Origin of the sequence: Butyrivibrio sp. MC2013, assembly GCF_000424585.1 — a bacterium.
GTDB lineage: Bacteria > Bacillota > Clostridia > Lachnospirales > Lachnospiraceae > Butyrivibrio.
This window is the reverse complement of sequence record NZ_AUKE01000006.1, coordinates 173014-230684: the sequence shown is the minus strand read 5'-3', so window position 1 is coordinate 230684 and position 57671 is coordinate 173014. Positions and strand designations below refer to the sequence as shown.

Below are 57671 nucleotides of genomic sequence, written 5' to 3'. Positions count from 1 at the left end.
ACTTCTGTACATGTCAAATTACATCCATGTAATTGTGACAAGGTTGGGGGAATGATATGAATACGCCTTTGATGATGTTTATAGAAAATATCGGTATCGTAGCCTTTGCCATATCGGGAGCTGTGGTAGGAGCCAGGAAGGATATGGACATATTCGGGATCAATCTCCTGGCGCTGGTAACGGCCACCGGTGGCGGACTTATCAGGGATCTGATACTGGACAATACACCTCCTGTCATGTTTGTGAATCCCATATATACCGTGATAGCACTTGTGACAGCCAATATAGCCTTTCTTGTGATGTATTTAAGGCGCCCTGTTCCCAAGGGCATCACTCCTGTATACGAATCCCTTCTTTTTTGGCTGGATACACTGGGACTGGCAGCATTTACTGTAGATGGAGCATTTACCGCTATCAGATCTGCTCATGGTGATAATCTCTTTTTGGTGGTCTTCCTTGGTGTCATCACAGGTATCGGGGGAGGGATCCTTAGGGATGTATTTGCTGACAGAGTACCTGCTGTTCTTATCAAGCACGTCTATGCTCTGGCATGTATAGCAGGAGCTGTTATCACGGCTCTTATCTGGCGCTATAGCGGCAATGAGCTTATGGCGTCTCTCCTTGGCTTTATATCCATAGTGGTGGTCCGATTCCTGGCCATGCATTACAAATGGAATCTTCCCACGGCACATCTTCATGATGACTCAAAGCCCTGATCCTTACTATTTGGATAATATATCTACATATGCTAATATGTGGTGGGAAGGATGGAAAAAGTTATGACAGCTAAGTATGATCAAGAGATATCACAGGCTACAAAGGGTATATTATTAAGAAAACTCTATGATTCTTACAGCAGCTATATCAAGCTCTGCTTCACCAATATGGTTATTCTTTTTATGGTTTTTGGCGGTTTTTACCGTAGTATCTTTGCCAATGGGGATACTCTTTGGGGAGCCATATCTCCTGATGATACCTTTCGTGCCAGACTTGAAAACTATCGCTGGCTGTCTGCTGTATTTGAAGGTATTTTTAATAAAACAGGATTTCTTCCTGCTCTTCATTTAAGACCGTCTCTTATTTTTTTGATCTTTTCATTTGCACTATCTCTTACCCTTTTGCAGATAGCATTCTGGCCTTTGTTCTTTGATGTGGATTTTAAGGAGTTTAGCTTTAGAAAGCATTTTTCTCTAAGAGTACACATTTACAGGCTGGCCTTTACGGTGGCTTTTTTAAATGTGCTTAATTGCGAATTCTTTTATTATACTGAGAGCATGCACATTTTTGCCATGTCCTTTATCTTCATGGCTCTGGGCGTTTATCTATATTCCAAAGAGAGGTATATAACAGGGCTGATAGCCTTCTGCATGGTATCAGTTACTTATCAGGTGACCTGCCTTACCGCTGTCATAGTCATGATCAGCTATGTCTATTTCTATTATAAGGGACATATGGACAAGAGGATGTTTTGCAGAGCTTTATTCTATGCAGGAACGCCCTCTGCCCTTTTCCTTCTCAACTATATGACGGGGCCATGGATATTGGCAGTGCTTAATCGTATGGGCTTTGGTGGTAATCCTGCCAAGGAAGTGCTGGTCACAATGTCACCTTCTGAGCTCATTCGTGCATATACAGGCCAGCTCCACGATGCCTTTGCCAGCAGCCTGAACCTGACTCCCGAGCTGCATCTGCCCCTTATACTATTACTGGCAGCTGCGCTTCTTGTGACCTGCGTTAGTATTAAAAGGGGCAGGATAGCTGATATTTTTACCTTTTTGCTATATCTTTTGGTCATGATCCTTTGCAGCTTTTCTCTTCAGATATTTGTACATCCTGAGAATTTTGAAGTTCGTCTGATCACACCCTTTACCTTTATGCAGGCTATGCTCCTTTTGGTGCTGATCTTTTATTCCGATGCTTCATTGCTTCGCAACTGGGTGGAAACTGCCTCGTATGCTCTTGTCATCATAACAGTTTGCTTTAATGCCTTTTTTATCCAGTGCGTTATAGAGAATCGTTTGTTAAGTGAATCTCTTGATTATATTTATGCTGAACAGATATTTGACTATATCAGGGATTACGAGCTGGGCACAGGCAATACTGTTGATGAGATGGCTGTAGTTGTGGATAAAAACTCAAAAGACTTTTACAGTAGAGTCTTTTTTAATAAGAGTACAGTGAATAAGCGCTGCTATGACAGATATACCTGGGCATTTCTCCAGTATTGTTCATCCTTTACTTCTATTGCAGGTTCCCTTGAGGGAAGGCAGTACAAGCATGTTGATATGGATGACAAGCTCTATCAGGAGTGCTTTGAGGGCAGGGACTGGAAGGAATTTGAGCTTAAAGAGCAGGTTGTATTCTCAGGGAATAGGGTGAATATCTGCGTATTTTGATCGAATGATGTTTTGGGGGAAGATATGAAGAAAAATTGGGTGAGACTTTGGCTGCCGCTTGGCACTAGTCTGATTTTAATGGTGTTATTTATATTTTCAGCGCCTGTGTATTCCAGTGCGGGGGATGGCAGTATAGCCAAATATCTGTCTATGGCGGGCGCTGATCCCGGCTTTAATTCTATCTCTGTGGGCATTGGAGCTATTTTAAAGCTTTTTTACAGGCTCTTTCCTGCTGTTAACTGGTGGACTTGTTTTTCTATCTGGGCCATCTTTTCATCCATCTTTATCATAATGCTGTCTGTAAGCTTTTCTTTTGGTGGCTATAAGGGGCTGGTCCCTGCACTTATGGCAGGGCTTATCACCTGGCAGGCTGCTCCCGCCATAGAGATCAATTTCACTCAAACAGCTATGCTCCTGGGAACTGCGGGAATATCCCTTCTTATGACCCTTTGGCATTTCGCCGCTGGTTACGTTCGGATCGCTGCAGCTGCGGTGGGAATGCTCTATATTCTCCTGGCAGGGAGCCTGAGAGAAGATGCTATGCTTCTGTGCATTCCCTTTGCAGGGCTCATACTATTCCTTCGCTTATTATCCCTTTTGTATACGGCTCGTTTAGATAAGGGAGCTGCTCAGTCTGATAGTAAGGACTTGCACGGTTTAGATAATCCTCTTAGACCAATATGCTCCGGAAGAGGTTTGTACTACATGATAGTGCCCTTTTGCACTCTCCTGATCGCTGTGATCTTATCTTATGGCTCCCATAGGCTATATAAGGCTGCAGATCCTGACATCGCTTTCTTTGAAGAGACCTTTGATCTGACAAGAGAAGTCTACGATTATCAGGAGAGATACCCTGATTATGAAGATATGAAGGAAGGCCTTGATGCAGCAGGCCTTACAGGCAGCTGGTATGGTATGGTGCAGAATTATTACATCATAGACAGCAGCCACTTTACGCCTGAGACCTTAGGCGTAGCCGCTTCCTACAGAGGACCCTCACATGCAGGCTTTGAGAGCTTTATTTCGGTGCTTGCCGATCACAAGGCAGTAATATTACTCCTTGTACTGCTCTTTGCAGCATCTGTATTGATATTTGGTTTTGCAACTCCCATTATATCTCTTATGATATCTCTAATGGTGCTTGCAGCATCAGGCTTTTTCTTTGTATATCTGGACCGCTTCGTCTGGAGGGTCATAGGCGGAGTGGTGATATTGTGCATGGTACTCTTTTTGCAGCTAATAGCATATTGGAGGGAGTTACGGAAAAATGTGGGTGGTGTTAATCTTGCAGGATACCGGATATATATATCGCTGGCTATACTGATCCTGGCCATTAGCGTAGCAGGCGTGACTACTGTAAGGTCGCATCATTTCGAACTGCCCATAGCTAAAGTGACTGCAGCTGACAGGGCAGAGCTGCTGGATCATATTGATAGTAATAAGGACATACTATATGTGGCTCCTGATATGTACTATTCCTGCCATAATGTCTGGTCGAGCCCTGCTCCTGACTATCTGTCCAATAAGCTCTCTGACAGCGCGGGCTATAACCTGGGGCGAGGGAGAGACTTGCTGGCAAGGGGAATAGGCAGCACAGATGACATAGTCATAAATATGATCACCAGGCCTGATATTTATTCGGAATATGGGAATGTATGGATAGGCTATCTGTGCGATTATTACAATCCCTATGTATCTGCCTCCATAGTAGATGAACTGCCGGGAACAGATGCCTTTTGGGTCTCCTATATGGCGCCTGTAGAGGCCCCACAAGAGGAGCCGGATAGAGGGGATATTACTGATCTGGTGATGAATGTAGAGACTGCAAGGGAGACTGACAGCTATCAGGTGATAGGGGTCAGCTGCAGGATATCAGACGCTGACGCCGGAAACAGTTACTACCTGAATGTGGAGAATCCTGCTACGGGAGCTATTTATTCCTATCAGCTGGTGAGAGAAGATGACATTCTAAGGGGCGGCATGATATGGAGGAAGAATACCTGGTCTCTTACAGACTGTCGTATGTATATAGTGGAGAAGCGTCCTGACATCAGCGTGAAGATAGCGGATATCACAGGTGCTCCTATAGGTTATGAATAAGAGTCATTGGGGACGTAATAGATTGACTCATTGCATGCAATGAGTCAACCTGTTACGTCCCCAATGACTCCTTAGTGAGTTATCCCTTTACACCGCCAAGGGCGATTCCGCCCACGATGTGCTTGGATAATAGCAGATATACGAGGATGACCGGGAAGATGGAGAATGCTATCATCACGTATACCTGGCCCATGTCGAATTTCAGGAAGTCCGCTCCTCTTAGCTGGGCTATGAGGATGGGAAGGGTCTTTTTGTTGCTGTCATGGAGTATCAGGGCAGGGGTGAAATAATTGTTCCAATTGCCTACAAAGGCGAATATGGCTTGTACAGCAAGTGCCGGTTTTAGTAGGGGCATTACGATGAAATTAAAGGTCTGGAATTCACCTGAGCCGTCTATCCTGGCTGCTTCCACAAGTGATATGGGAAGGGAACTCTCCATATACTGCTTGATGTAAAAGAAGGTTATGGGTGCTGCAATAGAGGGTAGTATCAGCCCCCAGTAGCTGTTATCCATGTGGAGCTTGTCCAGCAGCTTGATAAATCCCAGTGCATTTACCTGTGTGGGGATCATCATCACCATAAGGATAAAAGTGAAGATGAACTTCTTGTATTTGAAATCATATGCATGGATTGCATAGGCTGTCATGGCTGAGAAGTAAGTGCATAGGATAGCCGAGCAGCTGGCTACGAAGAGGGAATTGAGCATGCCTCTGACAATGGGGATAGTACCTTCTGCCAGATGTATCCAGTTCTGCAGAAGGCTTTGCCCCGGGACGGCACTAAAGCCCTGGGTGGTCAGCTGGGAATGTGACCTTGTGGCATTTATGAAGAGCACATAGAACCAGAAGAGGCATAGGAAGCTTATGATAGTCAGTACTATATAGCATATGATCCTGCGAAGTCTGATCCCCGTGATCATTCCTGTGTTTTTATTGTTCATACGGATCCTTTCAAGATAGAGAGCTTTATAAGAGTCTACTCTCATTAATCTATTGATTTATATTGTTTTCCGGGATTCTTTTGCTTTATTCCTTGCTCTCTGACAGTTTAAAGACCATCATGCTCAGGATGGCTGTGCAGAAGAAGAGGATAACCGACAGAGCGCCTCCCAGGCCGTAATTCTTGTTGTAGAGATGCTTGTTGAGATACATGATCAGTGTCATGGAGCTTCTCACGGGATTACCGCTGCCATTAGTAAGCACCTGAGGTACGTCGAACATCTGCACGCCGCCTATAAGGGATGTGATCAGTGTATACACCAGTATGGGGCGTAGAAGTGGCAGGGTCACGTGAAAGAATATCTGGCGCGGCTTTGCACCGTCTACCTGGGCGGCTTCAAAGAGAGCGGGATCTATGCCCAGCATACCTGCCATGAGGAGGATTGTAGTATTGCCAAACCACATGAGCAGGTTCATGCCTGCGATCAGGCTCCTGGTAGACCATACATGAGACAGGAATTTATAAGGACCGGATAATATTTGCAGGTCCATGAGCAAGCCGTTTACCGGACCTCCGTCTGAGAAAAGGGTAAAGAATAGCATGGAGAAAGCAGATGCCATGATCAGATTGGGCAGGTAGATCACAGTCTTAAAGAATCTGGTACCCTTGAGCCTCAGGCTGGGATCGGAAAACCAGGCTCCAAGGAGAAGAGAGATCAGTATCTGGGGGATAAACCCCATGATCCAGATGATCACTGTGTTAGCTGCATATGTTAAAAGCTCTCCTCCTGACAATAGCGTAACGTAATTGGCCAGGCCGACAAATCTTGGTCCTATCTGTGTCAGGCCTGACATATAGTTTTCAAAAAGTGAATTATAAAAAGTAGTAAAGAGTGGTATCAGGTTGAAGATCAGATATGTTACTACAAAAGGGATGAGAAAGATATATCCCCACCTGTTATATCTGACGGCCTTTCGATTATCGATATTCATATGTCCTCCCGAATAGCCCTGTTTTTGGATTTTTTGCTTGTATGCCAGGGCCTGCACCATATATTTGTGGTTAAACTCGCAAACGCTTCGCTTTTTGCTCGTTATAAAATCACTGCTGACGCAGTTCTACGGGTACGGGGCTTATAACCCCGCACCCGTAATCAAGATATTCCCACCACCTAAAGTTGGTGGGTTATCTTGATTATTTTATATATAGTGCTGCATTTTCTTTGAAAAACTGCCTCCCGGTGCAGCTGGGAGGCAGTAAGGAATGTAAGCCGTAAAACTTATCAGTAGCTGAGTTCGGGATATCTTTCTACACATGCCTGATAGAAGAGATCCAGCGCTTCGTCAAGAGTGGCATTTCCCTCGAAATAGTTGGTGATAGCTGTTTGGAAGTCCAGGTTACAGCCGGAGTCATAGCTGGAGAGATTGGAGAGATCTATACTCTCAACGCCTGCACAATACATGCCAAGAGGATTCTGGCCGCCCAGGATCTTGCTGGAATAATCGGAGCTGGATGCCATCTCGTTCATGACGTTTTTGTTGTTTGCAAAATCATCATCTTTTACAACGATATCTTTGAGGACTGATTCATCTGTTGTCATTGTCAGCATGATGTCCTTGATAAGAGATCCATTATCTGTGCCGTTTGCAGCGCAGATCCATGTGCCGCCCCAGAAGAAGCCCTGAGGTCCGGTTGCTGCGCCCCATCCGCCCTGATAGCCAATAGAACCTTCGGTATCAGCGGCCATACAGAAGTTGATGAGCCATGCAGGCCCAAAGTAGCAGAATACCTTGCCTTCAGGATAGAAGCCTGTAGACCAGTCTGCTGACCAGAGTGCATGAGTTCCGGTTGCGCCCATATCATAGAGCTTTTTGGAATCTTCCACCCATCTCATGATGTTGTCGTCGATATTGATCTTGCCGTTTTCAACCCATTTACTTGTTACGTTGTTGGAATATACTCTGTAGGAATCCATTACGGAAGATGTCATATGATAGCCTGCATCCACCATTTTTTCAGCAGTCTGGTTGAATGTATCCCAGTCCTTGACATACTGCTGTACTTCATCGGGGTCGTCAGTGCCCAGGACTTCCCTCGCAGCTTCTCTATTGTAGAAGAGTACGCCGGGAGTGCCTTGCCACGACAGGCCCTTTAGATTACCATTAGAATCAGTAACTACATCTTTGGTATACTGATACTGATCTGCTACATCACCGGCTGTGATACCCAGATCTGCTACAGGCACTGTATAGTCTGTATCTACATACTTAAGTGCATAGTCAGCTTCTACCAGGAAGATGTCTACCTTGTCGTCTGCAGCTGCCTCTGACTGCTTTTGCAGTGTGGCATCCAGATTGTTCTGATAAGCATTGTCATCTGAAGGGGTGATGTTCCATACAACAGAGACATCGCCAATCTTGCCGTGGGTAGCATCTACTTCTTCGTAGTCTGCGTAGTGGTCTGTGATGCGGCTCTTGAATTCTTCGTTCCAGCAGTAGATATTCAGAACCTTGCCATCGTCTGCAATCGTTGCTGATCTTGGTGTAGCTTCATCGCCAATGGTGGTGCTGCCCGCAGAACCGCAGGCGGAGATGAGAGATGTAGCCATTACTGATGTGACCAGGATAGAAATGAGTCGTCTTTTCATATAGCCCCCCTTTATTTAGAAAAAATATGGATGATTTATATATTTATTCTAATTAAAAGAGGGAAAATGCTATATTAAATTGAAGCAAATTATATCAGATATATGCTCATAGATTATCAATTTTGCGTTTAATCAATCCTCGCCTAGGGCTTTTCCTTTTTGATTGTTTCTTTAAACTTTTTTTTCTCTTAGTACGCAGTTTCTGATCTCCATTCCGCCCTGGCCAAAGTAAATCTTTATGTACGAGTTGGTGGAGATGGTTCTTATTTCATCAATCTGATATTTCATATAGTCGGTCTGGCTTCCGTCCAGGACAATAGTCTTTAGAAGATTATTGTTTTGATATATGGACAGAGGAAGCTGGGCTACAGGATTGTCGCCTGATGCTCTGATCTCAAAGCTTAGTGAGAATATTCCTTTGCCTGTTTCCAGATCGAAAATATTATAGATGCCTTTGGAATTATCTATATCATCCAGATGGAATGCATTATCAGAAGGATCTCTTTCTATCACTATATGCCTTGTCTTATCGTCTGATTCAGGTTCTGCCACACTTTCAAGCATCTTATCCAGCTCCGACACCTGTCCCCTCATTCTCTCAAAAGCCGGCAGACGCATGAGCGTTTGGAGGATATGTGAGGCAGCTACGCAGTAGGCAGCTCTGATACTGTGGTCGCTTTCGAAGGCTGCTTTTGAGCTGTCATCGCTGTCCCCGTCGGCAGGAGAGGGCATTACCATATACAGGTCATTGCCGGCCTGTACCATGGCTGCGGTGTTGGCTCTTGTACCTTCGCTCCCCGCATTATCATTAGCCTTAGCCCACCAGTCAGTCATGACTACACCGTCAAAGCCCCATTCATCTCTAAGAACAGCTGTTACCAGGTCGTAATTTCCTGCTGCATAGAGACCGTTTATCATATTGTAGCTGGTCATTACAGCCAGGGGGTGAGAATTTCTGACAGCGATCTCAAAGCCCTTAAGATATATTTCTCTAATAGCTCTTTCACTTACTATTGCATCAATCTCAGTCCTTTTGAATTCCTGATTATTCAGCGCAAAATGCTTGATGGTACCGCTGACTCCTGCTTTGCTGATCCCCCTTTGCTCGGCTGCTGCCATGAGACCTGTCAGAAGAGGATCTTCTGAAAAGTATTCAAAGTTTCTGCCGTTTAGAGGATTTCTATGAATATTCATACCGGGACCCAGGATCAGGTCTATCTTGTTTTTTCTAAGCTCCAGTCCCAAATGTTCAAATACTGACTCTGTCAGAGCTGTATTCATAGATGAAGCTATGCACAGACCATTGGGCAGGGAAAAGGCTTTGGTGCCGCAGTCCATACGTATCCCGCTGGGGCCATCTGCGCAGGCGGCCTTTGGGATGCCCATGTCCATGAGTCTATCCGTGACTCCGCCAAAGGCTCCGGCAATACCGGGGGTGACAAGAGTGGGACTCATGCCTTCTCCTCTGACTATTGCCCTAAGGTCCTTGTCTGTCAGCTGGGAGAGGAAGTCGTCCATGCTGATCTTGTGTGAATACAGATCTGATAGTTTGTAGCTCTGATCTCCCTTGTATTCTACCAGGGCTCCCTGCTTTTTAGCAGTGGTCCTGTGCTCTTTATAGCTCTTTTCGCTAAAGGCTTCGCTGCACTGCATTACTGCTATGGTCTCATCCTGCCTGTAGCTATATACCTTCTTTGCTGAGCTTACATCGCCGCCAAGGTAGAATTCATAATCGCCTTTTTCCAGGATATAGCAGCTCTTATACCCGCTTGCGCCCTCTGAGTCATAAGAGGAGATATCATATTCTGTGAAGGATAGTTCCAGTTCCTGGCTTTCTCCCGGCTGGAGGGTCAGTGATTTATTAAAGGCGCAGAGCACCCTCTTTGCTTTGTCCAGCTTCCCTTCAGGGGCCTTTACGTAGAGGAGGACACTGTTCTTGCCTGCTGTAAAACCTGTGTTTGTGACCTTTGCTATGAGTCTGAAGCGGTCATTTTCCTTATATGCTCCTGCCAGCTCAGTAGTAAAGCTTGTGTAGGACAGTCCATATCCAAAGGGATAAGCAGTCAGGCTCTCATCCTGTCCTGCATAGTATCTGTAGCCTACATATATACCTTCTTTGTATTCATTTCTCTTTGGGTCGCCATGATTTTGGACTGATATATCGCGGTCAGGGTATCTGATGATGGTATCAGGCAGGCGTCCCGAGGGCGATACTCGTCCTGTGAGTACATCTGCTACGCCCTTGCCTCCCATCTGACCTCCCTGCCATACATATAGAATGGCAGATGGCTGGTATCTCTCAGCCCAGCTCATGTCTATCACATTGCCTGTATTTAAGAGCACGATGACTCTGTCGTAGGCTTTTGTGACCTTGGAGAGGAGATCTTCTTCCTCATCTGTCAGCATGTAGCTCCCCTTTTCGCAGGCGTTGTCCTTGTCTTCGCCGGCTGTCCTTCCTATGATCACAATAGCTTTGTCAGATCTGGATCTGGATTCCTCCACCAGGCTGTCGGTCACCGGCATCTCTTCCTGGTACCAGGGCTCTGCTGCCCAGCCCACTCCCTCATCAAAGGGGTGATCTTTTACCCAGATCTCGTATGCTGCTCTCAGCTCGGTGTCTATTACCAGATCCTCCTCAAGGAGACTTTCGTATATGCCGTATACAAAACGGGTATTGACCAGTCCTCCCGAGCCTGTGCCTGATTTGTAGTAATTGAGCTGAGCGCGGCCAAATATAGCGACTTTGTCATTTTTGCTCAGAGGAAGTGCATTGTTCTCGTTTTTTAATAATACAATTCCTTCGGCAGATAGCTGTCTTGCTGCATTTGCGTAATAGTCAAGATTATAGTTTAACATGTGTTTTCTTTCCTTGTAATTTGATACAATGTATGATATAGGAGTCATAAGTCAAAATGCGTACATGCTCGCATGTAAAGCAATTTGACTTCATGACCCTAACAAACATGAGGAAAAAGCAATTTACGAAGTAAATATGCGATTTCCGAATGTTTGTAGGATTGCGAGAGTTTCGAAGAAACGAAGCAATCCGTATATCATACATAATGATTGCTAATGTAACAAGTCAAAATGCGTACATGCTCGCATGTAAAGCATTTTGACTTCATGCTGTATATCGGTGTGACTGGCCGGATGTCCTTATACACCTGGCATCACAATTATTTAATCTATAGACAAATCATATTTCAATATATTATCATCAGGTAAAAAATACCAGATTGATGTCATGTCTTTTCAGGGAGATGGGGGATAGATATGAATATTGAGAAAGAGTGGAATGAAGCGGAATATGAGATGACTGAGAATGAGATCATCCATAAGCCGCTCACATCAGAATATAATCTTTATGCAGCAGTTGTAGAGGGAGATATGGATTATGTGAGAAAGGATTGTGCCGAAGGCGGATTTGCCAATCCTGAAGGCATGGGCGTCCTCTCCAACAATTCCCTTCGAAATATCAAATATCACTTTGTCACTGCCACTGCTCTGATCACCAGACATTGCGCTGAGAATGGCATGGACAAGGAACAGGCCTTCAGGCTCAGCGATTTCTATATTCTCAAGATGGATACCCTTCAGAGTTTTGATGAAGTGGTAGCTCTTCATGACCAGATGTGCCAGGATTTTTGCGGCAAGATGAAGCTCCTTAAGAGCTCTGCAGCACTCTCTATGCCTGTTACCCATTGCCTTAATTATATCTATGAGCATGTAAATGAGAAGCTGGAGCTGGCGGATCTTGCCATGGAAGTCAATGTATCACCCTCTTATCTTTCCAAGCTCTTTAGCAAGGAGCTGGGGGTATCTGTCTCAGAATATATCAGGAGTCAGAAGATAGAAAAGGCCAGGAATCTCCTGAAATACTCTGATTATGATTTTGCCAATATTGCAAATTACCTTGCCTTTTCTTCTCAGAGTCATTTCATAGATACCTTTAAAAAATATACAGGGATGACTCCCAAGAAGTACAGAGATAAATATTACAGCACTACCTGGAAGTAAGAAGCGTTTGCGAGTTTAACGGACCAATTTAGCATATAATATCATCTTGGAAATAATAGATTGGATAAAAGAGGTCGTATGAATAAGAATAGCAGTTTGAGGATCCAGCTCTTGCGGGCTATTGCTATCATTGCAGTGGTGGGGATCCATAGTAATAAGGGTTATTATGATGGGATATGGATCAGACCTTTCCTGAATTTTGCGGTTGGGTCTTTTCTTTTTTTGTCCGGTTATCTTACAAAGGGTGGTGTCAGCGATATTCCCCGCTTCTATCAAAAGAGGCTCCTTAGGGTATTCATCCCCTATTGCATATGGTCTGTGCTCTATACCTTTGTCTACAATTCGTGGGGGGCATTTGTTAGGAATTTCCTTACGGGCAACTGCTGCGATATATATTATTTTGTATTGGTATATATGCAGATGGTAATATTGACTCCTTTTCTTATCCGCCTCATAAAGAGCAGATATTGGATACTTGGCTTTATCCCTACTGCCGCCTTTGTCATAGTCAGGACCCTTATGAACCTTCGGGGCACTGATCTGCCTTATGTATACAGGATGAACTTTTTTTATTCCTGGCTTTCTTTCTTTTATCTGGGTCTTTGCCATGCAAGGAGGCGCATTGATATCAGGCGTATCCCCCTTAAAGCATATATTGTGCTCTGGGATATATTCATGGCCCTGCAGATCCTGGAAGGACATTTCTGGTTTGGATCCTTTGGAGGCCATGTGAGCTATGACCTTGCTGTATCTCAGCAAAAGGCCACTGCCATACTCTCCACACTTGTCCTATGCTGCATATTTGTCTATTATATTGAATGGGAAAAAGAGCCGGCGGATAATGTTTTGATCAGACTCCTGAAGAGAATCGGTGATGTCTCCTTTGGGATATATCTGACCCATGTGATGCTGCTCATAGCCTTGAACAAATGGGTATATACTCTTGTTCCGGATATTTTTCCTCTGAACATGATACTTACTACGTCTGCGTGCGCACTTATCTTGTGGGGTGTCAGGCTGCCAATCGGAGAGAAGCTCTCATCCTATTTGGGGATATCCTGAAAATGTCCTATATGAATGTGATAGCAGTTACCGGGAAGATAAAATGGGAAATACTGACAATTTGAAGGAAATAGAAAATAAATACAAAGTAAATAAACGATTCGATGTTTTTGGCAGGCTCATTGCTGCCTCAGGAGTACTGGTGACGATCCTGCCAATAATGCTGGCATCCCGATACGTAGTACTGGCTGCAGATGATTTCTCAGTCATGAGGATCATCAGAGAAGAGCCGGGTGGGAGCCTTATAGGCAGACTTATCCATCTCATGATCAGGCTCTATTACAACTGGTCTTCGGGATATGGAGGGGTTCTGACAGAGTTCTCCCTTGCTGCTCTTATTGACAGCAACAGGGCATTCCTTGGTGTGTATCTGATACTGGCACTGATCATACAGTTATTTGCACTTTATCTTTTTGTGGGAGCGGTGTGCAGATATTTTGGCCTGGCTGATGCCAGGGTCCGTTTCTATGCCTTCTGCGGCATCATCATATCCTGGCTGGGATATTACAATTATGCAGAGGTCAGCTTTTGGTTCATAGGTAACGTGGCTTATGGTATGTCGCTGACCCTGGCGCTACTTGTCTTTAGTCTGGAGCAACTATCCTTTGAGAAAAAGAGCATCCCTCTTCTCGTACTGAACATTCCTCTGGCTATCCTCCTGGGAGGTATGGGGATACAGTCGGGGGCAGTGATCTGTCTCTTTATGCTGATAGTCAATATTATAGAGATCATAAAGCTAAGGAAGATCAATATCTGGTACGGCATTCCTTCGCTTTTGACGGCAGCTGGCTATCTGGTACATCTGACAGCTCCCGGCAATTTTGTCCGCAGGGATTCCATGGGAGCAGAGGGCAGTATGCTTGGCGCTGTGGCTGCCTCAGTTACTAGTTCCTTTGAAGAGATACTTAGAAATCTCAGGAACCCCTATCTGCTCCTTAGCCTGATCTTTATCTTTTACCTGGGCCTTGCAAAGAGCAGAGCTTTTGATCATGGCAGCAAAGCCCTGACAGCTGCCGATAGGAGTGATGCGTCAAACAGCCCTATTTATATGAGCCTTGGAAGATTCCTTATAAATCTGGCTCTTTCTTTTCTTATAGAGATGTCTGCAGTTGTTACTGTGTTTATGGGAAAGGGCACATACGGGCTTGATACCCTTGCGCCCAGGGGACTGTATGTATATGATTTTGTGACTATCATCGTCCTGCATTATATAGTCTTTATCCTTGGCGTTTTTTGCACGGATAGTGGCGCTTTTGATAAAGTCTTTTTGGGAGCCGGACCTGATAAAAAGGCAGGAACAAAACCGGGATTATGCCTTGCCCTTATAGCCGGAGTCATATGTATCGCATTTGGCAGCAGGCTCATAGAGAATGCCGCCTGGAAAGAGATAACATCCGACCTGGTATACGGACATATTCAGGAATATAATAGAGAGACGAATGCGCTGATGGAAGAGATAAAAAGCAGCAAGGAAGAAGATCTGGTCATAGATAAGCTTCCTGATTGCCCTGACAGCTTCTATCCCTTTATGATCACAGCTGATCCTGATGACTGGCTCAATATTGCTGTTGCAGGATACTATGGCAAAAGCAGCATAGTCACTGCGCCATAGACTGGTGTCCATTGCGCGATTGGCTGTAATGAAGGTTATATGTCTATAAACTTGTAAGGAGAACACAAATGGCAAAGATTATGGTGGTTGCCGGCGGCGACTGGCAGATAGAGCTTATAAAGAAATGCAAGGAGATGGGGCATTATGTTATCTGTTCCAATCTCTATGAAGTATCACCGGCTTTTCCCTATGCGGATGCCTGTGAGGTTTGCAATGTACTGGACAAAGAGGGTAATCTTGAGATAGCCCGTAAATATATGCCCGATGCAGTGATCTCTGATCAGAGTGATATTGCAGTACCTACAGTAGCGTACGTCAGTGAGAAAATGGGCCTTAGAGGCATCGGCACAAAGCTGGCGGACCTCTTTACCAACAAGGGCATCATGAGACAGTTTGCCCATGATAATGGTATCAATATTCCCGAATACAAGGTCTGCAAGACTCCTGAGGATGCCATGGAGCTCCTTGATGACTTTGGCAGGATCATCATCAAGCCTCTGGATTCACAGTCAAGCCGCGGTGTCTTTACTATCACAAGCAGAGAAGAGCTGGAAGAACATTATGAGGAGACCATCTCATTTTCCAACAGAGAAAAGGTTTTTCTTGCTGAAGAGTATATAGATGGAGACGAATTTACCATAGACGGTCTGGTAGTCAATGGTCATCATTATCCTCTGTGTATATCGGTTAAAGAGATGTACAAGGAAAATATGAATATCTCCAAGACTCAGACCTACACGTATGCAGGTATGGGACATGATTATGACAAGCTTAGAGCTGCCAATAGAGAACTGATCATGAAAGCAGGACTTCCCTTTGGTCTGACTCACTCTGAGTACAGGAGCCATAATGGCAGGTATTATCTCATAGAAGCAGGTGCAAGGGGCGGCGGCAGTAATCTGTCTGCCAAGATCGTTCCCTTTATGAGCGGAGTGGACAATTATGAGTATTACATTAAGAGCGTGCTGGGTGAGCCGGTAGATGAGACGCCTCTAAAGAACCTGGTGCTTCCAAGAGACAGGGCTGTTATCATGCGTTTCTTTGACTTTGGAGAAGGAATTGTGAGGAGTATGGAAGGCAGAGACTATCTGATAAACAGTCCCAACCTTATTGACTATCAGCTGGAAGTCAAGGCAGGAGACAAGCTGGAAAATCCCAGATATGGACGCCTTCGCCCGGGACACTTTATCATCGGAAGTGATGATTATGCTTCTCTAAAAGAAGAAGCTGCAGAGATTGTGAAGAATGTTCATCCTGTATTTGAGTAATGTCCAAGGATTGTGAGAACTTTTGAGAAACGAAATCACTCCGCTTATCATATGGTGTCAATATCATGGCGGGGTGATTATAAAAAAGGCCTGCCGGGAATCGTTCCCGGCAGGCCTTTTACTGTCAAAATATAGAGCTGATCAAATTATTTTTCGTCCAGAGTGTCTACATATTCAACATGCTGATATTCAAAATCAGATGAGTATGTTGACTTGAAGCTATTGCCTGATACTCTTACCAGGATACTGCAGCTCTTGTTTGAACCATCCATGGTTTTGATGGTTATTGTGGAAGTGCCGCTCTTAAGTCCGATAATACCCACACTGTCGGCGGTACCATATTTTGTATTTGCCGCTCCTGCATAAACGGCAGTAGCTACTTTCGGATTGCTGCTGGTGATGCTAAAGACGGTCTGACCGTGAAGGTCTGCATCATGTGTTTCGCTTCCGATTTTGCATTTCTGATAATAGTCGATCGCAAAACCATATCCTGCTGGAATGATCCCACTAAACATTGCCTTAGTGGTAAGTTTGCCGTTATTCATTCTAAAGCCCATACTGGTGGTTTTGGTTATGATCATAATGTCTTCGGAATCCGAGCATCCTGATCCGTCAGCTGCTGTGGCTGTAACACGTATTCCGATATTGCCTGAACTTCCTATAAGGTTGATGTACTTATTGATGTTCTTAATGAAGGTCTCAGTGCTGTTGGTTGTAACTTTACCGGAAGATACTTTTGCAAAAGCTTTTGCCTTCTTAAGCTGTTCCTGGTTGTCAAGCTTTTTGGCGCCGGTGAATTTGCCATCAGTGCTCATGCCGCTCATGGTATAGAGTTCATAAGACCAGATGACATTTTTGTTTGAGGGCTTGCCGTAGGTGTTACCTATATTTGCTTTCAGTTTAAGGCTGCTGCCTGTTGCAAGATAGTTTTCAAGACGTCCGTTAGGAGCTGATAATGTAATTTTTGAAACAGGAGTGATAACCTTTACCTTAACTGTTACCTTCTTGCCGGAACCGTCCTGAGCCTTGGCTGTAACCTTGGAAGATCCGGGCTTAAGTGCATTTATTGTCACCTTGTTGCCGGACTGGCTGATAGATACGGCCTTGCTGTTGGAGCTGCTCCATACAAGATCTGTTCCATTATCTGCTGTAGCTGTGATGCTGGTGGATGTTTTGATATTGCCTCTTGCGATAACACCCAGTGTTACACTTGTACTTGATGCTGTTACTTTTGTAGCCTTTGCCTTGGTAGTAACATTGAAGCTTGCAGCCCTATGTCCATTGTCCTTGGCGGTAGCAGTGATTGTAAGAGTCTTGCCTGCGGCAATGGTCTTGGCAAGCTTGACTTTACCGCTTGAAGCATTGATGCTGGCTGCAGGATCTCCTGTAATAGTCCATGTAACAGCTTTGGAGCTTGCGTTTTTGTTAACCTTTGCAGTGTACTTGGCAGATGTTCCGGGAGCGATATATTTCTGGCCGGAGATGCTGATCTCTGTAACTGCCTGTTTGACAGTGACTTTTATTTTTGCCTTTTTGCCGGAACCGTCTTTTGCAGCTGCTGTGATGGTAGCGGTTCCTTTACCTACAGCTGTAATTTTTCCGTCTGTTACTGTTGCAACTTTGCTGTTGGATGAAGTCCAAAGGGGCTTGTATTTAACTACATTCTTGCTCTTATCAAGGAGCTTTGCATAAACGGTGATCGTGTTAGGAGTTGCTCCTGTGTAAAGTGATGCCTTTTTAACGGTCTTGCCTGCTGCATCGGTAATAGATACAGAGCTGATAACTTTGGTGGCTGATACCTTAACTGTATAGGTTGCTGACTTGGCAGATTTCATGGAATCTGTCTTAACCTTAACTGTGATCTTGGCAGTACCTGCAGATACAGCTGTCAGGTTAACGCTCTTTGCCTTATTCTCGCTTGCGATCTTTACAACATTTGCATTTGAGGATTTCCACTCATATTTAACTGCTGAGTTGGTTGTTAAATCCTTCTTTTTGCTGTCAACTGCCTTGGCATTAAGAGTCAGTGTGCTTCCGGAGTTCTTTACATAATCATAAGTCATAGGAAGCTTTGCACCGGCTGCGGCAGATATAGTTACCTTGCTGACAGCAGGAACGGAGGGAGTGGTTTTGGGAGGTGTGACCGTTGTTTTAACAGCCTTGGCTGACTTCACCATCTTGTATACGTTTACAATACCGGCACCCATTCCTGATCCGGCACCCTTGGTAGCTGTTGACTTAAGAACGCTCTTCATCTTGGAAGGAGATACGTGACCTGCCTTGGACATGTAGAGCGCGCAGGCACCTGTAACGATAGGTGCTGCCATTGATGTACCTGACATCTCTTCAAAGCTGCCTGTTCCTGAAGTGGACCAGATATTTGATCCTGGAGCGGCGATATCAGCCCAGTTGCCGTATGTGGAGAAGTCGGATCTGGTTCCTGATTCATTAACGGATGTTACTGCGATGGTATATTTACTTCCGGCAGGATAGTTGTAGGTATTGGCACTGTCGTTACCCATAGCTGCAATAAGAGTTATTCCGGCCTTATAGACTTCCTTCATAACTCCTTCTTCTGTGGAACTAAAGCCTATTCCGCCAAAGCTCATATTGATGACATCAACTTTGTCTTCCTTGGCATTACGGAGCTGTCTCATGATATCACCACTGGTAAGATCGCTATTGTAGGCATAGACCTTAGCTCCGGGAGCAATACCGGCACCGCCTGTACTGTTACCTTTTTTTGCAGCAATAAGACCTGCTACATGTGTACCGTGAGTATTTCTGGTAGTGCCGTCGCCCTTTGCATAATTGAACTCGCCGTGCTTTGCAACACCTGAGTCAATGACACCGACTTTAACATTGGCTACTCTGGCCAATCCATCAGCGCCCAGAGATCCCCATGCATCAAAAGTTCCAATCATGTCATGGTGCCACTGGAATCTGGAATCGGTGGGATTAAGATAAGGATCATTGTAGAGCTTGCCCCAATTCTTGATCCAGGTATTGGATGAGGAGGTAAGGGTAGCATCTCCTGAAGCTTTGAACATCTCACCTTCTGTATCTTCATTATCTTCGTTATCTTCTTCACCGGCTTCTGCTATGATCTGAGATATGATAGTGCTGGTATCTTCGACAGTGATCGGAGCCGGGTCTTCTATCTTTCTAATATAGTTAGGTGATACTACAGGGATCTCAACGGTCGCATCGAAAGCACATTCATAGGCCTTTGCAACGCTGATCTCTGATTCACTAAGATCGATAACAGCAACACCGTTATCAAAGCTATCCAGGCTTCCGCCGTAAGCTGCTGCTATATCCTCTGCATGTTCTTGTGTATCTGCCAGGGTGACAACTTCGTCTTCCACGTAGTCAACACCTTCGATGAGTGCCAGGAAATTGCTGAATTCATCCTTGTTTTCGAGGGCAATATCCTTAACTTCCTGCTCGTCACTTGTGAGCTGATAGTCATCGCCCATGCTCAGAAGTTCGGAGTCTTCTTTGGCATCTTCATCTTCGAATAATGCTTCTTCTTCAAGCTCATTTTCTTTGGCTTCTTCAGCTTCCTCAGCTTCCTTAGATTCTTCAGCATTTTCCGTATCTTCTGCCGGTTCTTCATCTGCTGTTTCATCTTCGGATTCTGTTGCTTCTTCTTCAGAAGACTTTTCATCCTGGGTGTCGTCTTCGGATTCGTTAGCGTTTTCGTCAGAATCTTCATCGACGGTTGTGTTATCTTCGCCGGCCTCTTCCGGAACTGTTTCGGAGGAAGTATTATCCTCTTCATTTTCAGTAGCGGCTTCTTCGCCTTGTGTTATTAAGTTTTCATCATCGGTGTCTTCTTCAGACGTGGTGTCTGAGATATTGTCTACTTCAACAATACCTTCACCAATAGAGCCATCGGTGCTCGCAGATGCAGCGTAAACTGCGCTTCCTTCCCCAAGAAGCATTGAAAATGCAAGCACACCGGCCAATAGGCTGTGTAACTTTTTTCTTTTCATCTCTCTTCCTTTTTCCCTATTTTTTAAATAGATTTAATAGATTTGTGAAAAACACAAACGACATTGTAAGTTATTGTTAATAAATTAGCAAGCAATAAAATCGCAAAATGAATCATATATTCCTGTTTTTTTGTAATGATACCAATGCGACACAGTGAACAATTATTTTTTATTAATTTGCATAAAATACACAGTGACAGACATTTGCTATTTATGCAATAATAAGTTATTGCGCGTGGGGTAAGAGTGTATTGTGCTGAAAATAATCGGATTTTACCATATATGGTAGGTGAAATGACACATTATTAACACGGCAATGGCTTTAGATATTTGGCAACAATATTCAAGTTTTATATGGGAGGTTTACACAATGGCTCATTTACAACAGTCAGCTGCACTGCAGATAGAAGAGATCTGCAGCCGCTACGTCAATGAAGAGACTCCGCTGATGATGATCTTGAGCGACATTCAGAAGGAATACGGCTATATTCCCCTGGAGGTTCAGGAACTGGTGTCTGAGAAGACAGGTATCAGTGTTGCAGAGATCTACGGCGTAGTTACTTTCTACTCTTTCTTCTCTCTTAAGCCCAAGGGAAAGAATGTTATCGGATGCTGCCTGGGAACAGCTTGCTATGTCAAGGGTGCTCAGCAGGTAGTTGATAAGTTCTCAGAGATCCTGGGTATCAAACCCGGTGAGACTACCGATGACGGACTCTTCACTATCGACGCACTGCGCTGCATCGGCGCCTGCGGTATCGCACCTGCTGTACAGATCAACGGAACAGTATATCCCAAGATGTCTGTAGATCAGGTTCCCGCACTGATTGAGAAGTATAGAAACGGAGGTAATGCCTGATGTCTGATAAAATCACAAGCTTTGAAGAACTTGAGGCCAGGCAGTCTTCCTGCAGCCAGTGTCTCAATGATAAATATCTTGGCGCTGACGGTAAGCGTCATGTGATCCTATGCGGTGGTACAGGATGTCTCTCATCTCACTCCGATGAGATCAGGGAGAAATTCGTTGAAGTAATAGCAGCCAAGGGCCTTAGCGACAAGGTTACAGTTAACCAGGTAGGTTGCTTTGGTTTCTGCTCACAGGGACCTTTCGTTAAGATTTTCCCTGAGAACACTCTCTACAGAATGGTTAAGATGGAAGATGTTGAAGAGATCGTTGATACCGATCTGATCGGTGGCGAGATCGTAGATCGTCTCCTTTATGTAGATCCCAAGACAGGTGAAAAGGTAGCAAAGCAGGAGGATATCGAGTTCTACAAGAAGCAGATCCGTATTGCTCTTCACGGCTGCGGTGCCATTGACCCTGAGAATATTGATGAAGCTCTTGGCGCAGATGCCTTCAAGGGTCTGGCTAAGGCACTTAAGATGGACAGAAAGGCTGTTATCCAGGAAGTACTGGATTCCGGTCTGAGAGGCCGTGGAGGCGCAGGCTTTCCTACAGGCCGCAAGTGGTCCTTTGTTCCTGATGTTGAAGGCCCCAAGTACCTTGTCTGCAACGGTGACGAGGGTGACCCGGGTGCATTCATGGATCGTTCCATTCTGGAAGGTAACCCTTTTGCAGTTATCGAGGGTATGATGATCGGTGGCTATGCTATCGGCGCTCAGGATGGTTATTTCTATGTAAGAGCAGAATATCCTATCGCTGTTAACCGTCTGAGACTGGCTATCAAAGCTATGGAAATGGCTGGCCTTCTTGGAGATAATATCCTGGGAACAGATTTCTCCTTTAGAGTACATATCCGTCTGGGTGCAGGCGCATTTGTATGCGGTGAGGAGACAGCTCTTCTTAACTCTATCGAAGGTAAGCGCGGAATGCCCAGGCCCCGTCCTCCGTTCCCTGCTGTTAAGGGACTTTGGGGATGCCCGACCTGCGTTAACAACGTAGAGACTCTGGCTACAGTTCCTTACATCCTCAGAGAGGGTGCAGAGAAGTTTGCTTCTATCGGTACTGAGAAGTCCAAGGGAACCAAGGTATTTGCTCTGGGTGGCAAGATCAACAACGTAGGTCTGGTTGAAGTACCTATGGGTACTACACTTAAGGAGCTGATCTATGATGTAGGCGGCGGTATTCCGGGTGGCAAACAGTTCAAGGCTATCCAGACAGGTGGTCCTTCAGGCGGATGTCTCACAGAGAAGAATCTGGATACACCTATTGACTATGATAACCTCATCGCTGCAGGTTCCATGATGGGTTCCGGCGGTGCTATCGTTATGGACGAAGACAACTGTATGGTTGACGTTGCTAAGTTCTATATGGAATTCATCTGCGACGAGTCCTGCGGTAAGTGCTCACCCTGCCGTATCGGTACCAAGAGAATGCTGGAGATCCTGACCAGGATCACAGAAGGAAAGGGCAGCATGGAAGACCTTGATGCTCTTCAGGAGCTTGCTTCCAATGTTAAGACCAACTCCCTCTGCGGACTTGGCCAGACAGCTCCCAATCCTATTCTGTCTACAATGGCATCCTTTAAGGATGAGTATATAGCTCATGTACAGGATAAAAAGTGTCCTTCTCACGTATGTAAAAACCTTATGTCCTATGTCATCGACAAGGATAAGTGCTTCGGCTGCCAGATGTGTGCTAAGGGATGTCCTGCTGATGCTATTAAGCACATCAGTCCCGAGTATGTTGCTCCCGGTAAGAAGCTTCCTGCTATGTTCATCGATACTGACAAGTGCGTGAAGTGCGGAGCATGTATTTCAACCTGTAGATTTGGCGCAATATCTAAGCAGTAAGAGGAGGATATTATGGAAACTGTAAATATTACAATTGAAGGCCAGAGCTACCAGGTAGAGAAGGGCCTTACTATATTAGAGGCCGCAAAGAAATGCGGTTATGAAATTCCTTCCCTGTGTGCATTTAATCATGGGGAATGCTCTCTGGCTTCCTGCCGAGTATGTCTCGTAGAAGCTCAGGAAGGCAAGGGACCCAACCGTCTGGTTGCATCCTGCGTATATCCTGTATCTGAGGGCATGAATGTGACTATCGGATCTCCCAAGGCTACAGCTGCTCGTCGTACATCTGTAGAGCTGCTCCTTTCTAATCACAACAGGAACTGCCAGGAGTGCGATAAGAACGGTAAGTGCGAACTGCTCCATGTAGCTCAGGTTACAGGCGCAAGAGAAAATATGTATCAGGGTGAGCAGACTCCTGTAACAGTAGATATGCTCTCACCTTCCATCAAGCGTGATACTTCCAAGTGTATCCTCTGCGGACGCTGCGTAGCACGCTGCCAGAACGCTCACGGCCTGTCAGTACTTGGCTTTGAGAAGCGTGGTTTCAATACTATCGTTGGACCTGCTGAGAACCGTTCCTTTATGGATTCACCTTGTATCCTCTGCGGACAGTGTACAACAGTATGTCCTACAGGCGCTCTGACTGAAGTATCTGAGATCGACAAGATCGACGAAGCTTTCAGAGCAGGCAAGCACGTTGTAGTACAGGTTGCTCCTGCAGTTAGAGCTTCTCTGGGTGAAGAATTTGATTATCCTATCGGAACACCTGTGACAGGCAAGATGATCGCAGCCCTTAGAAGACTGGGCTTTGAGAGATGCTATGATGTTAACTTCGGTGCTGACCTTACCATTATGGAAGAGGGTACAGAGCTTCTGGGCCGTATCCAGAATGGCGGCACACTTCCTATGATCACATCCTGCTCTCCCGGATGGATCAACTATGCTGAGTACTACTACGGAGATCTCCTGGATCATGTATCCAGCTGCAAATCTCCTCACCAGATGCAGGGCGCTATTATCAAGTCCTACTGGGCAAAGCAGATGGGTTATGATCCTGCAGATGTATTCGTTGTCAGCATAATGCCTTGTACTGCAAAGAAGTTTGAGAAGGATCGTCCGGAGATGGAGCATGACGGCATCAGAGATGTTGATGTGGTTCTGACTACCAGAGAGCTGGGCAAGATGATCAAGCGTTCCGGTATCAACTTCAAGAGACTGCCTGATGAAGATTGGGATCAGGATATCATGGGCGAGTACACAGGTGCTGCAGTTATCTTTGGTGTAACCGGTGGTGTTATGGAAGCTGCTCTCAGAACTGTTTATTACAAGCTTACAGGCTCTGAGTACGGCAAGATCGAGTTCACAGAGGTAAGAGGCCATGATGCAGGTATCCGTGAGGCATCTCTGGATATTAATGGCACAGTTGTAAATGTGGCTATCGCATCAGGTATGAAGTCTGCAAAGGTACTTCTGGATCAGATCAGAAATGGCGAGTCCAAGTATCACTTCATCGAGATCATGGGTTGTCCCGGCGGATGTATCAATGGTGGCGGACAGTCATATGTAAAGCCTTGCTTCCTTCCTAATGAGGATGATGATATTCTGGATACATACAAGGAGAAGAGAGCAAATGCTCTGTATTCTGAAGATGAGAGACAGACTATCCGTCAGTCCCACAATAACAAGCAGGTTCAAGAACTTTATGAGAAGTTCCTTGGTGAGCCCAATTCTCACCTGGCTCACGAGCTGCTGCATACAACATACAACAAGAATCGCGAGAGATTTAATTGACTCATAATATTAGCTGCAGATCGGGATCTTAAAGGATCCTGACCTGCAGCTTTTTTATTGCTTTGATAATTGATCTGATGCATCTTTAATCGTGATACAGCTCCATGAGTATATCCTGCTGATAGTCTCCAAACTTTGAGCCAAAGAGGTTAAAACCGCCCTTGTATTTGGCATCTTCCTTTACTTCCAGCTTGAGCCTTAAGTAGTCGCAGTCCTTGAGGGACATGCTGCTTATGGTCTGGTTCGATACCTTGTTGCCGTCAAAGTAGGTGCCGTCATTTGTGATCTCTACAGTCCTAAGGAGGCCATACTGAGTGGAATAGGGATTCCACCATTCGGGATTGAGTTTGCCCCTTCTGTCTCCATAATCTCCTGTAAGATGCAGAATCCCCAGTTCCCTGTTGTTGATGGATATGGTCACATCTGAAGGCCAGTCGTTATTGTAGCCCAGTGCTTCAGAGCAGATCTCAAAGGAGAACCTGATCCTGTTCACGTCATTTTGCTTGAGGAACAAATTGGAAAATCTGTATTCCAGATAGCCGGTGCTTAGCCATATCAACTGGGCATTAAAGCGTGAGGGCTTGGTAAAGATGCCTATATTATCTTCAAAGCCCAGATCCTGGGATTCCGAGACCATGCCACAGGACGGCCTCACATCAAAATCAAAATAACATCCCACCGGCATTGACTCCCTGTGGAGATAGGTGGGCTGCTCCACCGGTGGTCTGTAGAACATATCTATGGCTACACTGTTGATCAGTACTCCGCAGAGCTTCTGAGAACCCTTGGAGCCCGGAATGGGCTGCACGGATATGAGCCCGGCATTCTCCAATACCTTGATATAGAGGGCTGCGCTGGATAACGGTATATCAAATTTGGTAGCTACATCTGAGATTATGGCAGGCTTGTCTGCCAGATAATGAAGGATGTCCAGTCTGATGGGTGATGACAGTGCTTTGCAGATATCTACTATCTTGTCTCTGTCGTCCATGTGTAATGTAAGATCCGGCTTCATATTATGATGATCCCCTTCCCTTTTATTCTTTCTTATCTTTTTTCATATATTTACCCAAGATTATTTATACAATAAAAATGTAGAAAAGTAAAGTTTATACAACTCTTATTTATATAAAAATGATGGACAAAATTTGTGGAATAATCACAAAGATAAAAAATGAAATCCAGATATATTGACATTCTCGACGGATGGCTTTAAGGTTAATACATAATTGATGTAGAAAACAAGTTGAAATACATTTTTCATGTATAAATGTTTATGTACAAAAAACTTGTACTTAAAGAGGCAAAAGGAGAGGGAAAATGCTTAATGGTTATCCGAGACCCCAATTAAAGAGAAATAATTGGAGGAATCTAAACGGAGTTTGGGATTTTGTTTTTGATGATGATAAGGAAGGTGAGAAAGAGGGCTGGCATAATGCTTTTCCTAAAAAGAATCAAAAGATCACAGTTCCCTATACATATGAAACAAAGATGAGCGGTATTGGGGAAGAGACATTTCATCCCCTGGTATGGTACAGAAAGAATCTGGAAATATTCCCGGAAGCGGGAAAAAGAATCCTTCTTCATTTTGAAGGCGTGGACTATGAGGCAAAGGTATGGGTTAACGGATATTACGCAGGAGGCCATACAGGAGCTTATTCCAGATTTACATGTGATATCACAGATTATGTCAGAAACGGCAGTAACGAGATAGTAGTAAGTGCTCTTGATTCTCAGAGCTGTGTACAGCCCAGGGGCAAGCAGAGATGGAAGGATGAGAACTTTGGCTGCTGGTATGTGCAGACTACAGGTATCTGGAAAACAGTATGGCTTGAAGAAGTGGATCAGACTTATATCGAATCTGTGAAGATCACTCCTGATATCGACAGGGCAGTAGCATCCTTTGAGATGAAGATCCACAGGCAGGTCGATGAAGAGTGCTCTCTTATCTGCAATATCAGCCTGGGAGACAGGCTGGTATCCAGAAATATGATTGATATCAGATCTGACTATGCTGAGTTTGAGATCTCAGTAGCGGATCCTGATCATCCCTGGGAGATGAAGGTCTGGTCTCCGGCAGATCCCTGCCTATATAGTGTAAATTTCGAGCTTCTCACAGGCTTTGGTGTTGAAGCCGACTGTTCAGATGCAGAAAAGGCGGTTGATAAGATTTTCTCCAACAAAGATGTGGACAAAGTAGAGTCCTACTTTGCTATGAGGAAGATTTCTATAGAAGGAGACAAGATACTACTCAATAATCTTCCCTTGTATCAGAGGCTGATACTGGATCAGGGCTATTGGGAAGAATCCCATCTGACTCCTCCCTCAGAGGAAGCCATCATAAAGGATATAGACCTCATAATGGCTGCAGGCTACAACGGCCTTAGAAAGCATCAGAAGGTTGAAGATGAGAGATTCCTCTATTGGTGCGATGTTAAGGGGCTTCTGGTATGGTGCGAGATGCCTTCTCAGTATATTTTCAATGACGAAGGTATGCAGCGCTTTACAGGAGAATGGATAGAGATAGTCAGACAAAATTACAATCATCCCTGTGTTATCACCTGGACAGCCTTTAATGAGAGCTGGGGAATTGAGAGAATCTACAGCAATGTCAACCAGCAGAAGTTTACAGAGGGTATATACAGCCTGACCAAAGCTTATGATCCCATGAGACCTGTGATAGTCAATGACGGCTGGGAGCACACCTGCTCAGATATCCTGACTCTCCATGATTATGAAGAAAAGGGAGAGGCCTTTGCAGAAAGATACAAAGATAAGGATCTGATAGTAAATAATAAGCTCCCCTTTAACAGAGACAGATATGCAACAGCTCTTGGCTATTCCTATAAGGGTCAGCCTGTGATCATGAGTGAGTATGGCGGCATCGCCTTCTCCGGAGGCGAAGGCTGGGGCTATGGTGGCCAGGTAAAGACCCAGGAAGAGTTTATAAATCGATTTAAGAGTATCACAGAGGCGATCAGGGATCTGGATTACAATGCAGGCTTTTGCTATACCCAGGTGACAGACGTACAGCAGGAAATAAACGGCCTCTATACCATAGACAGAAAAGCCAAGGTTGATATTGATAAGATCAGAAAGATCAACCTGGGTGAATGATAGGGGCATGATGATTGCCTGCCGGGGATGATAACTGACTAAGGAGTTGATCATGATTAAGAAGATTGCAGCTGTGGCCGCAGGGATAGTCTTTTTCCTCATATCGGGAAACGGCGCACTTGCAAGTGAGAATATCTACTATAAAGATTATGCTTCCATGCATGCAGATGAGGTCTACGAAGGCGAGGAGATGCTGATAGAAGCAGCTGATAAGCTTGTCACCACAGATAAAGCTTTGAGCCTTAGTGTAAAAGTGGAAAAGGCCGGACTTTATGTGATGGGCGTAGATTACAGAGCTATAGGAGATAACATCCTGCCCACAAGTCTTTCCATGAAGATAAATGGCAGTATCCCTTATGAAGAAGCGGAACATTTGTCTTTTTCGGATATCTGGAAGAGCGGTGAAAAAGAGTATGACCGTTATGGCAATGAGAGTATTGCCATGCCTGTCAAAAGTGATGAATGGGCTTTCACATACCTAAGAGACAGTTACTTTCTGCAAAATGATCCCTTGATGGTATATCTGGGGGAAGGGCTTAATACTGTTGAATTTACCGCCAATGAAGGCAAGGTGGAAATAAAGGACCTTAAGCTCATGGCACCTGTTACTATAGCAAATGACCCGGAAGCAGTAGCAGAGGGAGATAGTTATATCCAGATAGAAGGCGAGAGCTTTGCAAGGAGAAATTCTCCCAATATCAGAACTGCAGCTGAGTTTAACAGCGAGGTGACTCCCTACAGTCCCTATCTTAAGATGCAGAATGTGATCGATGAGACTTCGTACAGGATAGGCGGCAACAGGATAGATTATGAAGTGGATGTGGAAGAGGAAGGTTATTACTATCTGGCTTTTGATTACAGGCAGAGTAGTAAATCCAACTTTACCGTATACAGAAATCTATATGTAGATGGTGTTATCCCTTCTGTGTCTTATGAGAATATCCCATTTAAGTATTCCGGTAAGTTTACAAGGATGCAAAGAGAGGTTCCTGTATATCTGTCAGCAGGCAGTCACATCCTGAGCCTGGAAGTGGCACTGGAGCCCTACGGCGACGCCATCAGATCCATAAACGATATTGTGACAGGCGTTAATGATCTGGCTCTGTCCGTGAATAAGATCACTGGTGGCAATACTGATAAATACAGGGATTTTGACCTGGATGAATATGGTCTTGATGTATCAGGCAAATTAACAGACTGGGCAGATAAGACTTCAAAACTGTATGAAGAACTGGCTGCCATGGACAGCTATGGCAAGAAGAACGGCGAGATAAAGCTGCTGGATACTGCTTCTAAGAGCCTGGCAATGCTTGCTGAGAAGCCCAATGATCTGCCAAAGAAGATAGACGTATTCTCCTATGGAGATAGCTCTGTCAGGCAGTATCTGACTACAGTATCCGAGAACCTTAGCTATGGCAATCTCTCTATAGACAAATTCTATCTATATAAGAAAGATGCAAAGCTGCCATCAAAGCCCGGACTTCTCAGCAGGGCTTCCAATGATATCAGACATTTCGTAGCATCCTTTACCCAGGGAGATTATGCACCTGGCTATGACGACTCCGATACTCTTGAGATCTGGGTCAACAGACCCAGACAGTATCTGGAGATCATCCAGAGGATGGCTGATACGGATTTTACAGAGAAGACCGGTATCAAGGTCAATCTCTCCATAGTGCCGGATCAGCAAAAGCTCATACTGGCCAATGCTTCGGGAAAGGCTCCTGACGGAGCCATAGGAATAGCTTCAGGCTACGTATATGACCTGGCTCTTAGAAATGCTCTGGCAGATATGAGACAGTTTGACAATTTTAAGGAAGTGGGAAGGCGCTTTGCTCCCGGCATGCTGATACCCGGAGTGTGTGATGAAGGGATATATGCTATCCCCGAGACCTTTAACTTCTATGTACTCTTCTACAGGAGTGACATCTTTGAGAAGCTGGGACTTGAAGTCCCTGACAATATGGATGAAGTAAGGGACCTTCTTCCCGAGCTTGGCAGGATGGGAATGGGCTTTAACAGCCATGTGGCCAATCTGCCCACCAAGACCTTTGCAGCAACTGCACCTTTTATATTCCAAAACGGCGGTGATATTTTCTCGGGGGATATGGGCACAGTACGCTTGGATTCAGAGGAAGTGATAGATGGTCTTAAATATCTCACAGAGAATTTTACAGTCTATGATATGGACTACGAGATCCTGAGCTTCTATCAGTCTTTCAGAGACGGAAGGACACCCATAGGAGTATCGGACTATGCCAGCTACAACCTGCTCACCAATGCAGCTCCTGAGCTGAACGGCTGTTGGGAGATAGCTCCCTATCCGGGACTGGTTGCAGAAGACGGAACTGTGGACAGATCAACCTCCGGCGCAGCTGAGAGCTGCCTGATCTTTGAATCCTCAGAGCAAAAGGAAGCAGCCTGGAAGTTTATCGACTGGTGGATGTCTGATGAAGTACAGACCGAGTTCTCTTTTACTCTGCAGACTACCCTGGGCAATGAGTATATGTGGAACTCAGCTAACTTAAATGCCATTGCAGCAGCTCCTTGGAGTGAGAAAAACAAGGAAGTGATACTGGAACAGATCGGATGGACCAGGGAAATGCCCAGAGTACCGGGCAGCTACATGATAGAAAGAGAGCTGGGCAATGTTCTGGTAAACGTAGTAACGGCCAATGAGAACATCAGGACTGCAATAGACAATGCTCAGAAGAGAATCAATGCTGAGCTTGCCCGTAAACTTGAAGAATTCCAATATGTGGACAGTGAAGGAAAAGTAATAAAGCAGCTGATCACGCCGGATAAAGACTTGATAGAGGAATGGTTGAAATAATGAAAAGTAAAAAGAGCGGGATAAATGCTGCGGTATATTTTCTATTACCCTACATACTGCTATTTACAACATTTATCGTCATACCTGTAATAGCGGCTATAGCACTTAGCTTTACAAGCTATGATGCTGTGCAGACTCCCAGGCTGGTGGGCTTTCTCAACTATATTAACCTCCTGACCCAGGATGAGATATTTATGCAGTATGTACTGCCCAACACCTGTATTTTCGCTTTTGTTGTCGGCCCTCTGGGCTATATGTTGTCTTTCCTTCTGGCATGGATGCTGGCACAGATAAGTAAGGGTCCCAGGACTGTCCTGGCCCTGCTTATCTACTCGCCGTCCATGACCAGCGGGATAGCCATGGCGGTTGTATGGAAGATCATCTTTGCCGGAGACAAGATGGGATATGTGAACTATATCCTTATGAGTCTGGGCATAACCAATTCGCCTATCCTTTTTACCACAGATGCCAAGTTCCTCTTGGGCATCATGATAGTGGTATCCGTCTGGAGCAGTATGGGAGTGGGATTCCTGGCTATTCTGGCAGGTATCCTCAATATCAATCCCGAGTATTATGAAGCTGCCATGATAGACGGTATGAAGAACAGGCTCCAGGAGATCTTCTATATCACAATCCCTCAGATGAAGCCTCAGATGATGTTCGCTGCGGTCATGTCTGTAGTCAACACCTTCTCTGTGGGTGCCATAGGAGTGCAGCTTAGCGGAGCTAATCCTACTCCCGGCTATGCGGGACAGCTTATAGTCAATCATATAGAAGATTATGGATTCCTGCGTTATGAGATGGGATATGCATCAGCCGTCAGTGTGGTACTGCTGATATTTATCTATTCCATTTCCAAAGCTGCAGGCAAAGTATTCAGGGAAGATGACTAGGGGGACGCATCAGATGTTGAAGATAAATAAAATAGTAAAGCCGGTCACTACGCTGATCGCTTTGGCAGCTATCTTAAGTCTGCCCATAAAAGCTGAGGCAGGGCAGGCACCCTATACATCCCTGACATACGATAAAGACGGTTATCTGGTCAATACCATGGATGGTTATCTGCCTGAGCATCTCTGGGACAAATTCGGAGAAGAGACTCTGAGTAAGCCCTCTGACCTCTTTTTGGCAGGAGACAGGCTCTATATAGCAGATACAGGTAATAAGAGGATCGTATGCTCTGATCTTAATGGCAACTATCTGGGAGAGATCACAGAAGAACTTAAGAGCCCCACAGGAGTATATGTATCGCAAGAGGGCCTGGTATATGTGGCAGATCCCGGGGCTGGCAAGATCATCAGCTATGATGCCGACTGGCATATGACAGGAAGCTATGAGAGACCTGAGAGTCCTCTCTTTGGAGATGGAGCCAAATATGCTCCCTCCAAGCTGGTAGTCAATAATGCAGGTACTATGTATGCCCTGTCTGAAGGTAATGCGGGCGGTATCATGACTATCTCCGATAATGGAGATTTCTACGGCTATTTTGGAGCTAATGATACCAGCATCTCTTTGGGCAATAAGCTTAAAAGGCTGATATTCACTGATGAGCAGCTTAGGAGCATGCAAAAGAATGTCCCTGCTTCCGCTGCCAATCTGGATATAGATGCTACAGGCCTCATATATACAGTTACCCAGGGGTTGGGTAAAAATGGCCTGAAGAAATATAACATGGCCGGCAATAATATGTTTGGCAAGGCCTATGCAGATTTGCTGGTATCCGATGTGGCTGTAGGCGATATTGATAACATATTCACTCTCTCCAAGCAGGGAAGCATCATGGAATACACCAAGGAGGGTGAGCTTCTCTTTTACTTTGGCGGCAAGGACGATGGCAATAACCGCATGGGACTCTTTATCAACGCTGTTGCCATAGATGTGGATGCATCGGGACATATATATGTACTGGATAGCGACAGAGGAGATATAACGGTATTTTCGGAGACTGAATATGCCACTACCGTGCATGAGGCTCTCTCCAAATATCAGGATGGTCTGTATCTGGAAAGCAGACAGCCCTGGGAGAATGTTCTATCCCACAACAGCCTTTTTGATTTTGCCTACAGAGGTATAGCCAAAGCCCTTTACAAGGTGGAGGACTACAAGGGTTCCATGGAGGCAGCAAGGCTTGGCGGAACAGGCATTACCTACTCAAATGCCTTCTGGCAGGTGAGAAATACCTGGCTTAGACACAATATAGTCAGGATATTCGAGATCATCATAGCCTTTTTGATTGTGAGTAAGATCCTCAAGAGATTCGGAGACAGGCTTCCTCTGATCAGGGATATCAGAAGATCCTTAGGCAGGATACGTGATATCAGGACTGTAAGGGAGCTGCGTTTTCTGGGATATGTGCTCAAAAACCCAGCAGATGCCTTCTATGGAATCAAGAGGGAAAAGAAGGTGTCTCTATCAACTGCTTCTCTCCTTTATCTGATCATCTTTATCATCTACCTTGTGAACAGATATTATTGCGGCTTTATATTCAAGACTGTAGCTGACGGAGAATATGACCTTTTAGGGGATTTCATCAAGGTACCCGGAGTGATGCTGCTCTTTGTGATCTGCATCAACATGATATGTTCCATCAGAGACGGAGAGGCAACGCTGAGACAGACCTATATATCCTTTGCATATTGCTTTATGCCATATGTATTCCTAAAGCCTGTGGCATTTGTTCTCAGTCATGTGCTTACCTATAACGAGGAATTTCTCATCACATTCCTTAACTTTATCATGACGGCGGGGACACTCATCCTGATAGTGGTCATGATCAGAGAGATACAGTGCTTTAGCTACAAAGAGACTTTTATTAACATACTGCTGGCCCTCTTTACTATGCTGGTGATCGTGGCAGCAGGTGTGATCATATTTGGATTGTTTAAGCAGGTTGTTGATTTTGTGATCAGCATCTGCAAGGAGGGGTATTATCGTGGCATCTAAAAGGACAAAGACCATCATCATTGCCACATTGCTGTGCATCCTCATCGCAGTGATCATATTGGTGCTGGCTCTTCATAAAGAGAGTAAGGTAACTGACATAGATATGAAGAGCAGCGGCAGAGCAGAGGTCCATACTCTCACTGCAGGATCAAAGAGGGTCATGGAAAATGACAGCTGGCTCTTGGAACTGGATGAGGAGAGGCTTGCTATCAGTCTTACGGATAAAGTGACAGGAGAGACTTACAGTTCAGCCCGTGATTATACAGAGGGAAATGAGATGTGGAACGCCTTTTGCTCATCCGGTGTGACACTGGAATTTTATTCAGGCAATTCTACAGTAACAGGCAGGCTCTCACCTTCAGCTGATAATTCGGATATTACCATTGAGTACTACGATGACGGCTTTGATGCAGATATAGAGTGCAGTGACTATGACTTTGGCATGCAGCTTCAGGTCAGGCTTACAGAGGATGGTATATCAGTTCTGGTACCCGGTGATTCCATAAGAGAGGGCGAAGAATATCTTCTGGGTTCAGTATGGCTCTACCCCATGCTGGGATCTACCTACCTTGGGGAAGAAGAAGGCTATATGCTGATCCCCGAGGGGAGCGGTGCTCTCATAGATCTTGCTGATAATCATGGCAAATACAAGAATCCATACTCCAAACGCATATACGGAGAAAACGTGGGAACAGCACCTATGGTGGACAATGTCTATGGTGAGCCTGTTGTGACAGATCCTGAGACTATCAAGATGCCTGTATTTGGAATGGTATATACACAGTCGGGCAGCGGATTTTTGGGTGTAGTGACAGAGGGCGAATATAACGCCATGATAGCGGCTTATCCCAATGGGGTGATCACTCCCTATAACTGGATCAGCAGCCAGTTTATGGTCAGGGATATATATATCAGACAGACTGCCAGGAATAGTGGTGTACCTGCCTTTGAAAAGAAGGGTGATATCAGGGATCTGGGTATCAGATATTTCTTTGTATCCGGAGATGAGGCAAGCTATACGGGCCTGGCCAGGAGATACAGGCAGTATCTACTGGATGAGGGGCAACTGGAAAATGCCGGTGATGATTACAAGGTCAAGCTGGACTTTTTGGGAGCGGATTCTACCAAATGGTTTGTATTTGATACTCTTGTCAGGATGACAGGTATAAGTGATATGGCTGATATCCTGGAGGACCTTAGAGCATCAGGCGCAGATAGTATCCTGGCTTCCTATCAAGGTTGGCAGCAAAAGGGTGTGACTCTGGCTTATGGCAGCTCTGACACCAAAGTGGACAGTAAGCTTGGCACGAGCAAAGAGCTTAGAGAACTTAAGGATAAGCTGTCAAATGAGGGTATAGATCTAAAGCTAAAGGAAGACATCCTTTTGGCTAATGCTTCCAAGCTCTACAATACAACCACTGACATCGTAAAGGGCATAAATCAGGTGATAGTGGAAGTTCCCACATATCAGAAGCTCTTCCCCAAGATGTATTACCTGACTCCTTCAAGATCCGCTAAGATACTGCAGTCCTTGTTTAAAAACAATAAGGGGATAGGAGGCGATGACCTGGAGCTCTCAGGCATTACAGACAATCTCTTTTCCTATTATTCCGCGGGAAAGACCTATACAAGAGCGGATACAGCTGCTCAGCAGCAGGCGATATTATCTGAATACGTAAGAGATAAAGCTGGATTTGATTCGCCGGGTGCCTATCTTTGGAAATATATGGACAGCTATTATGATATGTCTCTTCAGGGCTCCGGTTACAACTTCATATCCCAGGAGATACCATTCCTGCCTATAGTACTAAGGGGCAGCGTTCCTTATTGGGCTTCTTATGTAAACTTTCAGGCCAATGAAAAGGAATATTATCTAAAGCTTTTGGAATACGGAGCATATCCCGCATTTCTATTGACAAGAGAGTCACCGGTAGCACTTAGAAATACCAATTCTTCCTACATATATACATCAGAGTATTCGGTTCTCAAAGACAAGATCCTGGATTATGAAGAAAGTATAGGACAGGTCCTGTCAGAGGTTGAGGGCTGCGAGATCACGGATCACAGGTATCTGGAGGATGATCTGGTATTTGTAAGCTATGACAACGGGGCAAGTATCCTTATCAACTATGGAGATAAAGACGTACAGGCAGGAGATATAACAGTCCCCGCTATGTCCTACTATTTCACGGAGGCTGGTCAGGAATGAAGATTAAAAGAAAGAAAATGGGGATCATTACGAGGAGAAGCCTGACAGGTCTGGTATTTGTATCACCCTGGATACTGGGATTTATCATATTCTTTATCAATCCTCTGATCCAGTCGGTGACCTTCAGTCTTAATAATGTGCTGATCACAGCTAAGGGAAGGAAGCTGAGCTATGTAGGCATAGGCAATTACAGGGATATCTTTACCAAGGATGCCTTTTTTGTGGACCGCCTGGTGGATTTCTTTAAGGATATTATGCTGCAGCTTCCACTGATACTGGTATTTGCACTGATGATAGCGATCCTTCTTAATCAGAGCATTAAGTGCAAGGGACTGTTCAGGACGCTCTTTTTCCTGCCAATCATAGTGGTATCGGGACCTGTGCTCTCCATGCTCATGGACAGCGGCTCTACTACCATACCTCTTATAGAGCAGTACGGAGTATTTGATCTGGTAAGAGACTCAGTGCCTGTATTTTTGCAGGAAGCGGTCATAGGACTCCTTAGTGAGCTCCTTCTCATACTCTGGTATTCGGGTGTGCCTACGCTGATATTTTTTGCAGGACTGCAAAAGATAGATGTATCTCTCTATGAAGCATCATACATGGACGGTGCGTCCGCCTGGGTGTCCTTTTGGAGGATAGTGCTTCCGGCTATCAGAGGTATGATCCTGATAAACAGTATATATGTAACAGTATTTCTGGCTACTTCAGAACTCAACGAAGTGATCATACTGATCAGGAGCAATATGCTGGATGCCAGCAAGGGCTTTGGCATAGCATCTGCCATGGCGTGGATATACACAGTCAGCATCCTGGTAATAATAGGGATCTGCTATTTCCTCTTTGGAAGAGAGCCAAAGGCTAAGGTGTTACATTATGATACTCCTGTAAAGAAGAGGAGGATGAAACGTGCAAAAGCTTGATCTGACTTCGACACTTATACATTTAAAGACAAAGCTCTGGGGGACTCCCAAGGACAGAGGGCCTGTATTTAAAGCCATCATATACACTCTTTTGATATCCATTGGCTTTGTCTATCTGTATCCAATACTGGATATGTTCATTACCAGCTTTATGACATTGCCGGATCTTCTTGATGCATCTGTCAAGTGGATCCCCAGACAGCTGACCCTGGACAATTATAAAGAGGCCTTTGAAGTCATGAAGGTCAAAGAGACACTCTGGAGCACCATAGAGGGAGCGCTCCTGCCGTCTCTGGCACAAACTCTTGTATGTGCACTTACAGGCTATGGTCTTGCAAGATACGAGTTTCCATTTAAGAAGCTGATCATGGCGCTGATACTACTTACCTTTGTGGTACCGCCTTATGTGCTGATGGTCCCCAATTATGTGATGTTCTCGGACTACAAGCTTATAGGAACATTAAAAACTCTTATATATCCTGCGCTTTTGGGACAGGGGACCAAAAGTGCCATATTCATCCTGATATTCATGCAGTTCTTCAAGCAGACACCTCTTGCTCTTGATGAAGCTGCCAGAGTGGACGGAGCAAGTGATGCGGGGATATTCCTGAAGATAGCAGTACCACTTGCGATACCTGCATTTATACTTTGCTTTGTTTTCTCTTTTGTATGGTATTGGAATGACACTTATTTTACAGCGCTGTATCTAAACGGGGCCAACATAGCAGATACCAGCAAGATCAGTACCATGCTGCTTGAGCTGCAAAACTTCGATGCTATGTACAAGGCCCATATACAGAATTCGGCGGGCTGGGGGGCTTCGGTAATGGGAGAATCCGTTGCCAATGAAGCTATCAGGATGGCATCCACTGTGTTGACTATTCTGCCTCTACTCATTATGTATTTTGCACTTCAAAAATACTTTGTAGAGGGTATAGACAGAGCCGGTATCACCGGTGAATAAAGAAGTATTTGACTTTTGCAATTAAGCGGCAAAAGATGCATTTACTATTTATTGATTACCGTTTGGCCTATCCATGGGGGCTTTATGGGAATAGAACAAAGGTTTAAAAGAGAGGATTAAGGAGGATTTCTTATGAAGAGAAAAAGTAAGATCGTATCCACAGTTCTGACAGCATCAATGCTTATGTCAGCACTTGCAGGCTGCGGAGGCGCAGCAGATGCTTCTGAGATAGAGTCAGAGGTAACTGCCAAAGAGGCGACCGGATCAGAGGATAGTCAGGAGATCAGGGAGCAGATAGAAGAAGAGGCAGAGAGTCTGGGTCTTCCTGCTATGACAACCGATGATATCACCTTGACATATGCATGCTGGGGACTTGGTGAAAAAGGTGAGATCGAGGCAAGGGACAAGCAGCTGGAAGCATTTATGGAAGCTTATCCCAATATCAAGGTAGAATTTGTCAATATCGATCAGGCAGCATGGGATGATGGTCTGACCACACTGGCAGCAACCAATTCCCTTCCTGATGTATTCTGGGTATACTCAGTAACCAACGCAGTTGCCAATGAATGGGCTCTGGATGTAACAGATTATTATGAGAACGATCCTGATGCTAAGGAGGTATATTCTTCCATGGTGGAGAACGAGAGGATCGGAGGCAGGCTCTATGGTATGCCTACAGTTATGTTCCCTTATCTGTGCTTCCTCAACAAGACACTTTTTGAGAAATACAATGAGCCTCTTCCGTCATATGACTGGACTATAGATGATTACAAGGAGATAGCTGAGAGGATCACTCATCCCGATGAGTTCTATTTTGGAACATCCAATCCTAATTACACAGATTATTTCCCCGCTCAGTACAATGACGGTCAGTCAGCATACGGCTGGGATGGTGAGAGCTATCACTTTGATCAGACATGGGTGGACGCTCTTAACCTGAAATACAACTGGATCGACAATGGTGTATGCGAATGGGCATCTGCTGAAGACAAGCAGAGATACCTTGGAGATGAGGGCGCATGGCCTCCCGGATTTGGCAGAAGCGCTATGCACTTTGACTGGACGTGGACAATCGCTTACTTTGAGGATGCTGTTAAGGAACAGTCCGGATGTGACTTCCTCTATTATCCTCAGCCTGCAGGCCCTACAGGAGCACAGATGGCTGTCGTAGACTATGGTATCATCTCTGCCAGCACAGAGCATCCCAGAGAAGCATGGGAGCTTCAGAAGTGGACATCATGGGGCAAAGAAGCATGCATGAACCGCTATGAAGGCTATAAGGAAGCCGGTCTTGAAGTGGTATCCCGTATGCCTGTTATCGACAATGCTGAAGTATGGGATGTTGTAAAGGGCTTTACAGACAGAGAAGACATCCAGGCTGTATATGATCACCTGACCAATGTGGTACCCAGCATCAGCTCTGTAGCTCCCGGCTACAACCAGTTCAATGACTGGATGAATGAAAACGGCATCTGGGATCAGCTTAATAACAGAGAGATCGCACCTGCAGATATTGCAGATGAGCTTACTCAGAAGGCAAATGAATTTAGAGATCAGTGGCTGGCAAGTTACGCTAACTAAGGATCAGAAGAAAGCTTGTGACAGCTTGCAGGCTTTATTGACAGAAGAAGCATTATCCGGGGGCTAAATGCCCCCGGCAAGGAAGGAAAGGGTATGAAAGCAATCAGTATCAATCCCAAAGGTTTTCGGAAAGACCAGATCAAATTCTATGTAATACTGGTCCCGTTGGCTGTATTTATGGCCTTGCCTATAGTATACATAGTGAATCATGCATTTAAGCCGCTAAGTGAACTATATGCATTTCCTCCCAAGTTTATAGTATCCGAACCTACTCTGGATAATTTTAGAAATCTGGCAAAGATTTCTAACGGGTCAGTCATATCCATAGGCCGCTATACCTTTAACTCCCTTCTGGTAACAGCGGCCGTGGTAGGACTTAATGTTCTCTTTGGCTCCATGGCAGGTTTTGCCCTGTCCAAGCTTGACTTTAAGGGCAAGAAGCTCATATTCGAGATCAATACCATCTCTATGATGTTTGTGCCTGCCGCCATGCTGATCCCAAGATATCTGGTAATAGACAAGATAGGCATCATGGATACATATCTGGCACATATACTGCCTCTTCTGGCTATGCCTGTTGGTATGTTTCTGGTCAAGCAGTTTATAGATCAGGTGCCAGGTGAGCTCATGGAAGCAGCCAAGGTGGACGGGGCAGGCTACTTTACTATTTACAGCAGGATCATCCTGCCCATGATAAAGCCTGCTATTGCAACTGTGTGCATCCTGTCCTTCCAGCAGGTATGGGGTAATCTGGAAACATCAAATATGTTCTCTACCAAAGAGAGCATGAAGACGCTGGCATTCTATATGAGTACCCTGATAAGCGCCAATAATACGGTTGCCGGTCAGGGCGTGGCTGCGGCTGCAGCACTTATCATGTTTGTCCCCAATATTCTGCTGTTCATAGTGCTTCAGAGTCAGGTGATGAATACCATGGCTCATTCGGGTATCAAGTAATATGCTTCGTTTTAAAGGGTTAATAGGTAATATAAATAGAAAGTATTCAAAAGATATAAATAAGCTTAGAAATAAAAATAGATATTTACTAAGTGAAAGTGCAAATGGACCGGTCTGTGGAAAAGTTTCCACAGACCGGAATATGGCATGCATAGCAGTGCTTATTTCTGCAGTGATACTTGTGGTGTCTGGCTGCAGCAAAAAGCCAGATACAGGTATATCTCAAAAGACTGACGGCGCTGAAATGGGCAGCTTTATAAACGATGCTGCTGCAAGTGTTGCCCCATCAAATGGAGCAGATGGAAAGACTGACGAAATGGATAATAATGACTTATTAAATAAAAATATTATGGATAATATATACGGATATCAGGGTGAATATGAGGATATGAAGGAGAGCTATACTAATCCCATAGACAGTATCCATGAGGATGCCTGGTATGACTACGGCACAGGCGATCCTTTTGTGATGAGATATAACGGATATTACTATCTCTATATGAGCACCAGGGACAATGAGGTGGGGATCAAATGCTTTAGCTCACGTGACCTGGTTAACTGGCATTATGAGGGCCTTTGCGCAGATGAAGATGTGACAAAAGGAGCTTATGCTCCTGAAGTGACCTATTATAATGGCAAATTCTATATGTATTCTTCTCCTGCAGGAAATGGCCATTATGTATTTGAAAGTGACAGCCCAATGGGACCTTTTAAGGTGATCACCCATAACCTGGGCTTTTCCATAGACGGATCTGTTTTTATAGATGATGATGGCAAATGGTATTTTTATCATGCAGGTGACAAGGGAATAGTGGCCCATGAGATGACCTCTCCTTCTGATATCGAAGCCGGGGGCAAAACCGTGGGAGCCTATATGAACGGCTGGACTGAAGGCTCCATGGTCATAAAGCATGATGGCAGATACTATATCACCTATACAGGCAATCATGTACTGTCCAAGGGCTATAGGATAGATTATGGAGTGGGTGATAGTCCTACTGACTTTACTGCAGCAGATACTAATCCTCTGCTATTGCATACCATGTCTGAGCCCTATGGCATAGGTCACAGCTCATCAGTCAAGGGACCTGACCTGGACAGTTATTATATCGTATACCACACCCTGGTGGGCAGAGCTATGGAGGGTATGCCCAAGAGAGAGATGAATATAGACAGGATAGTCTTCGACGGGGATGAGATGGACGTGCTGGGGCCCACTATGTCAGAGCAGCCCATTCCCTCTATGCCTGATATATACGGATATTTTAATGGCAAAGCTGATGATGAGTCTTCTCCCAATAATGGCAACGACTCCGAAAATGTGGAAATGATAATAAACGGGTCATCAGAGGATGCCTGGAGGATCAGTGACAGCCTTATAATCACCAGGGATGAGCATGAGGCAGATTTTACCGCTGAATACAACATCTGCATGAGATCTGGTGCTGAGAGCGCTGTGTATTTCTCATATACAGATGAGGATAACTACGGCTCTTTGACAGTCTCTGAAGAAGATCAGACAGTAGCTGTGACTATAGCAAAGGACGGCGTGAAGGTGGCAGATATCTTTGAACTAAAGGGAAGCTTTGGCGAAGAGGTAATGCTCACTTCAAATCAGGCCTTCCAGGTTGAGGTGTCTGATGGAAGGGGCCAGGTATATATGAATGACAGGCTCCTTGGAGAATTTGACTGTCCTCTAGGCGGCGGACATATAGCTGTAAGCGGAGGAGAGGCCAGAGTCAATTACGGCTTTGTAGGCGTATCAAATGCTGTAAAGGGCAGTAGTGCAAATGATTATCCCAAGCCCCTGCCGGGTACTATCCATGCTTCTCATGCATCATATGTGGATGAGAAGGGGGCTGAGTACAGGGTAAATCTGGCAGAGAAGGGCTCTTATGATATGACTGTGAGCTATAGCTCTGATAAAGATATGATGCTAACGCTATATATCGACGGCGAGCCGCTGACGGGTCATGAGCTCTTATTAGAAGCATGTAATGAAGAGGCGCAGGCTAAATATGCTATACTTCGCGGCATAGAGCTGCCGGAGGGCCTTCATGATATCAGGCTGGGATATGATGCGGGAAACGCGGAAGATGCGGCATTCAGCCTTGGCGACATCAGCTTTGGTAAACATGAGGATGTATCTGCTCTTACTGTAAGCTATGATTCTATCCTGGATGAATCCGTATACTCAGACGGTGGATGGAAGATAGCAGATGGCACGATGTCTGTCAGAGCCGGTTCAGCTGCAGCCAAGCGCCTCTACGGCAGCGAATATATGGGTGACTATAGCTTTAAATGCCGGATGTCCATAGATGGCGATAAGGGCAGCGCGGGCGTACTCTTTAGAGCATCTGATCCTGCACTGGGAGGCCCCGGTGATGATTCGCTTCTGGGGACAGCCTTTGTCAGGGGCTATTATCTGGATATATGGAAGGGCAAGGTCTACCTCCAAAAGCTTAATTATGGTCAAAAGAGCCTGGCTGAAGCTGATATAATATCTCCTGGTCAGGATGGCGTCTATGATATAGAAGTAAAGCTTACGGCGAACCTGATAGAGATAAGTGTAAACGGTGATAAGCTTATCAGCTACATAGATAATGACCGCCCATTTATGAACGGCATGGCAGGTATAAGAAGCCTTGGTGCATCGCCTGTCGTAGAAGAACTGAGTATATCTCCAAACTAAATATATTACGGGGAAAACTCCGTCTTTGATGATCTTGATATGATAACTCCTAAGTAGGTTTAATAAGCAAAGCCTACTTAGGAGTTATTTGGATATAAAAATCATTGAAGCAAGCATCGTGCACTTATTGAAAATGCTGGAAAATCTTCTGCATCAACGTAGCTAAACACATATTGCAGATTATGGTATAATCCTGTGGAGTGGCATAAAAGGCTTCGATGGTCACAGACCCTGTTTTTATGGGTGAACATGATGCTTGTTAACGAGAGGAAGACTATGAAGATATTAGATACTACCATAAGAGACGGATCCTATGCTGTGGATTTTAAGTTCTCCTGTGATGATGTGAGACTGGCTGCCAAGTCCATTGAGAGACTGGGTATCCCTTATCTGGAGATCGGACACGGCAAGGGACTGGGTGCTTCAAGCCCTGAGAACGGTCTGTCACTGAATACGGATATTGAATATATGCATGCTGCAAGGGAGATACTATCAGGGACCAAGTTTGGATTCTTTTGCATCCCCGGTATTGCATCTCTTGAGGATATAGACCTTTTGGCTGACAATGGAGGCTCCTTTATCAGGATAGGTCAGAATGCAGATGATATCATGGAGGCACTGCCTTATGTGAAGAGGGCCAAAGAGAGAAGCCTCATGGTAGCTGTAAACTTTATGAAGACCTATATCATCAGTCCTGAAGAATTTGGACAGGCAGGAGAGGTCCTGGCCAAAGAAGGTGCTGACTGTGTATATATCGTGGATTCTGCAGGCAGTATGCTCACAGAGGAGATATTGGCATATGGAGAGGCTATCAGGAAGCGCAGTGATATCAAGATAGGCTTCCATGGACATAATAATCTGGGCCTTGCAGTCAGCAGTTCCATAGCATGTGCCAAGGCAGGCTTTGACCTTATTGACTGCTCTTTCCAGGGACTGGGCAGGAGCATAGGCAATACACCTACAGAGATGTTCGTGATGACAGCTCTAAGAGAGGGCATAGATATAGACATAGATATCCCCAGGCTCCTGGAGTCAGGCTTTACCTTTATCAGAAATGCTACAGACAGGGTGCCGCAGAATCCTTTGGATCTCATATGCGGTTATGCGGGATTCCATTCAGGCTATCTGACTGCCATCTACAGATGCAGCGAGGAGAAGCACGTAGATCCCCTTCGTCTGATCCTGGCATATGCTGAAAGGAATCGCAAGTCTATGGACTACGAGCTTCTGGGTGCTGTAGCAGATACACTTCCTGTGGACAAGGATATCAATCCTTATAGCTTCAGGCAGTATTTCAAAAAGACATATATTTGAGATACCTATATGTAGATATATATTTGGAATATATAACTCCAATATATGCGAAATACTATCCTTGAATGAATTTAGGATAGTATCAGCAGTAACATAATATTAAGCAAATTAAGATTTAAAAGATAATGAATAATATAATTAAAAAGATCATCAAGGCTGACAAGGTACTCCTTATAGCCTGGATACTGGCTGTCATTTCTGCCTTTTGGGTAAAGCCCGGCAGTGCATATATGGATTATATAGATTTCAGGTCGCTGGGTATACTCTGGGGCCTAATGGTGATCATACAGGGCTTTAAAGAAAATAGCGTATTTGAGAAGATAGGAAGCTATCTGATGAGTAAGGTGCATAGCGGCGGGCAGCTGGCGGCGGTGCTTGTTTTTATCTGCTTTATAGGCAGTATGTTTATCACCAACGATGTGGCTCTTATCACATTTGTCCCCTTTGCACTTATGATACTGAGAGACTGCGGCAGAGAGGATATGATGATCCCTGTGGTAGTATTACAGACTGTTGCAGCCAATCTGGGCAGTATGCTTACTCCCATTGGCAATCCCCAGAATCTCTATCTGTACGGAGTAACGGGTATGGGTATAGCTGAGTTTATCATGACCATGCTCCCATACAGTGTCGTATCCGCACTTCTCCTTGCAGCAGCACTGCTTCTGATCCCTGGACGCACTAGGGCTCTTAGCAGGGCGGGTAGATCTGAACTTACAGTCCGCTTTGGCAGTCCTGTTCAGATAGCTATATATGCGCTTTTGTTTTTAATTGCGCTGCTTTCTGTTATAAGGGTGGTGCCCTGGCAAGTCATGGCCCTCATAGTCCTGGTTATTGTAGGAGGCATGGATTATAAGATCCTCTTGCAGGCAGATTATATCCTGCTTTTGACCTTTGTTGGATTCTTTATCTTTACCGGCAATATGGGAAAGATTGCTTTTGTGAGCGACTTCTTAAAAAGCATTGTATCTGGCAGGGAGTTTGCTATTTCCATAGTGGCCAGCCAGTTTATCAGTAACGTGCCTGCTACCCTGATGCTGTCAGGATTTACTGAGAATTACAAGGCACTTTTAGTGGGAGTAAATGTTGGCGGGCTGGGTAGTTTAATAGCATCCATGGCCAGCCTCATCTCCTTTAAGGCATATAGTAAGGCTTATAAGGACAAGACAGGCAGATATCTTTTGGTCTTTACTGTGATAAACATAGTATTCTTGGCAGCTTTAGTGATTCTCAGTATGGTGTTTTCTATCCGATAAATACCAATTGTGTGTTATAATACTACTAATAGTATATTATTAATATACCAGGGGGTATTATGAAAATTAAAAAACGATATGGAATACTCTGTATTGTAGTGCTATTAGCTGTTCTGGGAATTACTGTTTATATGTTTAAGAGTCGTCTTGTTGCTGAGAATTATAATATTTCAGAATCGGCCAATGATTCTACAGAGCATACGCAGCAATTTGCAAGCTATACAGCAAAGAGTGTGAAAGAGATGTTTGAGTCAGATGAACTTGTTTCTTTTGCTGAAGCAGATGTAAATTATAATGAAGAAAATGATGAGTATGAGGTCGTTTTAAGCCTAGAGACCACAGAGGAGCCTTCTTCGGAAAAGATTGAATACTATAAGAGTATTCTTTATAACGGATATGGTAGTTATTCTTTGATCATTAATGGTATAGAGCGATAGATCATAGTGTTAAAAGCAGGTCTAATGAATTGGCTAGGAATCAATTCGTTAGACCTTATTATTTTGTGTGGCGTCTTTGGATACTGCACAATCTGTGCTACAATCATATTGTTTGATTTGTAAGGACTTTGATTTCATAATTTTATGTCATATATACCATATTTAGTTAATCGGAGAAGTTATGAAAACATTTGGTGGATTTCTTCCCTTTGAAGAATTGACGGGAAATGAATACCATGATTATAGCAGTGATCAGAAGCAGTATTACAATAGCGGTAAGACTGCAGTTTATTATTGTATACAGCAGCTTGGGATAAAGAGGCTGTTTCTTCCAAGGTTCTTTTGTCCATCAACCAAGGCATATATTGAGAGAAGCGGTGTTCAGGTATCTTATTATCACGTGAGAAAAGACCTGACTATAGAGCTGCCGGTATCAGAAATAGGAGATGAGGATGCTGCTCTTATCGTCAATTATTACGGCCTGTGCAGACGTAACATTGATGAGTATAAGGACAGCGGGATGAAGCTTATTATAGATAACTGTCAGGCCTTTTATGAAGAGCCTGTGTTTAAGGATAATGTACTTAACTTCTATGCTTATAAGAAGTTCTTTGGCGTGCCCGATGGAGCTTTTGTCCTGGGGTGGAAGCTGGAGGCTTATGATCTTCCCTGTCATCCGGGGCTGGATATAGCGGATTACCTGATAGGAAGCAGGACTTCCGGGACAGGTCCATGGTATCAACGCAAGAAAGAAGTGGATGAGATAATAGCATCAGACAGATTATCCGCATCTGCACTCACCAGGCAGCTGGTAAAGGCAATTGATTACGAGAGGATAAGGGATGCGCGAAGGAATAATTATCGCATCCTTGATGAGGCTTTTGGGAACGATAACCTCCTAAAGCTGACAATGGATGATAAGGCCGTTCCCTATCTTTATCCACTAAATATCGGAAAGGATATAAAAAAAGAGCTTGTGTCCAAAGGAGTATTTGTACCTACCCTGTGGGAGGATACCCTGGATAAGGCATATGAGGGTACGGATGAATACTTCCTGTCCAAATATACTCTGAATCTTCCTGTGGACCAGAGATATGATGAAGAGGATATGCATAGTATCATTTCAATCATACGGGAGCTTATATAGGATAGATACAGTCCCCTGCTTTCTTATGTGAAACTGGTTGGACAAGCTTCGCAGATGACATTTATCTTAAAGAATGAGATAATGCAAAAGTGGAGTGGATGGGCTTTTATGGGGAGAGAAAATGTCTAAAGGATTTGCTAAAGATTCTGCATATGGCAAAGAACTTGTAATAGTCGGTACAGGTGATTTTGCCGCTATAGTATATCAGATGATCCAAAGGAATAATGGGGCAGTCAGGGCGTTTTGCGTGGACGACGAGTACTATGATCCCAAGGCACCGCTCTTTATGGGAGAGAGGGTTATACCTACTTCCAGGATGATAGAGATATGTCCCCAGGGAGAATGCGGTGCTGTTTTGGGCTTTATCGGAAGCCCTATGTTTGATATCAGGAGGGAGAAGTTTAGTCATCTTTTGGAAATGGGCTATGAATTTCCCAATATAATTGACTGTGATACAGATTATCTCGAAGAGATAGGACATGGCAATATCATCATGCAGAATGTTTCCATAGGCTATGACAGCCATATCGGAGATTGCAATATAGTATGGCCGGGGGCGGTATTTCCTCACAATAATCACATTGGTAGTTTTAGCAATATTGCACCCAATGCCACCTTTTGCGGTTATGCTTCCATAGGTGACCATTGCTATATCGGAGCCGGAAGCGTGCTAAAGAACAGGATAACAGTGGCTGACAGGACCTTTGTGGGAGCAGCTGCATATGTCAGGCATGATACAGAGTCGGGTCAGACTATAGTACCTCCCAGGTCGTACATATTGGAGAGATGATTTTCGCCTAGGTCGTACATACAGGAGAGATGATTTTTTCCTGGGGTGACATTACTGTTTGCAAGCGTAGCTCATAAGCTGTAAGCATTTAGCTGGCAGTATTAATAATATACAGAAAGTAGATAGACATAGATTATGAAGAAGATATCATTTGTAATACCCTGTTATAAATGCGTAGATACCATAGGTAATGTAGTAAATGAAATATCTAAAGTAGTATCAGAGAGCAGCCTTGAAATGGATCATGAGGTCATCCTGGTAGATGACGGTTCCGGAGATGGCACCTGGCAGACTATCAGCAACCTTGCAGCTGAAGATCCCAAGGTAAAAGCTATAGGCTTTTCCAAAAACTTTGGCCAGGCATCTGCTATACTGGCAGGTCTTAAGGAGATAAGCGGAGATTACGTCTTTTGCATGGATGATGACGGGCAGGCTCCTGTTGAAGAAATCCCTAATTTTATCAGGGCTATAGATGACGGAGCAGATGTTGTATTTGCCAAGTACAATAAGGTACAGCAAAACGGCTTTAGGAATTTTACCTCCAGGATCAATGCCCATATGGCCAGGATACTCACAGAAAAGCCCAAGGGTGTGGAGACAGCCAGCTTCTTTTGCATGAGGGCTTATGTGGCTGAGAATATGGTCAGATACGATGGTCCTTATCCATATATTTCAGGGCTGATATTCCGTATCACACACAATGCTGTAAATCTCCCTGCAGAGCAGAGAAAGAGGGCAGCAGGATCCAGCGGCTATACTCTTAAAAAGCTTTTGGGACTATGGTTTAACGGCTTTACCTCTTTTTCCATATTGCCTCTTAGATTTGCCACAGCCAGCGGATTTATATTTGCGGCACTTGGCATACTCTTTGCAATAGTGACTATCATCAGAAAGATCCTCAATCCCGCTATACAAGCGGGCTACAGCTCCACTATAGCCTTTATCGCCTTTATTGGTGGCATCATACTCTTTTGCATAGGCGAAGTTGGAGAGTATATCGGCAGGCAGTATATGTGTACCAGCAAGAAGCCCCAGTATATAGTCAGGGAGAAAAAAGGATTTGAGGAAGACAGATAAATGAGTGGAAATACTGCCCTGCTGGGGCGAATAGTAAAGAAACATAGCCTGCGCAGGGATTTTATGACCAATCTCATTGCTGAGGGCATCAGTGCTGCTCAGTCTGCGCTTATTCTGATCTTCATATCTGCTTCCATGTCAGGGACGGATGCAGGGATATTCTCTATAGGTTATGCACTCTCTACCATAATCGGCGTCATGACCATGTACGGCGTGAGAAATTACCAGGTCAGTGACAGCAAAGACAGATATAGCTTTAATGATTACTTTCATACAAGGCTCCTGACCATGGCAGTAAGCTTTCTCCTTTTGGCCCTTTACCTAATATTCAGGAGCGGGGATTACGGCCCGTACAAGATGGTGGCTATAATCCTTATCTGTCTGTGGAAGAATGACAGCATGCTGGAGGATGTCTTTTTTGGTATGTACCAGAAAAAGGGCTATCTCACACTGGCTGCAGGTATATATGCCCTGCGTCTGTCTCTTTCTACAGCATTATTCTGCATTCTGACCTTCACTGGCATGAGACTTGTTACAATACTCCTTGTTGTGACCATATTCAGTTATCTGGCAACGGCCATCTTCCTGGGACTGACCTATCCCTTTATGGGAGAGAAGATATCCATGCCGGGCCTATCAGGCATCAGGGGGATACTCATAGCATGTGCTCCTCTTGCCCTGGCGGGAGTCGTGGGCAATTATGTGGGCAATGCTCCCAAATACAGCATAGACCTATATATGGACGATGCATCCCAGGCCATATTCGGATATCTGATCATGCCTTCCTTTGTGATACTGATACTGGCGAATTCAGTCTACAGGCCGGTTCTTGGCAGGCTTGCGGGCTTGTACATAGATGACCGAAGGGCCTTTGGCTCTCTCGTGTTCAGGCTTGTCCTAATGGTCATAGCCATGGGAGTTGTGATCGTACTGGCAGGAAGCCTTATAGGGATACCGGTGCTCTCTGTTTTTTATCATACAGACCTTGGTCCTTATAGAAGAGAGTTTATCCTGCTGCTTATGGGCGGTTCATTTTATGCCCTGGCCAGCTTTGGGAGCGCTGTACTCACTTCCATGACAAAGACTACGGCCATTGCTGTATCATATGGCTTGGCTGCTATTATATGCGTATTATCAGGCGGCATTCTGGTCCCTGCACTTGGCCTTGACGGTGCTGTGTATCAGTATCTTGTATGCAACCTTCTCCTGGCTCTTATGCTCATGGGAGCTATAGTTTTGAACATATTTATTAAGAGGCATTTATGAAAACAAAAGAATACGATCTGTTACCCATGATTTTTAAAAGGATTCCCCGTAATGCATGGATTGCATTTTTGGCAGGGATCATAAGCGGCATAGTGACTCACCTGTATATGCTGACCAATAAGTACCCTAACTGGGATGACTGCGCTGCCTTTAACAGCGGCGGCACCAGTACTACCATGGGCAGGTGGCTGGTCACTCCTGTACACAATTTCTTTGCAGAGTACAGTGCTCCATATGTACATGGTATGTTCTGTATCATACTTTTGGCAGTCAGTGCAGCCCTGGTGGTGAATATACTTAGTATCCGTTCGGCTACTGCTTCTGCCTTTACGGGGATACTGATGGTGGTATTTCCCTCTGTGGCCAGCTTTATGACTTATATGTTCATGGCGGCCAATACGGGAGTGGCTCTGCTTCTTGTAGTACTGGCAGTGTATTTTAGCAGGAAATACCGCTTTGGATGGCTGATGGGCGCAGTGCTTATCTTTTTTGCCATGGGTATCTACCAGGCATTCTTTGCATTTGCTGCCAGCCTTATGCTGATGAGCATGATAGTGGACTCTCTCTTTGGTATTGGGAGCTTTTCAGATCTGTCCGGGACAGAAACTTCTAAATTCCAGGCACATAAAGAAAAGCATACTAGCCCTGCAGGCAGATATATCATAATAGGAGTCAGGCATCTTTTGGCTCTGGGACTGGGCGTGTTATCATATCTGATTCTGGTAAAGCTCTCAGGCTGGGAGCTGGAAGACTACAGAGGCTCTGACAAGATGGGAGAGCTGCCTCTTAGCCAGATACCTATCGTGGTAGCAAGGGCATATCACAGGATATTGCAGTATTTTGTTACCAGGCCCCTGCCCTTTATGAGCAGCCTCTATCATATAGCAAATATAGCAGTGATACTGCTTCTCATAGTGGTCTATCTGATCTGCGTCAGAAAATGCAAAGGTCATATGCTTCTCAATATCCTGTCTGTGGCTATACTTCCTCTGGCACTTGGCCTCTTCTATGTCATGGCATATACAGTGGAGGATGCTTCCACAGTCATGACTTACAGCTATGTGCTGGTATATGTGATGCTCCTTGCACTTATTGAGCAGCTATCATCTGTAGCAGGTGACAAGATGACCAGGATACTTGCAGCAGCTGTTGCAATAGTGATGACAGTAGTCAGTTTGTGTAGCTACAAGATTGATAATGAGAGCTATTTTCGTATGCATATAGCCTATGAGAGAGTGTATGCATATTATGACAGGCTGGTGGTGAGACTGGAGGAGGCCGGCTACACGCTGGGAGAACGCGTAGTTGTGGCAGGCTCCATACCCGAGGATCTAAAGGGGATCGATTTTGATGGTATGGACTATTACCGCATGGTAAGCGTGGATGGCGTCACTGATGAGAAGGGCCTGATGACAGAAGGCGTCAGGACCAACTTCCTCAGGATATATCTGGGAGTGACATCGGGAGGCAATACAGTGACCAAGGATGAGACAGAGGCTATCAAGGCTAGTGAGAGCTTTAAGGCACTGGACATTTATCCCGGAGCCAACTGCGTGGGCAAGATAGACGACATCTGGGTCATCAAGGTAGGTGACTAAGGCAGATATCTGCTGGGTGAATCCGGCGAATGAATGATCTATATAAATGGGAGATATGTAAAACAGGGGACTTATATATTACGGGGGGACCATGAAGAAAATAGGTATAGGACGCATAATAGCTGTAGTATTGGTAGCCATAGCAGCACTTTTGATAGTAACAGGTGTCTGGAAGACGGCATATGTCGATAAGGACAACCGGCTTCTCATGGAGGATGATGCATATAGCTATTACTACATGGAAGAAGGTGACTATGCCAGCCGAGTGATCAGTCCTGTCCGTGAGGAAACGAAGTCCATACACCTGCGTCTGATCATCAGAAATGAGCTGGGGGATAATGCTTCCTTCAGGGCATATATCTTTGATACAAATGGAGAGATCATCCTGGATGAGCATATCCCTGTAAAGAAGGGAGAGAAAGCTCATAATATCTATGAGATCCCTGTGGATACAGCTCTGACAAAGGGAGCGTCCTATCAGCTGATCATAGCTCCCGAGAATATCACAGAGCCTGACGCTATGCTGGGCATTTATTGCCTGAGGGACACTGCGGAGCCTGCAGTGAGCCTGCATTATGAGGGAGTAGAGCCCTATGCGGATCAGCTACCTCTCGTCATTGGTCTTGAGAAAATCCTAATAGTCCTTCTTGGAGCAGTTGTGATTTGGCTCCTTATCAGAGGCAAAGAAGGACCTGTATTTACCAGGCAGATATCCATGCTGGCAGTATTCTTTATACTGCTTCTGGCTTATGTACAGTATCTTACAGATCATAATATAGAATCATCAGGTGCTCTTTATCTTGGAGCTTTTCTGATCGCTGCATATTTTATCGCAGCAATGCTGGATACCTTTGCTGCTTCATACAGAGGCTTTATAAGGGCATTTATATTTATCAGTCTGGGCATAGCCTTTATCATTGCAGTGCCTGCAGGTGCTGCAGCAGACGAAGCCAGCCATTTCTACAGGGCATATCAGGCTTCCTATGGGCAGATATTCTCTGCTGTCTTTGACAATCCTCCTAATTCGGGAGGAGTGCTTCCTTTTGCGGTCACTCAGTTTGCAGATCCCGGAGCCAGGATAGATTTTGATAATGTGGCAGAGGTTTATTTCCAAAATACAGCCATTTATTCTCCTGCCTGCTATCTGCCATATATGATCGCTATCAGGCTGACCGCTCTCTTTACAGACAGGGTCATGGTCATCTTCTATGCATGCAGGGTTGCAGGCTTTATTACAGCTACGGTGCTGAGCATGCTGGCTCTTAGGATAATTCCTGCAGGCAGAGAGCTGTTATTTACCGTGATGCTTATGCCTATGGCATTGCAGGAAGCGGCATGTATCACCGGTGACAGCCTTACCAATTCACTTTCCTTTCTCTTTATGGCTTATATATTCAGACTGGCGGCTGAGGGTGCTTCTCTTGACAGAAAGAGAGTGATCAGGCTGTCTATTATGGGCATCATGATCAGCCTGTGCAAGCTGGTATATTTTGTCTTTATATTCCTGATCCTCATGATACCGGGAAATAAGACTTTGGCAAGCTCATCTAAGGAGGCTCGTAAGGCATATTATAAGGACAAGCTCATAGATATTTCACTGCTATATGTACTGCCTCTAACTATATCTATGATCGCCAATGTCCTCTTTGGCAGAGCTTATGTGGCATTTGGGGAAAATATGAATCCTGCAGACCAGGTAAAATACGTACTGACACATGTACCGGATACTATCATGACTGTGATCAGAACCACAGTTGAGTACCTGGGCGGCTGGTTTATGGCTATGTCGGGGGATTATCTTGGAGCGCTGGATATCAGGACACTTCCCTTTATCACTGTGACGATAGCTCTGATGCTGGGATTTGCTATAGGAGCACTAAGGCTCCCTGCAGGGCTTAAGAATATGAGAGTGCTCCTGGTGAGCGGCCTGGTCATCCTGGCAGGCTTCCTATTGGTTGAAGGCTCTATATATGCCAGCTGGACCGAGACAGGAGAATATATTATCAGAGGAGTACAGGGAAGGTATCTGATACCCTTTGTAGTTCCCCTTGGTATATTTGCGGCACAGTTTACTGATCACCCCCTGCCCCTTATGGATGCAGTACGCATGGAAAAGAGGAAAGGGATGATGGTACTGGCGGATATGGTGCGCGTCTTTATAGCACTGCTGGCTATAGTGGATATTTATTCCTTTGTGATCCTGTAGTGATTTAAAACCCGGCCGGCAATTTATTAGGTCTCTACTGCTAGGCAGTGACTATCTGATAAATTGCCGGCCGGGGTTTTATAATGGATTTATTTATATTTGATTTCGGGATCTTTGTCCAAAATTCTATGTGTTTAGTTAGTAACAGCAAGAGATTGAGCTTATTTCCTGTAATAGTCTACAAGCTTTCTCACCGCTGCAATGACATCATCCACATCGCTGTCTGTCATAGCAGGATAGAGCGGGATGCTCATGATGCCCTTGTATATGGCTTCGGCATTTGGACACAGACCCTCTGTATAGCCCAGGCTCTTGTAATAAGGGAACCAATATACAGGAACATAGTGGATCTGGCACTGGATGCCTTCTGCACTCATTGCATCGTAGAACTGGCGCCTTGTGCAGGTCAGCTTATCGAGATTTAGTCTCAGCAGATAGAGGTGCCTGGAAGTGTCAGATCTGGGATCGTTCTTTTGTACGATGAGTTCAGGGATCTGTGAGAAGGCCTTGTCATAACGGGCTACGATCTCTTTTCTTCTGGAGACAAAGTTGTCAATCTTGCCCAGCTGGCTGATAAGGAGAGATGCCTGGATATCTGTGATACGATAGTTAAAGCCCAGGAGCTGCTGCTCGTAGTACCAGGGGCCTTCGTGAGGGCCTTCCAGCATCTTGTCCGGATCGTGCTCCATTCCGTGGGAACGAAGGAGGAGGAGCTTTTCATAGTATTCCTTGCTGTTAGTAAGGACAGCGCCGCCTTCGCCGCTGGTGATGGTCTTGACGGGGTGGAAGGAGAGGCAGGTCATATCTGCCAGAGAGCCTACCATCCTGCCTTTAAAGCTAGAGCCGATGGAATGGGCTGCATCCTCGATAAATACAAGGCCATGCTCCTTACAGATGGCACTGATGCGATCTACATCCACAACCTGACCTGTATAGTCTACGGCTACTACGGCCTTTGTTTTGTCGGTGATATGGGCCTTGATAGAATCAGGATCGATGTTGTAAGTCTCCGGATCTACATCTGCAAATACAGGGCGTCCGCCGCAGTAGAGCGCGCAGTTGGCTGATGCCATAAAGGTAAGAGGTGTGGTGATAAGCTCGTCTCCTTCTCCCATGCCTGCTGCAAGGGCTGCTATGTGCAGGGCTGAAGTACAGCTGTTGACCAGTACTGCATATTTGGCACCTGTATATTCGCAAAGCTTCTTCTCGGCTTCTTCTACTTTGGGGCCGCAGGTGAGATAGGGGCTAAGGAGAGTCTTGTCAACTTCATCCACATCTTCCTGACTTACCCATTGTCTTCCGTAATAGATCTTCTGTTCGCGGACGGGACTTCCGCCTGCAATTGCTGGTTTTTCCATAATTAACCTCCGGAATCGTCATATTGATCTCTAATAATGATCTGCTTGTCTATTGTCTAATGAGACTTTTGGGGCAGCGTCACATTATGGGATTATTTAAGAGCTTTTTCCTCATCTGTCATATAGTCTTCTATGAGGAATGGTCCATCCTTGTCTATTATAGCACCTTCCAGGCCCATGTCTTTACGGATCATATGAGATATGACAGCTGCCATGGTCTGACGCCCTGCCCTGGTCAGGAGTCTGCCGTCAGCTTCCAGGTATTTGGAGGCTGTGAGATCGCTGATATCCATATAGCTGCTGTCTGCAAAGTTGGCTGACAGATAGCCCAGTCTGCTCGTGGCACCTACCTCGCTATTGGCATAGTCTCTAAGGCTGCCGTAATTATTGCAATAGACGTTGCTGCTTCCCAGTGCATTTTGGTCATCATCAAAGAAATAAGCAAAAACAGGTGAGCATACAAGGATCTGTGCATCGGGACTGGCCTTATGAAGATTTGCCATACCGCTTTCTATGGTATTTAGAAAGGCAGTCCTGGATGAGCTTCGTTCATCGCTAAGAGGGATATTGGAAATAAAGTCTTCAGTCCCGTATTGGATCACATAATAGTCTACCAGGGCAGGGTCTATTGAAGCGGCAACAGCAGCCTGCGCGGGCATCCCTTCAAATATAGATGCATCCTTATCACCTGATAGATACTCACTGATATTGATAAAAAGACTGCCCGGAAGTGCAGGATCCGGATCTGTCAGCTCTGCACTCCTGGCTGCGGGGGATGAGAGATTTAGGACATAAGCACCTGTCATCTCCGCGGTATAGGCAGCAACAGAAGTGGCCTCGCCGGATTTATTAGCAAACTGGTCATCACCTAGAAATACTATGAGGAGATCATCTTTGTCTATTTCTGATAAGTCGCTTTTTGCTGCTTCTCCTGCTTCCGGAGTGGACTCTCCGGGATTGCCATCACTACCGGTCTGGGTCTCGCCCTCACTATTATTGTCCTTGTTTGCGTTGGCTTCATTACCTGCAGATTGTTCGTTCCCATCTTTGGGAGCTTCGTTATTCTGACCTTTATCAGATATAGAGCTATCAGATGTATCTTCCCTGGATATGGTCACTACTGTATCTGATGCACATCCTCCAAGGAATAGGACTCCTGTTAGAAGCAGGGCGAGGGGCTTTAGTATATGTTTATTCATGCTGTGATTGTCCTCCCTGTATATAAATCTTTCGTCATATTCTAACGCATATACAGTTAATGGGCAAACCGAGGGGCTCTTGCGTTATTGTTTGTTGGCCTTAACTGCAAATGCGCTGTTTGCGTAACTCTAATTTATAAATAGTGTTTTGTATTTTTGTTGCCATGATTAAATGATGCGCTGCTGCAGAAGGTTATTTTCCGCAGTGAGCATTCACTACAAATGGTCTCAATTCTTGGATTCATTGTCCAAGAATTGAGATTTTTACTTATTCTTCATACGCAGCCTTCAAAACGCCCACGAGAAAGCTGTTTGAACCGGGCTGAAAGCCCGGTGAGTTCTTTCGAGTGTGGCGTATTGAAAGGAAGGCTGCGGAAGAATAATAGTAAAACACCATTTGTAGTGCAGCGAACGAGGAAAATAACCTTCTGCAGCAGCTTTATCAAAACTATGAAAAAGTTGACAATTGTGGTAAGATAATATGGCTTATGGACCAAAAACAGCGAAAGGAAGCGTCTATGGACAAGATAGCGGTGCTGATACCCTGCTATAACGAAGAGAAGACTATTGCCAGTGTTATCAGACTGGCCAGGGAGGCACTGCCTGAGGCGGTCATATATGTATATAACAATAATTCATCTGACCGTACGGCTGAGATAGCAGAGGCAGAGGGAGCCATAGTTCGCAACGAATACATGCAGGGCAAGGGCAATGTTATCCGCAGGATGTTCCGCGAGATAGATGCTGCCTGCTATGTGATGGTGGACGGAGATGATACTTATCCCATGAGTTCTGCTCCTGAGATGGTAGAGAGGGTGTTAAGCCATAATGCTGATATGGTAGTGGGAGACAGACTTTCATCCACCTATTTTACGGAGAATAAGAGACCCTTTCATAACTTTGGCAATTCCATGACCAGAAAAGCCATCAATGCTATGTTTCATTGCAATGTCAATGATATCATGACAGGCTTTAGGGCATTCAGTTATGAATTCGTCAAGACCTTTCCTGTTCTGTCCAAGGGCTTTGAGATCGAGACCGAGATGACCATTCATGCGGTATCCAATAATATGCAGATCGAGAATGTGGTGGTGCAGTATAGGGACAGACCTGAAGGATCCACTTCCAAGCTCAATACCTTTTCCGATGGTTTCAAGGTGCTTCGTACCATTTTCAGGCTGTATAGGGATTACAGGCCGCTGCAGTGCTTTACCATCCTGGCT

Annotated in this window: 38 protein-coding genes (1 of these 38 running past the window's edge); 30 read left to right on the top strand and 8 right to left on the bottom strand. The window is 45.0% G+C overall.

Going from position 1 to position 57671, the window contains the following annotated elements; genetic code table 11:
- Positions 1-56 precede the first annotated feature (56 nt).
- The 3 genes from G636_RS0104615 to G636_RS0104605 are packed head-to-tail and all read left to right on the top strand — an operon-like array spanning position 57 to position 4496.
- A complete protein-coding gene (locus G636_RS0104615; RefSeq protein WP_026507079.1) occupies positions 57-716 on the top strand; it encodes a trimeric intracellular cation channel family protein in 660 nt (219 codons plus the stop codon).
- Between the two features lie 51 nt (positions 717-767).
- Positions 768-2396, top strand: coding sequence for a glucosyltransferase domain-containing protein (locus G636_RS0104610; RefSeq protein ID WP_155832320.1), 1629 nt, complete (start codon positions 768-770; stop codon positions 2394-2396).
- 24 nt (positions 2397-2420) lie between these two features.
- Positions 2421-4496, top strand: coding sequence for a hypothetical protein (locus G636_RS0104605; protein WP_026507077.1), 2076 nt, complete (start codon positions 2421-2423; stop codon positions 4494-4496).
- A gap of 79 nt (positions 4497-4575) precedes the next feature.
- On the opposite strand, the gene G636_RS0104600 is transcribed toward G636_RS0104605, so the two are convergent.
- From G636_RS0104600 to G636_RS17310, 4 genes are all read right to left on the bottom strand, one after another.
- Positions 4576-5436 (bottom strand): carbohydrate ABC transporter permease, encoded by an 861-nt coding sequence (locus tag G636_RS0104600; protein WP_026507076.1) that lies wholly within the window; start codon positions 5434-5436, stop codon positions 4576-4578.
- Between the two features lie 85 nt (positions 5437-5521).
- Entirely contained in the window at positions 5522-6427 is a 906-nt protein-coding gene (locus tag G636_RS0104595) for a carbohydrate ABC transporter permease (protein WP_026507075.1), read from the bottom strand.
- A 290-nt stretch (positions 6428-6717) separates the two neighbouring features.
- A complete protein-coding gene (locus G636_RS0104590; RefSeq protein ID WP_026507074.1) occupies positions 6718-8082 on the bottom strand; it encodes an ABC transporter substrate-binding protein in 1365 nt (454 codons plus the stop codon).
- A 171-nt stretch (positions 8083-8253) separates the two neighbouring features.
- Positions 8254-10938 carry a glycoside hydrolase family 3 protein gene (locus G636_RS17310; RefSeq protein WP_035778750.1) on the bottom strand — a complete coding sequence of 895 codons (2685 nt, stop codon included), beginning with the start codon at positions 10936-10938 and terminating at the stop codon, positions 8254-8256.
- 417 nt (positions 10939-11355) lie between these two features.
- On the opposite strand from G636_RS17310, the gene G636_RS0104580 reads away from it, so the two are divergent.
- From G636_RS0104580 to G636_RS0104565, 4 genes are all read left to right on the top strand, one after another.
- Positions 11356-12099 carry a helix-turn-helix domain-containing protein gene (locus G636_RS0104580; RefSeq protein WP_026507073.1) on the top strand — a complete coding sequence of 248 codons (744 nt, stop codon included), beginning with the start codon at positions 11356-11358 and terminating at the stop codon, positions 12097-12099.
- 78 nt (positions 12100-12177) lie between these two features.
- Positions 12178-13161, top strand: a complete 984-nt coding sequence (locus G636_RS0104575) for an acyltransferase (RefSeq protein ID WP_026507072.1) — start codon at positions 12178-12180, stop codon at positions 13159-13161.
- A gap of 43 nt (positions 13162-13204) precedes the next feature.
- A complete protein-coding gene (locus tag G636_RS0104570; RefSeq protein ID WP_026507071.1) occupies positions 13205-14773 on the top strand; it encodes a DUF6056 family protein in 1569 nt (522 codons plus the stop codon).
- Between the two features lie 68 nt (positions 14774-14841).
- Positions 14842-16041: an ATP-grasp domain-containing protein gene (locus tag G636_RS0104565; protein ID WP_026507070.1), complete on the top strand. Its 1200-nt coding sequence runs from the start codon at positions 14842-14844 to the stop codon at positions 16039-16041.
- 146 nt (positions 16042-16187) lie between these two features.
- On the opposite strand, the gene G636_RS19335 is transcribed toward G636_RS0104565, so the two are convergent.
- Positions 16188-20039 carry a S8 family serine peptidase gene (locus G636_RS19335; protein ID WP_051226522.1) on the bottom strand — a complete coding sequence of 1284 codons (3852 nt, stop codon included), beginning with the start codon at positions 20037-20039 and terminating at the stop codon, positions 16188-16190.
- Positions 20040-20409: 370 nt separating this feature from the next.
- On the opposite strand from G636_RS19335, the gene G636_RS0104555 reads away from it, so the two are divergent.
- Genes G636_RS0104555 through G636_RS0104545 form a run of 3 tightly spaced genes read left to right on the top strand, consistent with a single transcriptional unit; the run spans position 20410 to position 24581 of the window.
- Positions 20410-20895 carry an NADH-quinone oxidoreductase subunit NuoE family protein gene (locus G636_RS0104555; protein ID WP_026507069.1) on the top strand — a complete coding sequence of 162 codons (486 nt, stop codon included), beginning with the start codon at positions 20410-20412 and terminating at the stop codon, positions 20893-20895.
- The gene (nuoF, locus tag G636_RS0104550; protein ID WP_081668263.1) at positions 20895-22790 is read left to right on the top strand and encodes an NADH-quinone oxidoreductase subunit NuoF; all 1896 of its coding nucleotides are present in this window, start codon (positions 20895-20897) and stop codon (positions 22788-22790) included. The genes G636_RS0104555 and nuoF overlap by 1 nt, the downstream gene beginning before the upstream one ends.
- 12 nt (positions 22791-22802) lie before the next feature.
- The gene (locus G636_RS0104545; RefSeq protein WP_026507067.1) at positions 22803-24581 is read left to right on the top strand and encodes an NADH-dependent [FeFe] hydrogenase, group A6; all 1779 of its coding nucleotides are present in this window, start codon (positions 22803-22805) and stop codon (positions 24579-24581) included.
- Positions 24582-24666: 85 nt separating this feature from the next.
- On the opposite strand, the gene G636_RS0104540 is transcribed toward G636_RS0104545, so the two are convergent.
- Positions 24667-25572: an ArsR/SmtB family transcription factor gene (locus G636_RS0104540; protein ID WP_196803031.1), complete on the bottom strand. Its 906-nt coding sequence runs from the start codon at positions 25570-25572 to the stop codon at positions 24667-24669.
- A 329-nt stretch (positions 25573-25901) separates the two neighbouring features.
- Between G636_RS0104540 and G636_RS0104535 the strand changes: the two genes are divergently transcribed.
- The 19 genes from G636_RS0104535 to G636_RS0104445 all read left to right on the top strand — a co-directional run bounded on the left by G636_RS0104535 (position 25902) and on the right by G636_RS0104445 (position 53891).
- Positions 25902-27698 (top strand): glycoside hydrolase family 2 protein, encoded by a 1797-nt coding sequence (locus tag G636_RS0104535; protein WP_026507065.1) that lies wholly within the window; start codon positions 25902-25904, stop codon positions 27696-27698.
- Between the two features lie 52 nt (positions 27699-27750).
- Positions 27751-30531 carry an extracellular solute-binding protein gene (locus G636_RS17300; RefSeq protein ID WP_051226520.1) on the top strand — a complete coding sequence of 927 codons (2781 nt, stop codon included), beginning with the start codon at positions 27751-27753 and terminating at the stop codon, positions 30529-30531.
- Positions 30531-31424, top strand: a complete 894-nt coding sequence (locus G636_RS0104525) for a carbohydrate ABC transporter permease (RefSeq protein ID WP_026507064.1) — start codon at positions 30531-30533, stop codon at positions 31422-31424. Before G636_RS17300 ends, G636_RS0104525 begins: the two co-directional genes overlap by 1 nt.
- A gap of 13 nt (positions 31425-31437) precedes the next feature.
- Entirely contained in the window at positions 31438-33474 is a 2037-nt protein-coding gene (locus tag G636_RS0104520; RefSeq protein ID WP_026507063.1) for a YIP1 family protein, read from the top strand.
- Complete coding sequence (locus tag G636_RS0104515) at positions 33464-35683, top strand: DUF5696 domain-containing protein (RefSeq protein WP_026507062.1); 2220 nt, start codon at positions 33464-33466, stop codon at positions 35681-35683. The genes G636_RS0104520 and G636_RS0104515 overlap by 11 nt, the downstream gene beginning before the upstream one ends.
- Entirely contained in the window at positions 35680-36606 is a 927-nt protein-coding gene (locus G636_RS17295; protein ID WP_035778749.1) for a carbohydrate ABC transporter permease, read from the top strand. Before G636_RS0104515 ends, G636_RS17295 begins: the two co-directional genes overlap by 4 nt.
- Positions 36593-37570 (top strand): carbohydrate ABC transporter permease, encoded by a 978-nt coding sequence (locus G636_RS0104505; protein WP_035778748.1) that lies wholly within the window; start codon positions 36593-36595, stop codon positions 37568-37570. The genes G636_RS17295 and G636_RS0104505 overlap by 14 nt, the downstream gene beginning before the upstream one ends.
- Before the next feature lie 132 nt (positions 37571-37702).
- Positions 37703-39151 carry an ABC transporter substrate-binding protein gene (locus tag G636_RS0104500; RefSeq protein WP_026507060.1) on the top strand — a complete coding sequence of 483 codons (1449 nt, stop codon included), beginning with the start codon at positions 37703-37705 and terminating at the stop codon, positions 39149-39151.
- A gap of 93 nt (positions 39152-39244) precedes the next feature.
- A complete protein-coding gene (locus G636_RS0104495; RefSeq protein ID WP_026507059.1) occupies positions 39245-40108 on the top strand; it encodes a carbohydrate ABC transporter permease in 864 nt (287 codons plus the stop codon).
- 142 nt (positions 40109-40250) lie between these two features.
- Positions 40251-42800, top strand: a complete 2550-nt coding sequence (locus tag G636_RS19330) for a glycoside hydrolase family 43 protein (RefSeq protein WP_051226518.1) — start codon at positions 40251-40253, stop codon at positions 42798-42800.
- Positions 42801-43076: 276 nt separating this feature from the next.
- Positions 43077-44114 (top strand): pyruvate carboxyltransferase, encoded by a 1038-nt coding sequence (locus tag G636_RS0104485; protein ID WP_026507058.1) that lies wholly within the window; start codon positions 43077-43079, stop codon positions 44112-44114.
- A gap of 125 nt (positions 44115-44239) precedes the next feature.
- The gene (locus G636_RS0104480; RefSeq protein ID WP_026507057.1) at positions 44240-45370 is read left to right on the top strand and encodes an SLC13 family permease; all 1131 of its coding nucleotides are present in this window, start codon (positions 44240-44242) and stop codon (positions 45368-45370) included.
- Positions 45371-45429: 59 nt separating this feature from the next.
- Entirely contained in the window at positions 45430-45807 is a 378-nt protein-coding gene (locus tag G636_RS0104475; protein ID WP_155832318.1) for a hypothetical protein, read from the top strand.
- A 181-nt stretch (positions 45808-45988) separates the two neighbouring features.
- A complete protein-coding gene (locus G636_RS0104470; protein ID WP_026507055.1) occupies positions 45989-46954 on the top strand; it encodes a hypothetical protein in 966 nt (321 codons plus the stop codon).
- 121 nt (positions 46955-47075) lie between these two features.
- A complete protein-coding gene (locus tag G636_RS0104465; protein WP_026507054.1) occupies positions 47076-47744 on the top strand; it encodes an acetyltransferase in 669 nt (222 codons plus the stop codon).
- A gap of 135 nt (positions 47745-47879) precedes the next feature.
- Positions 47880-48821, top strand: a complete 942-nt coding sequence (locus tag G636_RS0104460; protein WP_026507053.1) for a glycosyltransferase family 2 protein — start codon at positions 47880-47882, stop codon at positions 48819-48821.
- Positions 48822-50087: a lipopolysaccharide biosynthesis protein gene (locus G636_RS0104455; protein ID WP_026507052.1), complete on the top strand. Its 1266-nt coding sequence runs from the start codon at positions 48822-48824 to the stop codon at positions 50085-50087. It abuts the gene before it with no gap.
- Positions 50084-51685 carry a glucosyltransferase domain-containing protein gene (locus G636_RS0104450; RefSeq protein WP_026507051.1) on the top strand — a complete coding sequence of 534 codons (1602 nt, stop codon included), beginning with the start codon at positions 50084-50086 and terminating at the stop codon, positions 51683-51685. Before G636_RS0104455 ends, G636_RS0104450 begins: the two co-directional genes overlap by 4 nt.
- Before the next feature lie 91 nt (positions 51686-51776).
- Entirely contained in the window at positions 51777-53891 is a 2115-nt protein-coding gene (locus tag G636_RS0104445) for a DUF2142 domain-containing protein (RefSeq protein ID WP_026507050.1), read from the top strand.
- 161 nt (positions 53892-54052) lie between these two features.
- On the opposite strand, the gene pseC is transcribed toward G636_RS0104445, so the two are convergent.
- On the bottom strand, positions 54053-55249 hold the full coding sequence (gene pseC, locus G636_RS0104440; protein ID WP_026507049.1) for a UDP-4-amino-4,6-dideoxy-N-acetyl-beta-L-altrosamine transaminase: 1197 nt from the start codon (positions 55247-55249) through the stop codon (positions 54053-54055).
- A 92-nt stretch (positions 55250-55341) separates the two neighbouring features.
- On the bottom strand, positions 55342-56448 hold the full coding sequence (locus G636_RS0104435) for a hypothetical protein (RefSeq protein WP_026507048.1): 1107 nt from the start codon (positions 56446-56448) through the stop codon (positions 55342-55344).
- Positions 56449-56966: 518 nt separating this feature from the next.
- On the opposite strand from G636_RS0104435, the gene G636_RS0104430 reads away from it, so the two are divergent.
- Positions 56967-57671, top strand: partial view of a glycosyltransferase family 2 protein gene (locus tag G636_RS0104430; RefSeq protein WP_026507047.1) — the 5' portion only. It continues 252 nt past the right edge of the window; the window shows 705 of its 957 coding nt (coding positions 1-705); its start codon is at positions 56967-56969; its stop codon lies off the right edge, out of view.

Coding starts and splice junctions, on each gene's coding strand:
- G636_RS0104580 (WP_026507073.1), top strand. CDS start 11,356: ATGAATATTGAGAAAGAGTGGAATGAAGCGGAATATGAGATGACTGAG.
- G636_RS0104500 (WP_026507060.1), top strand. CDS start 37,703: ATGAAGAGAAAAAGTAAGATCGTATCCACAGTTCTGACAGCATCAATG.
- G636_RS0104465 (WP_026507054.1), top strand. CDS start 47,076: ATGTCTAAAGGATTTGCTAAAGATTCTGCATATGGCAAAGAACTTGTA.
- G636_RS0104455 (WP_026507052.1), top strand. CDS start 48,822: ATGAGTGGAAATACTGCCCTGCTGGGGCGAATAGTAAAGAAACATAGC.
- pseC (WP_026507049.1), bottom strand. CDS start 55,249: ATGGAAAAACCAGCAATTGCAGGCGGAAGTCCCGTCCGCGAACAGAAG.
- G636_RS19330 (WP_051226518.1), top strand. CDS start 40,251: ATGGCATGCATAGCAGTGCTTATTTCTGCAGTGATACTTGTGGTGTCT.
- G636_RS17295 (WP_035778749.1), top strand. CDS start 35,680: ATGAAGATTAAAAGAAAGAAAATGGGGATCATTACGAGGAGAAGCCTG.
- G636_RS0104520 (WP_026507063.1), top strand. CDS start 31,438: ATGTTGAAGATAAATAAAATAGTAAAGCCGGTCACTACGCTGATCGCT.
- G636_RS0104610 (WP_155832320.1), top strand. CDS start 768: ATGGAAAAAGTTATGACAGCTAAGTATGATCAAGAGATATCACAGGCT.
- nuoF (WP_081668263.1), top strand. CDS start 20,895: ATGTCTGATAAAATCACAAGCTTTGAAGAACTTGAGGCCAGGCAGTCT.
- G636_RS0104525 (WP_026507064.1), top strand. CDS start 30,531: ATGAAAAGTAAAAAGAGCGGGATAAATGCTGCGGTATATTTTCTATTA.
- G636_RS19335 (WP_051226522.1), bottom strand. CDS start 20,039: ATGAAAAGAAAAAAGTTACACAGCCTATTGGCCGGTGTGCTTGCATTT.
- G636_RS0104435 (WP_026507048.1), bottom strand. CDS start 56,448: ATGAATAAACATATACTAAAGCCCCTCGCCCTGCTTCTAACAGGAGTC.
- G636_RS0104480 (WP_026507057.1), top strand. CDS start 44,240: ATGAATAATATAATTAAAAAGATCATCAAGGCTGACAAGGTACTCCTT.
- G636_RS0104590 (WP_026507074.1), bottom strand. CDS start 8,082: ATGAAAAGACGACTCATTTCTATCCTGGTCACATCAGTAATGGCTACA.
- G636_RS0104460 (WP_026507053.1), top strand. CDS start 47,880: ATGAAGAAGATATCATTTGTAATACCCTGTTATAAATGCGTAGATACC.
- G636_RS0104570 (WP_026507071.1), top strand. CDS start 13,205: ATGGGAAATACTGACAATTTGAAGGAAATAGAAAATAAATACAAAGTA.
- G636_RS17300 (WP_051226520.1), top strand. CDS start 27,751: ATGATTAAGAAGATTGCAGCTGTGGCCGCAGGGATAGTCTTTTTCCTC.
- G636_RS0104575 (WP_026507072.1), top strand. CDS start 12,178: ATGAATAAGAATAGCAGTTTGAGGATCCAGCTCTTGCGGGCTATTGCT.
- G636_RS0104605 (WP_026507077.1), top strand. CDS start 2,421: ATGAAGAAAAATTGGGTGAGACTTTGGCTGCCGCTTGGCACTAGTCTG.
- G636_RS17310 (WP_035778750.1), bottom strand. CDS start 10,938: ATGTTAAACTATAATCTTGACTATTACGCAAATGCAGCAAGACAGCTA.
- G636_RS0104475 (WP_155832318.1), top strand. CDS start 45,430: ATGAAAATTAAAAAACGATATGGAATACTCTGTATTGTAGTGCTATTA.
- G636_RS0104555 (WP_026507069.1), top strand. CDS start 20,410: ATGGCTCATTTACAACAGTCAGCTGCACTGCAGATAGAAGAGATCTGC.
- G636_RS0104485 (WP_026507058.1), top strand. CDS start 43,077: ATGAAGATATTAGATACTACCATAAGAGACGGATCCTATGCTGTGGAT.
- G636_RS0104600 (WP_026507076.1), bottom strand. CDS start 5,436: ATGAACAATAAAAACACAGGAATGATCACGGGGATCAGACTTCGCAGG.
- G636_RS0104595 (WP_026507075.1), bottom strand. CDS start 6,427: ATGAATATCGATAATCGAAAGGCCGTCAGATATAACAGGTGGGGATAT.
- G636_RS0104470 (WP_026507055.1), top strand. CDS start 45,989: ATGAAAACATTTGGTGGATTTCTTCCCTTTGAAGAATTGACGGGAAAT.
- G636_RS0104545 (WP_026507067.1), top strand. CDS start 22,803: ATGGAAACTGTAAATATTACAATTGAAGGCCAGAGCTACCAGGTAGAG.
- G636_RS0104565 (WP_026507070.1), top strand. CDS start 14,842: ATGGCAAAGATTATGGTGGTTGCCGGCGGCGACTGGCAGATAGAGCTT.
- G636_RS0104540 (WP_196803031.1), bottom strand. CDS start 25,572: ATGGACGACAGAGACAAGATAGTAGATATCTGCAAAGCACTGTCATCA.
- G636_RS0104495 (WP_026507059.1), top strand. CDS start 39,245: ATGAAAGCAATCAGTATCAATCCCAAAGGTTTTCGGAAAGACCAGATC.
- G636_RS0104445 (WP_026507050.1), top strand. CDS start 51,777: ATGAAGAAAATAGGTATAGGACGCATAATAGCTGTAGTATTGGTAGCC.
- G636_RS0104450 (WP_026507051.1), top strand. CDS start 50,084: ATGAAAACAAAAGAATACGATCTGTTACCCATGATTTTTAAAAGGATT.
- G636_RS0104535 (WP_026507065.1), top strand. CDS start 25,902: ATGCTTAATGGTTATCCGAGACCCCAATTAAAGAGAAATAATTGGAGG.
- G636_RS0104615 (WP_026507079.1), top strand. CDS start 57: ATGAATACGCCTTTGATGATGTTTATAGAAAATATCGGTATCGTAGCC.